The 55,522-nt window shown below is 56.1% G+C and carries 55 protein-coding genes and 1 tRNA gene (1 of these 56 only partly in view); 25 read left to right on the top strand and 31 right to left on the bottom strand.

Going from position 1 to position 55,522, the window contains the following annotated elements:
* Window positions 1-80: 80 nt before the first annotated feature.
* From F1C16_RS16160 to F1C16_RS16140, 5 genes are all read left to right on the top strand, one after another.
* Window positions 81-2,174, top strand: a complete 2,094-nt coding sequence (locus F1C16_RS16160) for a M13 family metallopeptidase (RefSeq protein ID WP_185281650.1) — start codon at window positions 81-83, stop codon at window positions 2,172-2,174.
* A 380-nt stretch (window positions 2,175-2,554) separates the two neighbouring features.
* Complete coding sequence (locus tag F1C16_RS16155; protein WP_185281649.1) at window positions 2,555-3,442, top strand: DUF6089 family protein; 888 nt, start codon at window positions 2,555-2,557, stop codon at window positions 3,440-3,442.
* 158 nt (window positions 3,443-3,600) lie between these two features.
* Complete coding sequence (locus F1C16_RS16150) at window positions 3,601-3,948, top strand: BlaI/MecI/CopY family transcriptional regulator (protein WP_258048937.1); 348 nt, start codon at window positions 3,601-3,603, stop codon at window positions 3,946-3,948.
* Between the two features lie 21 nt (window positions 3,949-3,969).
* Window positions 3,970-5,382, top strand: a complete 1,413-nt coding sequence (locus F1C16_RS16145) for a M56 family metallopeptidase (RefSeq protein ID WP_185281648.1) — start codon at window positions 3,970-3,972, stop codon at window positions 5,380-5,382.
* Window positions 5,383-5,403: 21 nt separating this feature from the next.
* On the top strand, window positions 5,404-5,973 hold the full coding sequence (locus F1C16_RS16140; RefSeq protein ID WP_185281647.1) for a hypothetical protein: 570 nt from the start codon (window positions 5,404-5,406) through the stop codon (window positions 5,971-5,973).
* A 79-nt stretch (window positions 5,974-6,052) separates the two neighbouring features.
* Here the strand turns inward: F1C16_RS16140 and F1C16_RS16135 are convergent, their stop codons facing one another.
* Window positions 6,053-6,280, bottom strand: a complete 228-nt coding sequence (locus tag F1C16_RS16135) for a hypothetical protein (RefSeq protein ID WP_185281646.1) — start codon at window positions 6,278-6,280, stop codon at window positions 6,053-6,055.
* 165 nt (window positions 6,281-6,445) lie between these two features.
* Here F1C16_RS16135 and F1C16_RS16130 point away from each other — a divergent pair, with 165 nt between their 5' ends.
* Complete coding sequence (locus F1C16_RS16130) at window positions 6,446-6,865, top strand: hypothetical protein (protein WP_185281645.1); 420 nt, start codon at window positions 6,446-6,448, stop codon at window positions 6,863-6,865.
* 2 nt (window positions 6,866-6,867) lie between these two features.
* On the opposite strand, the gene F1C16_RS16125 is transcribed toward F1C16_RS16130, so the two are convergent.
* Window positions 6,868-7,440, bottom strand: coding sequence for a DUF4269 domain-containing protein (locus F1C16_RS16125; protein ID WP_185281644.1), 573 nt, complete (start codon window positions 7,438-7,440; stop codon window positions 6,868-6,870).
* 62 nt (window positions 7,441-7,502) lie between these two features.
* On the opposite strand from F1C16_RS16125, the gene F1C16_RS16120 reads away from it, so the two are divergent.
* Complete coding sequence (locus F1C16_RS16120) at window positions 7,503-7,907, top strand: nuclear transport factor 2 family protein (protein ID WP_185281643.1); 405 nt, start codon at window positions 7,503-7,505, stop codon at window positions 7,905-7,907.
* Between the two features lie 4 nt (window positions 7,908-7,911).
* On the opposite strand, the gene F1C16_RS16115 is transcribed toward F1C16_RS16120, so the two are convergent.
* From F1C16_RS16115 to F1C16_RS16070, 10 genes are all read right to left on the bottom strand, one after another.
* Window positions 7,912-8,697, bottom strand: a complete 786-nt coding sequence (locus F1C16_RS16115) for a DUF1080 domain-containing protein (protein ID WP_185281642.1) — start codon at window positions 8,695-8,697, stop codon at window positions 7,912-7,914.
* Between the two features lie 201 nt (window positions 8,698-8,898).
* Complete coding sequence (locus F1C16_RS16110; RefSeq protein WP_185281641.1) at window positions 8,899-9,789, bottom strand: hydroxypyruvate isomerase family protein; 891 nt, start codon at window positions 9,787-9,789, stop codon at window positions 8,899-8,901.
* 115 nt (window positions 9,790-9,904) lie between these two features.
* Complete coding sequence (locus tag F1C16_RS16105) at window positions 9,905-11,161, bottom strand: nucleoside permease (protein WP_185281640.1); 1,257 nt, start codon at window positions 11,159-11,161, stop codon at window positions 9,905-9,907.
* A gap of 115 nt (window positions 11,162-11,276) precedes the next feature.
* Window positions 11,277-11,750 carry a c-type cytochrome gene (locus tag F1C16_RS16100; protein ID WP_185281639.1) on the bottom strand — a complete coding sequence of 158 codons (474 nt, stop codon included), beginning with the start codon at window positions 11,748-11,750 and terminating at the stop codon, window positions 11,277-11,279.
* Window positions 11,751-11,788: 38 nt separating this feature from the next.
* On the bottom strand, window positions 11,789-12,841 hold the full coding sequence (locus F1C16_RS16095; RefSeq protein ID WP_185281638.1) for a sugar phosphate isomerase/epimerase: 1,053 nt from the start codon (window positions 12,839-12,841) through the stop codon (window positions 11,789-11,791).
* A gap of 105 nt (window positions 12,842-12,946) precedes the next feature.
* Window positions 12,947-14,098 (bottom strand): Gfo/Idh/MocA family protein, encoded by a 1,152-nt coding sequence (locus F1C16_RS16090; RefSeq protein WP_219733339.1) that lies wholly within the window; start codon window positions 14,096-14,098, stop codon window positions 12,947-12,949.
* A 189-nt stretch (window positions 14,099-14,287) separates the two neighbouring features.
* Window positions 14,288-14,890, bottom strand: coding sequence for a gluconate 2-dehydrogenase subunit 3 family protein (locus F1C16_RS16085; protein ID WP_185281637.1), 603 nt, complete (start codon window positions 14,888-14,890; stop codon window positions 14,288-14,290).
* 12 nt (window positions 14,891-14,902) lie between these two features.
* On the bottom strand, window positions 14,903-16,579 hold the full coding sequence (locus F1C16_RS16080) for a GMC oxidoreductase (protein WP_185281636.1): 1,677 nt from the start codon (window positions 16,577-16,579) through the stop codon (window positions 14,903-14,905).
* A gap of 149 nt (window positions 16,580-16,728) precedes the next feature.
* On the bottom strand, window positions 16,729-17,601 hold the full coding sequence (locus F1C16_RS16075; protein WP_185281635.1) for a sugar phosphate isomerase/epimerase: 873 nt from the start codon (window positions 17,599-17,601) through the stop codon (window positions 16,729-16,731).
* A 393-nt stretch (window positions 17,602-17,994) separates the two neighbouring features.
* On the bottom strand, window positions 17,995-18,831 hold the full coding sequence (locus F1C16_RS16070) for a sugar phosphate isomerase/epimerase (protein ID WP_185281634.1): 837 nt from the start codon (window positions 18,829-18,831) through the stop codon (window positions 17,995-17,997).
* A 210-nt stretch (window positions 18,832-19,041) separates the two neighbouring features.
* Here F1C16_RS16070 and F1C16_RS16065 point away from each other — a divergent pair, with 210 nt between their 5' ends.
* Window positions 19,042-19,485: a hypothetical protein gene (locus F1C16_RS16065; RefSeq protein ID WP_185281633.1), complete on the top strand. Its 444-nt coding sequence runs from the start codon at window positions 19,042-19,044 to the stop codon at window positions 19,483-19,485.
* 245 nt (window positions 19,486-19,730) lie between these two features.
* On the opposite strand, the gene F1C16_RS16060 is transcribed toward F1C16_RS16065, so the two are convergent.
* The 8 genes from F1C16_RS16060 to F1C16_RS16025 form a co-directional block, all read right to left on the bottom strand.
* A complete protein-coding gene (locus tag F1C16_RS16060; protein WP_185281632.1) occupies window positions 19,731-20,330 on the bottom strand; it encodes a hypothetical protein in 600 nt (199 codons plus the stop codon).
* Entirely contained in the window at window positions 20,297-20,974 is a 678-nt protein-coding gene (locus F1C16_RS16055) for a YgcG family protein (protein WP_185281631.1), read from the bottom strand. The genes F1C16_RS16060 and F1C16_RS16055 overlap by 34 nt, the downstream gene beginning before the upstream one ends.
* Before the next feature lie 125 nt (window positions 20,975-21,099).
* Window positions 21,100-21,786 carry a dihydrofolate reductase family protein gene (locus F1C16_RS16050; protein ID WP_185281630.1) on the bottom strand — a complete coding sequence of 229 codons (687 nt, stop codon included), beginning with the start codon at window positions 21,784-21,786 and terminating at the stop codon, window positions 21,100-21,102.
* A 93-nt stretch (window positions 21,787-21,879) separates the two neighbouring features.
* A complete protein-coding gene (locus tag F1C16_RS16045) occupies window positions 21,880-22,665 on the bottom strand; it encodes a transporter (RefSeq protein WP_185281629.1) in 786 nt (261 codons plus the stop codon).
* 153 nt (window positions 22,666-22,818) lie between these two features.
* On the bottom strand, window positions 22,819-23,361 hold the full coding sequence (locus F1C16_RS16040) for a hypothetical protein (protein WP_185281628.1): 543 nt from the start codon (window positions 23,359-23,361) through the stop codon (window positions 22,819-22,821).
* Window positions 23,362-23,514: 153 nt separating this feature from the next.
* Window positions 23,515-24,549: an SIR2 family protein gene (locus F1C16_RS16035; protein ID WP_185281627.1), complete on the bottom strand. Its 1,035-nt coding sequence runs from the start codon at window positions 24,547-24,549 to the stop codon at window positions 23,515-23,517.
* Between the two features lie 52 nt (window positions 24,550-24,601).
* A complete protein-coding gene (locus F1C16_RS16030; RefSeq protein ID WP_185281626.1) occupies window positions 24,602-24,757 on the bottom strand; it encodes a hypothetical protein in 156 nt (51 codons plus the stop codon).
* Window positions 24,758-24,788: 31 nt separating this feature from the next.
* A complete protein-coding gene (locus F1C16_RS16025) occupies window positions 24,789-27,173 on the bottom strand; it encodes a ribonucleoside-diphosphate reductase subunit alpha (RefSeq protein WP_185281625.1) in 2,385 nt (794 codons plus the stop codon).
* 612 nt (window positions 27,174-27,785) lie between these two features.
* Here F1C16_RS16025 and F1C16_RS16020 point away from each other — a divergent pair.
* Window positions 27,786-28,070: a GIY-YIG nuclease family protein gene (locus F1C16_RS16020; RefSeq protein WP_185281624.1), complete on the top strand. Its 285-nt coding sequence runs from the start codon at window positions 27,786-27,788 to the stop codon at window positions 28,068-28,070.
* A gap of 204 nt (window positions 28,071-28,274) precedes the next feature.
* Here the strand turns inward: F1C16_RS16020 and F1C16_RS16015 are convergent, their stop codons facing one another.
* Window positions 28,275-29,237, bottom strand: a complete 963-nt coding sequence (locus F1C16_RS16015) for a ribonucleoside-diphosphate reductase small subunit (protein WP_185281623.1) — start codon at window positions 29,235-29,237, stop codon at window positions 28,275-28,277.
* 56 nt (window positions 29,238-29,293) lie between these two features.
* On the opposite strand from F1C16_RS16015, the gene F1C16_RS16010 reads away from it, so the two are divergent.
* From F1C16_RS16010 to rpmA, 3 genes are all read left to right on the top strand, one after another.
* On the top strand, window positions 29,294-29,494 hold the full coding sequence (locus F1C16_RS16010) for a hypothetical protein (protein ID WP_185281622.1): 201 nt from the start codon (window positions 29,294-29,296) through the stop codon (window positions 29,492-29,494).
* Between the two features lie 212 nt (window positions 29,495-29,706).
* Window positions 29,707-30,012 carry a 50S ribosomal protein L21 gene (gene rplU / locus F1C16_RS16005; RefSeq protein ID WP_185281621.1) on the top strand — a complete coding sequence of 102 codons (306 nt, stop codon included), beginning with the start codon at window positions 29,707-29,709 and terminating at the stop codon, window positions 30,010-30,012.
* Window positions 30,013-30,126: 114 nt separating this feature from the next.
* Window positions 30,127-30,432 (top strand): 50S ribosomal protein L27, encoded by a 306-nt coding sequence (gene rpmA, locus F1C16_RS16000; RefSeq protein WP_185281620.1) that lies wholly within the window; start codon window positions 30,127-30,129, stop codon window positions 30,430-30,432.
* A gap of 75 nt (window positions 30,433-30,507) precedes the next feature.
* Here the strand turns inward: rpmA and F1C16_RS15995 are convergent, their stop codons facing one another.
* From F1C16_RS15995 to hemW, 4 genes are all read right to left on the bottom strand, one after another.
* The gene (locus tag F1C16_RS15995; protein ID WP_185281619.1) at window positions 30,508-31,278 is read right to left on the bottom strand and encodes a cyclase family protein; all 771 of its coding nucleotides are present in this window, start codon (window positions 31,276-31,278) and stop codon (window positions 30,508-30,510) included.
* Between the two features lie 165 nt (window positions 31,279-31,443).
* Window positions 31,444-32,103, bottom strand: coding sequence for an alpha/beta fold hydrolase (locus tag F1C16_RS15990; RefSeq protein WP_185281618.1), 660 nt, complete (start codon window positions 32,101-32,103; stop codon window positions 31,444-31,446).
* Window positions 32,104-32,239: 136 nt separating this feature from the next.
* Window positions 32,240-32,737 carry a hypothetical protein gene (locus F1C16_RS15985; protein WP_185281617.1) on the bottom strand — a complete coding sequence of 166 codons (498 nt, stop codon included), beginning with the start codon at window positions 32,735-32,737 and terminating at the stop codon, window positions 32,240-32,242.
* 58 nt (window positions 32,738-32,795) lie between these two features.
* Window positions 32,796-33,926, bottom strand: coding sequence for a radical SAM family heme chaperone HemW (gene hemW, locus F1C16_RS15980; RefSeq protein ID WP_185281616.1), 1,131 nt, complete (start codon window positions 33,924-33,926; stop codon window positions 32,796-32,798).
* 234 nt (window positions 33,927-34,160) lie between these two features.
* On the opposite strand from hemW, the gene F1C16_RS15975 reads away from it, so the two are divergent.
* From F1C16_RS15975 to F1C16_RS15965, 3 genes are all read left to right on the top strand, one after another.
* Window positions 34,161-36,023 (top strand): BamA/TamA family outer membrane protein, encoded by a 1,863-nt coding sequence (locus tag F1C16_RS15975; protein WP_185281615.1) that lies wholly within the window; start codon window positions 34,161-34,163, stop codon window positions 36,021-36,023.
* Between the two features lie 121 nt (window positions 36,024-36,144).
* Window positions 36,145-36,217 (top strand) — tRNA-Met (locus tag F1C16_RS15970).
* A gap of 140 nt (window positions 36,218-36,357) precedes the next feature.
* Complete coding sequence (locus F1C16_RS15965) at window positions 36,358-36,630, top strand: hypothetical protein (protein ID WP_185281614.1); 273 nt, start codon at window positions 36,358-36,360, stop codon at window positions 36,628-36,630.
* A gap of 7 nt (window positions 36,631-36,637) precedes the next feature.
* On the opposite strand, the gene F1C16_RS15960 is transcribed toward F1C16_RS15965, so the two are convergent.
* A complete protein-coding gene (locus F1C16_RS15960) occupies window positions 36,638-37,231 on the bottom strand; it encodes a pentapeptide repeat-containing protein (RefSeq protein ID WP_185281613.1) in 594 nt (197 codons plus the stop codon).
* Window positions 37,232-37,343: 112 nt separating this feature from the next.
* On the opposite strand from F1C16_RS15960, the gene F1C16_RS15955 reads away from it, so the two are divergent.
* Window positions 37,344-37,787, top strand: coding sequence for a hypothetical protein (locus F1C16_RS15955; RefSeq protein ID WP_185281612.1), 444 nt, complete (start codon window positions 37,344-37,346; stop codon window positions 37,785-37,787).
* 134 nt (window positions 37,788-37,921) lie between these two features.
* Here F1C16_RS15955 and F1C16_RS15950 read toward each other — a convergent pair whose 3' ends face one another.
* Window positions 37,922-40,456 carry a DUF5686 family protein gene (locus F1C16_RS15950; protein WP_185281611.1) on the bottom strand — a complete coding sequence of 845 codons (2,535 nt, stop codon included), beginning with the start codon at window positions 40,454-40,456 and terminating at the stop codon, window positions 37,922-37,924.
* Between the two features lie 193 nt (window positions 40,457-40,649).
* Here F1C16_RS15950 and F1C16_RS15945 point away from each other — a divergent pair, with 193 nt between their 5' ends.
* Window positions 40,650-41,687 (top strand): transglutaminase-like domain-containing protein, encoded by a 1,038-nt coding sequence (locus tag F1C16_RS15945; protein WP_258048936.1) that lies wholly within the window; start codon window positions 40,650-40,652, stop codon window positions 41,685-41,687.
* Window positions 41,688-41,764: 77 nt separating this feature from the next.
* Here F1C16_RS15945 and F1C16_RS15940 read toward each other — a convergent pair whose 3' ends face one another.
* Complete coding sequence (locus F1C16_RS15940) at window positions 41,765-43,459, bottom strand: S41 family peptidase (protein ID WP_185281610.1); 1,695 nt, start codon at window positions 43,457-43,459, stop codon at window positions 41,765-41,767.
* Between the two features lie 385 nt (window positions 43,460-43,844).
* Between F1C16_RS15940 and ruvX the strand changes: the two genes are divergently transcribed.
* Together ruvX and def are read left to right on the top strand one after the other, a co-directional pair.
* On the top strand, window positions 43,845-44,252 hold the full coding sequence (gene ruvX, locus F1C16_RS15935) for a Holliday junction resolvase RuvX (protein WP_185281609.1): 408 nt from the start codon (window positions 43,845-43,847) through the stop codon (window positions 44,250-44,252).
* Window positions 44,252-44,854, top strand: coding sequence for a peptide deformylase (gene def, locus F1C16_RS15930; RefSeq protein WP_185281608.1), 603 nt, complete (start codon window positions 44,252-44,254; stop codon window positions 44,852-44,854). The genes ruvX and def overlap by 1 nt, the downstream gene beginning before the upstream one ends.
* 86 nt (window positions 44,855-44,940) lie before the next feature.
* Here the strand turns inward: def and F1C16_RS15925 are convergent, their stop codons facing one another.
* A complete protein-coding gene (locus tag F1C16_RS15925; protein ID WP_185281607.1) occupies window positions 44,941-45,822 on the bottom strand; it encodes a DUF5694 domain-containing protein in 882 nt (293 codons plus the stop codon).
* A gap of 207 nt (window positions 45,823-46,029) precedes the next feature.
* Between F1C16_RS15925 and F1C16_RS15920 the strand changes: the two genes are divergently transcribed.
* Together F1C16_RS15920 and F1C16_RS15915 are read left to right on the top strand one after the other, a co-directional pair.
* Complete coding sequence (locus F1C16_RS15920; RefSeq protein ID WP_185281606.1) at window positions 46,030-47,076, top strand: sensor histidine kinase; 1,047 nt, start codon at window positions 46,030-46,032, stop codon at window positions 47,074-47,076.
* Between the two features lie 238 nt (window positions 47,077-47,314).
* Window positions 47,315-48,046 carry a LytTR family DNA-binding domain-containing protein gene (locus tag F1C16_RS15915; RefSeq protein ID WP_185281605.1) on the top strand — a complete coding sequence of 244 codons (732 nt, stop codon included), beginning with the start codon at window positions 47,315-47,317 and terminating at the stop codon, window positions 48,044-48,046.
* A 3-nt stretch (window positions 48,047-48,049) separates the two neighbouring features.
* Here F1C16_RS15915 and F1C16_RS15910 read toward each other — a convergent pair whose 3' ends face one another.
* Window positions 48,050-48,817, bottom strand: coding sequence for a hypothetical protein (locus tag F1C16_RS15910; protein ID WP_185281604.1), 768 nt, complete (start codon window positions 48,815-48,817; stop codon window positions 48,050-48,052).
* Window positions 48,818-48,940: 123 nt separating this feature from the next.
* Here F1C16_RS15910 and F1C16_RS15905 point away from each other — a divergent pair, with 123 nt between their 5' ends.
* The 4 genes from F1C16_RS15905 to F1C16_RS15890 all read left to right on the top strand — a co-directional run bounded on the left by F1C16_RS15905 (window position 48,941) and on the right by F1C16_RS15890 (window position 53,240).
* A complete protein-coding gene (locus tag F1C16_RS15905) occupies window positions 48,941-49,921 on the top strand; it encodes a zinc dependent phospholipase C family protein (RefSeq protein WP_258048935.1) in 981 nt (326 codons plus the stop codon).
* A gap of 84 nt (window positions 49,922-50,005) precedes the next feature.
* Window positions 50,006-50,320 (top strand): CD225/dispanin family protein, encoded by a 315-nt coding sequence (locus F1C16_RS15900; protein ID WP_185281603.1) that lies wholly within the window; start codon window positions 50,006-50,008, stop codon window positions 50,318-50,320.
* A 6-nt stretch (window positions 50,321-50,326) separates the two neighbouring features.
* On the top strand, window positions 50,327-50,743 hold the full coding sequence (locus F1C16_RS15895) for a DUF2752 domain-containing protein (protein WP_185281602.1): 417 nt from the start codon (window positions 50,327-50,329) through the stop codon (window positions 50,741-50,743).
* 166 nt (window positions 50,744-50,909) lie between these two features.
* Window positions 50,910-53,240: a patatin-like phospholipase family protein gene (locus F1C16_RS15890; RefSeq protein ID WP_185281601.1), complete on the top strand. Its 2,331-nt coding sequence runs from the start codon at window positions 50,910-50,912 to the stop codon at window positions 53,238-53,240.
* Between the two features lie 80 nt (window positions 53,241-53,320).
* On the opposite strand, the gene carB is transcribed toward F1C16_RS15890, so the two are convergent.
* Window positions 53,321-55,522: the 3' portion of a carbamoyl-phosphate synthase (glutamine-hydrolyzing) large subunit gene (carB, locus tag F1C16_RS15885; RefSeq protein ID WP_185281600.1), read on the bottom strand. The gene runs 1,023 nt beyond the window's last position; only the last 2,202 of its 3,225 coding nucleotides appear in the window; its start codon lies beyond the right edge, outside the window — the gene reads right to left on this strand; the stop codon is at window positions 53,321-53,323.

The following is a 55,522-nucleotide window of genomic DNA, read 5'->3' as shown; positions in this document are numbered from 1 at the left end:
GGCTGATTGCCGATTTTCGAGACGTAGCGCAGCCTGCGCCGCTCAAAAGAGTCATTGGAACAGTTTCGTATCTTGTTCTGATGATGAATAAACCTATACTGTCTTACCTGACAGCGGCGGCCGTGCTGGCAGGCTGCGCTGGTAGCTACCGCACGGCAACCAACGCTACCGCTACCGCCGCCGCGTCCAAAGCTGCAGGCCCCATACTTCCTGGCGTGGGCCTCGATGTGGCCGATCTGGACACCACCGTGTCGCCCTGCGACGATTTCTTTCACTACTCCGGTGGCAACTGGTTACGCAACAACCCCATTCCGGCCTATGCCTCCAGCTGGGGGCCGCGCAACCTGCTCGGCGACCGGACGCAGGCGCTGCTGAAGCAGATTCTGGAAGATGCCGCCAACACCCGCGCTTCTAAGGGCTCCAACCTGCAAAAGGTAGGCGACTACTACGCCTCTGGTATGGATTCGGTGGGGCTGGACCGCGCCGGGTTAAAGTACTTGCAACCCGAGCTGCGCCGCATCGACGCCATCATCAGCCGCGACGCATTGCGCCGGGAGCTGGCCCACCAGCAAACACTGGGCACGGGCGCCTACTTCCGTGCCGGTGTCAGCCCCGACCGCAAAAACAGCTCGGTCTATGCCGTGAACCTGAACCAGGGCGGCTTGAGCATGCCCGACCGCGACTACTACCTCAAAGACGACGTCCGCTCTACCACCGTGCGCAACGCCTACGTAGAGTATATGACGACGGTATTTGAACTGCTGGGCAATGCACCCGCTACGGCCCGGCAGAGAGCGGCCAACGTGCTGGCCCTGGAAACGCGCCTGGCCCGCGCCAGCAAAAGCCGCGTGGAGCTGCGCGACCCCTACGCCAACTACAATAAGATGCCGCTGGCGGAGTTCGACCGCGCCTACCCTGCTGTGGGCCTCGGCGACATGCTGAAACAAAACGGCCTGGGCGCCGTGCAAGAGGTGATTGTGGGGCAGCCGGCCTTCTTTCAGGAGCTGAACACGGTGCTGCAAAGCACGCCGCTGCTAGAGCAGAAAACCTACCTCACATGGCAGTTGGTATCATCTGTTACGTCGGCACTACCCCAGGCCTACTCCGATGCCGCGTTCCGGTTTCAGCAGGTACAGAGCGGCACTAAGCAGCAGCCTACCCGCTGGAAACGCATGCTGGCCGCTACCGATGGTACCTTAGGCGAAGCGTTTGGGCAGCTGTATGTAGATAAAGCCTTTTCGCCGGAGGCCAAGCAGAAGGCCTTGGATATGCTTGCCAACATCAAGGAATCGATGGCCGAGCACATCCGCTCCAACACCTGGATGAGCAGCGCCACCAAAACCGAAGCCCTGAAAAAGCTGAACGCCCTGCGTGTGAAAATCGGCTACCCTGATAAGTGGAAGGATTATTCTACGCTGAATATCTCGCGCGAATCCTACTTGCAAAACGTGCTGGCTGCCCGGCAGTGGAACTACGCCCGCAACGTGGAAAAGTACGGCCAGCCCATCGACCGCACCGAGTGGGGCATGACGCCGCCTACCATCAATGCGTACTACAGCCCGGCCATGAACGAAATCGTGTCTCCGGCGGGCTACCTCCAACCGCCGTTCTTCAACCCCAAGGCCGACGACGCGGTGAACTACGGTGCCATTGGCGGCGTAATGGGCCACGAAATGACCCACGCCTTCGACGACCAGGGCCGGCAGTACGACTCGGAGGGCAACCTGCGCGACTGGTGGACCAAAGCCGATGGAGAGGAGTTTACCAAGCGCGCCGCCGTGGTGGGCACGCAGTACTCGGCCTTCTCGCCCCTCGATTCGGTGTACGTGAACGGCAAGCTGACTATGGGCGAGAACCTAGCCGATTTCTCGGGTCTTACTATTGTCTACGATGCTTTGCAAAAGCAACTTCAGCAGAAGTATGGCAGCAAGCCCCGCCCGCGCTACGACGGCTTCACGCCCGAGCAGCGCTTTTTCTTGAGCTGGGCGCAGTTGCGGCGCACCAACATTCGTCCCGAGGCTCTGCGTCAGCAAATCCTCACTGACCCCCACTCCCCCGGTCAGTACCGCACCATTGGGCCCCTCATGAACATGCCACAGTTCTACGAAGCCTTCGGCTGCCAGCCCGGCCAGAAGATGGTGCGCAACGCCGAGGACCGGGCGAAGATTTGGTAAGAACGGCGGCAAAAGCCAGTGCTGTGTGCAAGCCCCTTGTGGAGGCAGAAAGTACCCTGTGTACCTACTGCCTCCGCAAGGGGCTTTTGTATAAAGTGCAAAGACCGAAATAGTACTCCTTTACTTTTAGGTAGAAAGGATTTGATAAGAGACAGTCTGCAATGGAGAAGCTAATGGTTTCTTAACAAGCAAGTGAATCAACAGGCTAGGTAATTGCGGCCTCATTTGTGATACCCCAATCCGTGACAGGTTCATCTTACTCTTTGGTGGGGTAGGATAGAAGCTAAACAAGAACAGATAAGACGACGACTCGCGGCGTAACGAGTTGGTCATAGAATACTTCTATTCCGTTTTTTCGCCTTCCAACATTCTTTCCTGCTATGAAAAAAGACTACCTATTTTTTTTGCTGGCGGCAGCTGGTCTGGGCACAGCACCCGCTGCACAGGCACAGTCCTTCACCAAAGCCAATCAGTACCTGTCTGTAGGCGCCAACCTGAGCGCTTTCAATTACTTTGGCGACCTGACCCCCCGCGTTAGTTTTGCTAGCGTACGGATGGCGGCTGTGCGACCGGGTTTTGGCTTCCACGTTACGCAACGCCTAACGCCTTACGTATCGGTGCGTGGCGCTTTGTCGTTTGGGCGCATCACCGGCTCCGATCAACAGGCTGCTGGCAAGGAAGCTGCGTACCGCTACTACCGCAACCTAAACTTCACAAGTAATATACAGGAGCTATCGGTAGTAGGTATCTTCGATCTGGTGCCTAATCACAGCCAGGCGGTGAACCGTATGCCCATCGTGCCCTACGTGTTTGGGGGCATAGCCGGCTTTCATTTCAATCCGAAAGGTACCGTGGATGGTGGTACCGTACCGGCTGGCCTCAAACCGGACGCCCAAGTGGAGTTGCAGCCGCTACGCACAGAGGGCCGTTACTACCACCGCGCGCAGTTAGCCATTCCTTTCGGCGCTGGTGTGCGCCTAAAAGTGGCCAAGAACATGGATGTAGGCGTGGAACTGGGTTGGCGCAAAACTTTCACCGACTACCTGGATGACGTGAGCACCACCTACGTGAGCATGGCTAAGCTATCGACGCCTGCGGCTCGCTATTTTGGGCATAGCATTACACGGACTGACCAAGATACGCCTGCGCAAATGGATGTGCCGGGGGCCTTGCGTGGCAGCAGTGCACAAAAGGATTGGTACATCACAACAGGTATTTCTGTAAGTTATATTCTGAAAAAACAGATGAAAACCAATAAATTTAGATAGTTATATAATTGACGCGTATATACTTAAAAAAAAATTATTAGTATTTGTCTTATATGATGTCGCTACCTTATTAGGTAGCGACATCACTTTTTTTGAGGCTCATCATATCCTTTATTACGAAATAATCGTAGTATTACGAAAGAATCGTATTTACTGATATGGAACGACTTACCCAACCCGAAGAAGAAGCCATGCAGGTGCTGTGGCAGCTGGATGGTGGCTTTGTGAAAGAGGTGCTGGAGCGCCTACCCGAGCCTCAGCCGCCCTACACCACCCTAGCCTCTACCATCCGCAACCTGGAGCGCAAGGGCTACGTGCGCGCCGAAAAGCTGGGCAACTCTTACCGCTACGCCCCGCTGGTGCGCAACGAGGAGTACCGACGCCGCTTCATGAGCAATTTCGTGAGCGACTATTTCCGCAACTCTTATAAAGAGGTAGTATCGTTTTTTTGCGAAAGAGCAGAAAATCAGCGCCGACGAGTTGCAGGAGATTATCCGCATGATTGAGGACGGTAAACGCGATTAGCTATGCCTGCGCTACTCCTCTATCTGCTGCAAGTGAATGGGGCATTGCTGCTGTTCTACGCCGGTTATTGGCTGGTGCTGCGCCGCCTCACGTTCTACACGCTCAACCGCTGGTATCTACTGTTCTCGGTAGGCTTTTCGGCTGCTTACCCGGTAGTAGATGTCAGCGCGTGGCTGGCCCGGCCGGTGGCTGCCACTACGCAGGTGCTGGGCGAAACCTGGACCTACCTGCCCACTGCCGTCGCGCCTGCTTTCACGTATTGGACCAGCCTCGAATGGGCGTATTGGGTAGGGGTAGGCGTTTTGTTGCTGCGCTTGCTTGCGCAACTAACGGGCTTGTACCGCATCCGGCGAGCCTCACGGCCGGCGCAGTGGCACGGACAGCAGTACCGGAGGGTAGGGGCCGCCATGAATCCGTTTTCGTTTGGGCGTACCGTCTATCTCAACCCCGATCAGCATGCACCCTCCGAGCTGCCGGCCATTCTGCGCCATGAGCAGGTGCACGTGCAACAGTGGCACACCCTAGATGTATTGGTGGCTCAACTCGCGCAGGTCTTTTGCTGGTTCAATCCGGGGGTGTGGCTACTGCGCCAGGCGGTGCAGGAAAACCTAGAGTTCATTACCGACCGCGCCGTGCTACGCGCCGGCCTGCTCGATGCCAAAGCCTACCAGTATAGCCTGCTAAAGCTCAGTACGCTGGCGCCCAGTGCGGCCCTAGCGAATCATTTCACCTTTCTCACTCTTAAAAACCGCATTGCCATGATGAACAAGAAGCGTTCCGCTACTGCCTATCTGGGGTTGTATGCGCTGCTGATACCAGGATTAGCATTGCTGGCATTCGCCTGTGCCCCGCAAGGTGAGCCTGCGGGTGATGAGATGGAAGTACGAAAAACTTCATCAGCAAGGTTTGACGCCATGAGCGACAGTACGCTGTTCTTTTTAGATGGTAAACCGAGTAGTAAAGCTGCTGTTGAAGCTATTCCTGAAATAGGCATAGTGCAAATACATGGAGCAGGGGGGCGCTTTAGAGGAGAATTTGGACCAGGTGTTAAGCGCATTTTTTTAGTGATTACAAAAACAGGTGAAAACTCGCCGGCAACGAAAGCATTTCGGCAGAAATATGGTTTTCAAACGCGTGCTGAGTTTGAAAAAGAAGAAGCAGAGAGACCTGCCAAAGAGGCCCGCGAAAGAGAAGAAATACGTCAGCGGGATGAAAGATTTAAGCAATTGCCCGACGCGCTGTATATCCTGAACGGCGAACCGGTAGACAAAGAAGAAATCAGCGAGATAAATGCTGAAGCCATTGAAAGCGTAAACGTGCTAAAAGGCAAGCAAGCAATTGAACAGTACGGCGAAAAAGGGCGTAACGACGTAGTCATAGTCATTACCAAAAAACATTCACAATCAACTAACTAGCTGCACAGGCAGTCCATTATCATGAAAACTACCAAAACCATTACCGCAGGAATTGTAACGCTGTTGTTAGTCGCTGGCGGCCTAGGCAGCCAATCGGCGCAAGCGCAGGCTCCTAAACTAAGCGCGGCGAAACAAGGTCCGCTCGCCTACTATGTAGATGGCGTGTTGACTTCGAACGAAGCACTGAACGATACTAAGCCAGAGGAAATTGAGGTTATGAACGTTGTGAAAGACAAAGCCGTGTTGGCTACGCTCGATCCTGCAGCAGCCAATGGTGCTATTATCGTCACCACCAAGAAGAATAAAGATTCGGAGGCGGTGAAGGCGTTCAACAAAAAGCACAATATCACCTACACGCCTCCTAGCCCAGAGGTGAAAAAAATAAACGACGCTGTAATGAGCGGCACCGGCCTGTCGGCCGGCGAACTGGGCGGCCGGCTGCTACTGGTGAACGACAAAGAAGCCACGTTGGAGCAATCGAAAATAGCGCACGGTCAACTATCGTCGATCTACGTGCTAGACGCGGCAAAAGCCACCAAGCGCTATGGTGAAAAAGGCAAAAACGGCGCGGTGGTTATCACCACGAAGTAGATATCTTATACCAGTAGAAAGCAAAAAAGCGCAGGGTAATTGCCCCGCGCTTTTTTGTTGGTAGGCGAAATAGTACGCGCTACTTCACTTTCACTTCGCCGTCGTCGGCGTCTTTCTTTACTTTATTGCCTTCAGCGTCTTTGATCTTGATGTCGCCGTCGTCCTGCTTCTTGATTTTGCTGCCGTCTGCACCCTTGATAGTCGTGCCGGCGGGCATGTCCTCGGCGCGCTCCATGGCTGTTTGGTCCTGTGAGCAGGAAGCCAGCGAGAGGGTAGCGCCAGCCAGGAGTAGGAAAAGCATTTTCATACAGAAGAGAGAAAAGGGTGGGTATAAGGTAGGTATGCTAGGCTAACGGCCTTCCCTGGCTGTACGCTGCTGCGTCCGGAGGGTTATAGGCTCGGCAGGAGCCAGCGGCAACTACTGCCTATTTGGTAATTCCGCGTCGGTGTCAGACCTTCGCCGTTGATGCGTATGGCTGCCTCTTCTACTGTGTACTTCGAGAATGCTGCTGGTCGTTTACTGACCGATTCGGCAGGTTTTCTGCGGGTGGTATGGAGCAATCAGCCGCGTGGCCCCAAGGATGTGGAAGCACTTTTTACGCACATGACGCGTGCCTTGCAGCAGTATGGTTGGGGTCGGATTCTAATTAACCAAGTAAACATGCGCCGTTTCACGCCTCAAGAGCAAGAGTGGGTAGCCAACGAATGGCTACCGCACGCTGTGCGGGAAGGAGGCTACCGCTTCGGGGCCGTACTGGTGTCGCCGGATGTGATGACGCGCCTCGCCACGGCCTACATTACCACCAAAATACAGGGCCTACCCTTGGTATATCACTCCTTTGATGAGGAGGCCACAGCCGTGAGCTGGCTGCTGCGGCAGGTAGGGTGGTAGTGCTAGGGTAGGGGCGGCAGCCGGGCTTGCAACTCCGCTACGGTGTAGTGCTCCAGCGCTAGGAGGGCGTCGTAGGGGTTGCCTGGCAGTTGGAGTAGCGTAGCAAAGGCCGGCTCAGTTTTGATGCCTTGTTGCTTGAGTTGTTGCACGGCAGCCCGCCACGGTTCGCCCCCGGCTTCTAGTACCCGTTGTTCTACCAGCATGTGCCGCACGGCGTACTGTTGCCGGGAGGGGCATGCTTGCCCAAACACTTCCACGGCAAACGCCTGATACTGAAAGTTACAGACGATGGCCGGCTGGCCCTGGCCCACGGTTTCGCGTAGGACAAAGCCGGGTAAATCTGCGTAGTGCGTGTGCAGCAGCGCCCGAAATGCTTGCTCTTGCTTCGGGAATACTGCGCAAATCACATCCAGGTCGCTGGCTGGCGTGGCAATGCTCAGCGGAATGGTGCCGGCCAGCACCGGGTCGAAAGCCTGCAACGTGGCCATAATGCCCAGTGCTTGCAGCGTATGATAGGCTTGTTGCTGGCGCGCGTCGCCGGTTAGTAGTGTGGCAAGGTCGGTGCAGTCGCGCATGTGGTATCGTTGGGCGGCTTCGGCTATCTTGCGCACTGTTTCATCACCTCCTCACTAGCGCTATGCCCACCGAGCCACTTGCCGTTCTCCAAGAATACTTCGATTTAGTACAGGCATTCAGTGTGGATACTGCTGCCTACGCGGCGGTACTGCACCCCGAAGTAGAACAGCTGGAATACGCCAATGACCTCAACAAGCAGCCCGTGAGCCGCTCGTTCGACGAGATTCTGACCAACCTGCGGGCGGGACGGGAACTGCTCCTCGACCCCAGCTTTATTGTACATCACACCCACGTGGGCTCTACGGGCACAGTGGTGGTTGAAGGCCGATGGGAGGCCACCGTCCTCCACGACGCGGGGCCCGCAGTGCGCGGGCAACGCGTCGCGTCGGAGTTGTGCCTAGTGTTTGAATTTAAAGACGGCAAGATATACCGGCAGCGGCGTTACCCTTGCTACGAGCCGCTGTAGCGGCTTACTTGCCTAGCTCACGTATCCAGATGTTGCGGAAGCTCAGCGGCTCGCTCTTGTCGCCGTGCGATTGGAGCTTGATGGGCGATGCGCCGTGCGCCTTGCCCTCGTAGCTGGCCTTGCCAATATACTGGGTAGGGCCATCCAACTCCACATTGTCCTGCACTACCACACCGTTGAACAGCACCGTTACGCGGGCAGGCGTTTGCAGTGTGCCGTCCGATTTGAAGGTAGGGGCAGTCCAGGCTACGTCGTAGGTTTGCCACTCGCCGGCCTTGCGGGCGGGGTTAGCCAGCGGAATCTTTTGCTTATAAATGCTGCCTGCCATACCGTTCACGTAGGTTTTGTTGTCGTACGAGTCCAGGATTTGCAGCTCGTAGCCCGCATCACCCTTGCCGATAGAGGCCAGAAACAAACCGCTGTTGCCGCGCGCCTGCCCGGTGCCGCTGATGTTGGCCGGCACACGCCACTCTAGGTGCAGCTGGTAGTTGGTGAAGGTGCGCTTGGTTTCGATGTTGCCTTTGGTCTTGTCAACGGTCATGATACCATTGGCTACCTTCCAGTCGGCTGGTTTGGAGCGGTCGTCTACCTTCACCCACTCTTGCAGGTTCTTACCATCAAACAGCACAATAGCGTCCGAAGGGGGCGCTACCATGGTAGTAGCGGCGCCGGGCGTTACCTTTTTAGGCACCGGCTCATACACTTCCGTGTCTTCGGGCTTGGCGTTTTGCTGGGCATACGCTGACATAGAAAGACCAAGAAGGGCCGTGGCAAGCAAAGGAAATTTCATGGGAAGAGGAATAGAAAGTAAGAGTGAAAAGGTGCAGTACAGGCTGTTCTGTTGAGCGCAACCGAACTATTGCTGACGCTCTGTTGCCAGGTAGTGCAAGTACAGAATGTACAGTGAAGATGCTTGCTTTGACAAGAGCAGCCGCAAAACGTTTAATGCGCACGCACGAATTGTTTAACTACCCAGAAGGCGCTTTACAAATTACACGTCGCAAAGCTGCACCGCTTGGCGCAACGAGGCCAACTTATCCGCCTTTTGCGGCATAAACTCTTGCGCCACGTACCCCTTGAAACCAGTCTTGAGGATAGCGCGCATGATGGCCGGGTAGTACAGCTCTTGCTGCTCGTCCAGTTCGTGGCGGCCGGGCACACCGGCCGTGTGGTAGTGGGCAATGTAGGGGTGGAACTCGTTGATGGTCCGAATCACGTCGCCCTCATTGATTTGCATATGGTAGATATCGTAGAGTAGCTTGAAGTGCTCGGAGCCAAGCCGTTTGGCAAGGGCCGCGCCCCAGGCGGTGTGGTCGCACTGGTAGTCTTTGTGGTCAATTTTGCTGTTGAGCAGCTCCATCACCAGTACCACTTTGTGCTTCTCGGCCAGGGCCACCAGCGGCTGCAAGCCCTTCACGCAGTTGGCTAGCCCCGCCTCGTCTGACTGCCCCCGACGGCTCCCGCTAAAGCAGATGAGGTTGGTGTAGCCAGCGGCGGCTACTTTAGGTATCATCTCGCCATACTGTTTTTGCAGGCGCGCATGGTATTGTGGGTCGTTGAATCCTTCTGTCAGGCTGATTTCGGCGCCGTTGCACATGGGCGAGTCCAGGCCGTACTTTTTCAGGGTAGGCCAGTCGGCAGGCCCTACTAGGTCAATGCCCTGGATACCCATCGCCTTGGCCTCTTTGCAAAGCTGCTCCACCGATAAGTCGTTGAAGCACCAGCGGCACACCGATTGGCGAATGTTGTTTTTGAGCGGCATGGTAGCAGAAGTGTTTTTTTCGTCCGAAGCACACGCGCTGGCTACTCCGGCGGTACTCATGGCGGCAGTACTGGCTAACAGGCCCTTCAACGCAGCGCGACGATTCCAGAGGGTAGGCATGGGAGACGTAGAATAATTTGCTAGAAGTTGGTAAAATCAATTGGTGCCCTTCGCTTCTGTCATCCTGAGCGGAGCGTTAGAGATGACAGAAGCAAAAGATGACGGATGAAGCAGATTACTTCGCCTGCGCCATCGACGGTGCGGAACCCAACGCCACATCAGGCTCGGAGGTAGCGGCCTGGCGCCGCTCACGGAACATAAGCAGGAATAGCAGCAGCACTACACCCGCAATACCGGCCGGAATCAGCCAGATCATGCGCCAGTTGTGCGCCTCGGGGGAGAGTTGGTAGGCGTCGAAAATGCGGCCCGAAAGCAGGGTGCCAATCAGCATCCCTACCCCGTAGGTAGCCAGGGTAATAAAGCCCTGGGCCGAGCTTTTGAACTGCTCGCCCGCCAGGTTGTCGGTGTAGATTTGACCAGTTACGAAGAAGAAGTCGTAGCACACGCCATGCAGCACAATGCCGGCAATCAGCATCCAGTAGTTAGCGTCGGCATTGCCGTAGGCGAAAAATACGTAGCGTAACACCCACGCACCCATGCCAATGGCCAGCATTTTCTTCACGCCCAGCTTGCTGAAAAACAGCGGAATAGCCAGCATAAACAGTAGCTCTGACACTTGCCCCAGGCTCTGCACACCGGCCGCCGATTTCATCCCTACCTCGTTCAAAAACGGATTGGTGAAGCCATAATAGAAGGACAGCGGAATGCAGATGGCAATGGAAGCCAGAAAGAAAATCAGGTAAGAACGATTTTTCAGCATGCCAATGGCATCCAGGCCCAGCAGGTCGCCCAGAGAGCTACTCTGGCCTTTTTTCACGGGCGGGGTAGCGGGCAGCGTAAAGCTGAACACGCCCAGGATGGCCGAAGCCACAGCGGCCATCGTGAAGGTGGCTTGCAGGCTGCCGTTCTGCTCCCAGTTTAGCCAGCCAATGGTAAGGCCCGCCACAATCCAACCCAGCGTACCCAGTACCCGGATAGGCGCAAACTCCTTCTGCGGGTCCTGCATCTGCCGGAAGCTGATGGAGTTTACCAACGCCAGGGTAGGCATGTACAGAATCATGTAGGTGAGGATGCTGGGGTAGAAGCTACCAAAATCGGGCGCCAGCGACGCCCGCCATAGCAGCACCGCACCCGCTAGGTGCAGCACGCCCAGAATTTTCTGCGCCGAGAAAAACCGGTCGGCAATCAACCCAATAATAAACGGCGCTACAATAGCCCCTACGGACTGCGTCAGAAAAGCTGTACCCACCTGCAAACCCGTGGCGTTTAGGTTTTTAAGTAGGTAGGTGCCCAGCGTCACAAACCACGCGCCCCAGATGAAAAACTCCAGGAACATCATGATGGACAGCTTCACTCGGATGGTAGCAGTCATAAGGGGTAGGCGGTTTAGGTAGGGAAGTGGTGAGATAGAACAGGATGCTAAAACGTCATTTCGACCTCTCTGCTTGATGCGCAGAATGGTCGAAATGACGTTTAGGACTTTCGTCTTATTTCAGGGTCAGGATGTAGCGCACCATAGCTTCGGAGTCTTTCTCCGACAGGTTGGGGTGAGGCGTCATCGGGATATCGCCCCAGTTGCCTTTGCCACCGCTGATAACCTTCTTGGCCAGCATGCTCACATTGGCGTCGGTGGCCTCGTATTTCTGGGCTACGGCTGCATAGGCCGGGCCTACGAGCTTCACGTCTTGGCGGTGGCAGCTGGTGCAGTCAGAACCCTCAATGAGCTTGGCACCGGCCGCTACGGCGCCACCTGTAGGCGTGGTGCCAATCTTGTTGACATCGGTATCCACCTGGGGCTGACGGGCCTGGGCACTTACGTCGGCACCTTCTGTGCTATCAGTATCAAGAGCAGGCGTGTCGTCGGCCAGTGTGTACTCGGGTTTGTCTTTCGCGGTATCGGAGCCGGAGTTGCAAGCCAGCAGCGTCGAGCCGCAGAGCAGCAGCAAAAAAACGTTTTTCATCAGGTGAGGAGGTAGAGGAAGTAGGAAGTTGTGTGGTTTTATAATCCTAGTATTTCTTTGTTGAGGCTCTGGTCGATGCCAGAAGCTGCAAAATCATCGAAGGCCTTGTCCGTCACCCGGATGATGTGGTCTTGGATGAACGGGGCCCCTTCGCGGGCACCGTCTTCGGGGTGTTTCAGGGCGCATTCCCACTCCAGCACGGCCCAGCCGGGGAAGTTATACTGTGCCAATTTGCTGAAAATTGATGTGAAATCCACCTGGCCGTCACCCAACGAACGGAAACGTCCGGCCCGGTCTACCCAGCCCTGGTAGCCCCCATACACGCCCTGACGGCCGGTAGGGTTAAATTCGGCATCCTTCACGTGGAACATCTTGATGCGCTCGTGGTAGATGTCGATGAACTCCAGGTAGTCCAGGCATTGCAGAATAAAGTGCGAGGGGTCGTAGAGCAGGCAGGCGCGCGGGTGGTTGTCTACCTGTTCCAGGAACCGCTCGAAGCTGATGCCATCGTGGATGTCTTCGCCCGCATGAGTTTCGTAGCACAAGTCTACCCCCTGCTCATCGAATACATCCAGAATAGGACGCCAACGACGGCCCAACTCCTCAAACCCCGTCTCTACCAGCCCGGCCGGCCGCTGGGGCCACGGGTACACGTAGGGCCACAGCAAGGCCCCGCTAAAAGTAGCATGAGCCGTGAGGCCTAAGTTGCGTGAAGCCTGCGCAGCATATTTCAGCTGCTGCACGGCCCATTGCTGACGGGCAGCAGGGTTGCCACGCACTTCGGCCGGCGCAAAGCCGTCGAATAGCTGGTCGTATGCCGGATGTACTGCTACCAGCTGGCCCTGCAAGTGCGTGGATAGCTCCGTGATTTCTAGGCCGGCATCGGCTACCTTGCCCTTCAGCTCATCGGCGTAGGTCTGACTTTCGGCCGCCAGCTTCAGGTCGATGAAACGTGAATCGAGGGTAGGCATCTGAATGCCCTTATAGCCTAGGTCGCTGGCCCACTTGCAGATGCTTTCCAGGCTATTGAACGGCGCCTGTTCGCTGATGAATTGGGCCAGGAAGATGGCGGGTCCTTTGATAGTTTTCATAATGCTTAGCTGATTGCTAATAGGTTTTAGCTGTTAGCTATTGGCTTTTATGGATGGAACAAGCTGCGTTCTTCAACGCGAAAGTTACTAGCGAAAAGCTATCGGCTAACAGCTGAGAGGCGTCCATCTTTGTTCCGACTTACCGGAGGCAATAACCGATTCGATGAAGCCCATGCCCCGCACGCCGTCTTCCACGCCGGGATAGTCGGCGGCTTCGGCTGGGGCAGCGGGGCCACCCAGGTCGGCTATGAGGGTAAGGGCGAAGTTGCGGTAGAGGTTGGCAAAGGCTTCGAGGTAGCCTTCGGGGTGGCCCGCCGGAATACGGCTGTTGTGCAAGGCCAAGGGGCTGAGGTAGGAGGCACCCGTCCGGCGAATTTCGGTGGGCTTGTCCAGCCACTTCACTAGCAACGTGTTGTTGTCGGCTTGCTGCCAGTCGAGGCCGCCTTTTTCGCCGTAGAGGCGCACACGCAGGTTGTTTTCTTCGCCGGCTGCTACCTGGGTAGCCACTAGCACGCCGCTAGCACCGTTGGCCAGTTTCAGCAGCACGGCTCCATCGTCGTCGAGCTGCCGGCCGGGTACTACCACGTTGATATCGGCGCACAATTGCGTGACTTCCAAGCCGCTCACATACTCTAGCAGGTTGAAAGCGTGGGTGCCAATGTCGCCCATGGCGCCGGCTGCGCCGCTGCGGGCGGGGTCGGTGCGCCAGGCGGCTTGCTTGTTGGCGCCGCCTTCCTCATAGGTGCTCAGCCAGCCCTGCGGATATTCTATGTATACTTTGCGAATAGTGCCCAGCACGCCGTCGGCAACCAACTGCTTGGCTTCCTTTAACATAGGGTAGCCGGTGTAGGTGTGCGTAAGGCACAGGCGCCGCCCCGTGGTTTCTACTACTGTGCGCAACTCCTTGGCTTCGGCCAGGGAAAACGTCATGGGCTTGTCCAGCACCACATCAAAGCCGTGCTCCAAGGCCATTTTGGCGGGCGCAAAGTGCAAGTGGTTGGGCGTCACGATGCTGATAACTTGTACCCGCTCGGCTTCGGGCCGTTGGGCTTCCTGCTCCAATAGCTCCTGGTAGGAGCCATACACGCGGTCAGGGGCGAGGCCCAACTCCTGGCCAGTGGCACGGGAGGTATCGGGGTTGCTGCTGAAGGCGCCGGCCACCAGCTCATAGAGTCCATCGAGGGAAGCGGCCATGCGGTGCACGCCCCCAATAAAGGAGCCTTGCCCGCCGCCAATCATGCCCAGTCGTAATTTCATGCGGTGTGGTGAAGTGGTGAGGTTGTGAAATTTGAGTGGTAAGTAAAAAATACGGCTGTCATCCTGATCTTGCGAAGGATCTTATCACGGTAGAACGACAAGTATAACAACGACTCGTTCAACTGGCACAAGGTCCTTCGCAAGCTCAGGATGACAGACGCCTTTTCGCTCGCAAGTAACAACTCAAATTTAGGTAGCCCAGGCCCGGTCGCCTTTTTTGTAGGGCACGTTGCCGTCGTATTTGCCGGGCACGGGTAGGTAGCGGAGGGCTTGGGTAGCGCCTGGCTCGGAGGTGAAGAAGCCCAACAAGGTCAGTTCCTTCATCATGCGGAAGTAGTGGTTGGGCTGCTCTTTGGTCTTGGTTTGGGCGTACTGCTTCTGCTCAGCGTCAAGGGCAGTTAGAAACTCCTTGCGCTGACCGGCATCCAGACCCATGAAGTCCTTCTGGTACTTCTGCTTGCTGGCATCGTTGAGCTTGGTAATACCCTCCAGGAAGATCTTTTGGTCTTCGGGCTTGTAGCAGTCGCGCACCATCACGGCCATAAAGCCGCCCACGTTGGCCGCTTTGGCGCCGGGCGTTTTGGTGGCAGGTAGGATGGTTTCGCCTACCTCGTTCAGCAGCGTTACTTGGTTGGCATCCAGAACTTCTTCTGGTTTTTGGTCGCCTTTCGGCCCAGCCTTGGCGGTTGTTTTGGAGTTGTCGGTAGAGCAACCAGTTAGAAACAGGTCGCCGCCAATTACGGCGCCACCCATCAGGAGGGCCACCCGGCCCAGTGCATCTCTTCTGTTCATTGCCGGTAGGAGTTAGATGTTCTGCTTTTTCAGTTCGCTTACGGCGTGGTCTACGGCGCGGGCCGTGAGGGCCAGGTAGGTGAGCGAGGGGTTCACGCAAGAGGCCGAGGTCATGGCAGCGCCGTCGGTCACGTACACGTTGGGGGCGTCCCACACCTGGTTGTGCGCGTTGAGCACCGAGGTTTTGGGGTCGCGGCCCATGCGGGCGGTGCCCATCTCGTGAATGCCGCCGCCCAGATTATAGCCGTTGTTGTAGGTGTTCACGTTTTTGAGGCCGGCTTTTTCCAGCATCTCCTTGGCGTCCTCCATCATGTCCACGCGCATTTTCTGCTCGTTGTCTTTGATGGTGGCATCCATCACCAGCACAGGTAGGCCCCAAGCATCCTTCTCGGTTTTAGAGAGGTAGGTGCGGTTGTCGTGGTAGGGTAGGGTTTCGCCGAAGCCGGTGATGCCCATGGTCCACTTGCCGGGCTCCGTCAGAGCATCTTTGTAGTCGCCACCAATGCTCATTTCTGCGATGTCACGGCTCCAGCCTTCGCGGCTGGCGCTGCCCTGGTAGCCGAAGCCGCGCAGGTAGTCGCGTTTGTCGCCGAACAGGTTGCGGTAGCGCGGCACATAGATGCCGTTGGCGCGGCGGCCGAATACGTATTTGTCCTCGTAGCCTTCCATTTCGCCGTGGGCACCAGCCCGGAAATGGTGGTCCATCAGGTTGTGGCCCAACTCACCGCTGCTGCTACCTAGGCCGTCGGGCCACACATCAGTAGCAGAGTTCATCAACACCCAGGCCGAGTTCAGGGCCGAGGCATTCACGAAGATAACCTTGGCGAAATACTCGTAGGTTTTGTTGGTTTCGGCGTCCAGCACCTCCACGCCCTTGGCCCGCTTGGTATCCTTGTCGTAGAGGATCTTAGTGACGATAGAGAACGGCCGCAACGTGAGGTTGCCGGTAGCCATGGCCGCCGGCAGCGTGGCCGACTGCGTGCTGAAATACGCCCCAAACGGGCAGCCCAGCCAGCACTTGTTGCGGTACTGGCAGTTTACGCGGTTGTTATGGGGCTTGGTGATGTTGGCCGTGCGGCCAATAATCATGTCGCGGTCCTTGAAGTGCTTCTTGATGCGGGCCGCTACGTCCTTCTCCACAATGTTCATGTCCATGGGCGGCATAAAGTCGCCGTCGGGTAGCTGGGCCAGGCCGTCGCGGTTGCCGCTGATGCCGGCAAACTTCTCGGCGTGGCTGTACCAGGGTGCCAGGTCTTTGTAGCGAATGGGCCAATCGACGGCAATGCCTTCTTTGGCGTTGGCTTCAAAGTCGAAGTCGCTGTGCCGGTAGCTCTGGCGCCCCCACATCAACGAGCGGCCCCCTACCTGATAGCCCCGGAACCAGTCGAACGGCTTGGCCTCCACGTAGGGGCTTTTCTGCTCGTTGGTCCAGAACTCAAGGTTGGTTTCGTTCAGTGTATAATCGCGGCTGAGTACGGGGTAATCCTTAATCATCTGCTGGGTTTTGCCGCCGCGGTGCGGAAATTCCCAGGGCGCTTTGTTGGCATTCACGTAGTCTTTGATGTGCTCTACGTTGCGGCCGCGCTCCAGCATAATCGTTTTTAATCCTTTCTCCGTCAGCTCCTTGGCGGCCATGCCGCCCGATATGCCGGAGCCGATTACAATTGCGTCATATGTATTCTGTGCCATACAGGAGGGGTGGGTATTTTTAGTTATTCGTTTTCAACTTTTGGTGGTCTATAGCAGCGGTTTATGTTTAGCTTTAGTGGCCGCCCAGCACCCCATAGAGGGCGCAGCACAAGGGCAAACAACCAAAAACAAACAACCAAAAACCAACCCTATACCAGTGTGCGCTTGATGTAGGAAACGCTCTGCTTGATGCTGTCGAAGGGCGAGCCAGGCGTTTGGTCTTGCTCCACAAAGAAATACTGCATACCCGCTAGCTTCTTCTGCGCGAAAATGCGCTTGAAGTCGATGCTGCCATTACCTACCTCCGTGAAGTTGCGCTGGGGCGTTTTGTCCATGTCTTTCACATGCCACAGCGGAAAACGGCCGGGATGTTCCTTGAACATTGCCACAGGGTCTTTGCCCGCTTTGGTGGCCCAGTACAGGTCCAGCTCCATCTTCACCAAGTCTTTATCGGTGGCTAGCAGCAGATCGTAGGGCATCTGCCCATTCTGAGGCTGAAACTCGAAATCGTGGTTGTGGTAGCAGAGCTGAATGCCGGCTTTCTTGCACTGCTCGCCGGCTTTGTTCAGGTAGTCAGCTACCTTCTGGTAATGGTCTCGCTCGCTGTCCATGAGGTAGGCGCACACCATGTACTTCACCCCTACCTGTGCGGCGTCGTCTATGGCTTTGTCCCAGCCGTGCAGCAGGGTGCCTTGAGTGGGCTGACCGTTGTTCATGGCCTCGCCCAGAACGTAGTGGCTGCTAGGCATAATCAGCCCGTTCTGCTTCAGCACTTTGGCAAACTCTGCGGGCTCCATGCCGTAGAACTTCTGACTGCCAGTGTAGGTAGCGCCTTCCACCGAGTTGTAGCCCATGGCGGCTATCTTGGCCAGCGTGCCGGTAGGGTCCTGCTGCATGGGCTCGCGCACGGTATAGAGCTGCAGACCGATGTAGGACTTGTCGGCCGCTAGTACAGAAGGGGAGGCACAAGCCGCTGCCGATAATAGCACGGCAGATTTCAGAAACGTTCGTCTGGTGGTCATGAAGCAAGAGGGGTAGGGTAAAAAATCAGCGCTGGTACGCTGTGGTAGAATAGAGCAGAAAGCAGCTTTTTCGTGCGAAATAGCTGCCAAGGGGCACCACAGCAAGCAATGTTGACCCAAGGTATTCTTCTTTTTGGCAGGAACCCAAGCCTTTTGCCGGGCTATTTTGCTTGTTAGAAAAACAAATTGTGTAACGGTAGACACCTACCACACACGTTAAACGGGGAGTAAGATAAGCTTTTCAAACTCCTACCGCAAACGATTTCTCTCATAGGACACACGCAAAAAAAGAAGGCTGCATGTGGTCTTTCGTTGTGGCTGTAATCTATTGCGGCCCTGGCGTAGGGGCCAGGGCCGCAATAAAGCAAGCCGTTATGGTGCCATAGCCGGCAGTTAGTAGTTCAATCCTTTTAGGTAGGCAATGTTGCGCTGCATGCTGGCAAGGGGTGCGCCTTCATACTCTTCCTGCTCCACAAAGAAATATTTCATGCCCGACTTCTTGGCGCTGCGCAGCAGCTTGGCTACGTCCAAGCGGCCGGTGCCCAGCACGGTGCTGTGGGCTTCCCCTTTTTTCATGTCCTTGAGGTGCCACAGCGGAAACCGGTTGGGGTAGCGCTCAAAATACTGAAAGGGGTCGTAGCCGGCAACTACCACCCAGCCCAGGTCCATTTCCATGGATACCAGGCGTGGATCGGTTTTTTCCAGCAGCACATCGTACAGCACTTTCCCGTTATCCTTTTCAAACTCGGAGTTGTGGTTGTGGTAGGCAAACTGCACACCCGCTTTCCGGCAGGCTTCGGCCGCTTTATTGAAGGTGTCGGCGCAACGCTCGTAGTTGCTCACGGTCTGGCCCTGGGTGGGTAGGGAAGGGCACACCAGGTATTGCTGGCCGGCTTCGGCGGCGGCGTCCACGGCTTTCTGCCAATTGTTGTCAATACCTACGTGGCCGCTGCGCAGTGTCATGCCCAGGCTGCCCATCAGCTGCTTCATTTCCTTGGGCGACAGGCCGTAGTAGTAGCCCTTGGCGCTGTTGGCCGATTCGATTTCTTTGTAGCCCATCTTGGCCAGGCTGCTGAGCGTGCCCTTCGCGTCGCGCATCATATCGTCGCGCACGCTATATAATTGAAGGCCAATATCTTGCACACGGGCGGCGTGGGCTAGGGTAGGCAGGGCCAACATGCCGGTGGCAAGGGCGCTTACGGAGGTCAGAAAATCTCTTCTAGTAGTCATAAAGGGGGCTGCGATGGAAAGATGCGGAACAACTAACGCTCACCAAGATAGAAATTTGCCCACCAGAAATCGGGAAAAGCTGATTTAGGTACATGAATTGTTAAAAAAGTATCGGCACGCAGTCTGGGTTATGGTAAATAGCAAGTGCAGCAAGGAAAAGACACAGTATCGTCTTATTCTTGCTTTTTTTGTCTTCTTAAGTATTTGACTATGTTTCCTCCTTCTAATCGGCTGTATTTTGAAAATGCAGCGGGCCGTGTTGAAGAAGACCGGGCTGGTTTTGTGCGGCTGACCTATACGCTGGGTCGCCGGGAGGCAAGCATATGGCACGGACTGTTACAGCACACCAAGCACCTGCTCGCAAGGCAGGGGCAAGGCCTGCTACTGGTAGATCAACGGGCTATGCAAGCGTATTCGTTGGAAGAACAGCGTTGGCTGGTAGAGGAGTGGTTGCCTCAGGCCATTGTAGAAGGTGGCTACCGCTATGGAGCTATTGTGCAGGCACGCGATGCCTTTGCTCGCTTAGCCATGGACACGGTACGCCTACAAGCGCAGAACCTGCAACTCACGTATCGTTATTTCACGAATGAAGAGGAAGCGGTTGCATGGCTGCGGGCGCAGATAAAGGAGTTCTCGTTGCGCTACAATTCTTAAAACAGAGCTGAAACTACAGCCTTTGGTTTAACGGAATACGCACCCTGAGTTCCAGGCAGCCGCATAGCGGTTTCAGTTTTGTAGGTCTCTGGCTTGACACAACAGCGCCGCGAGCGGGGCAAGAAACGTTTCTTGCCCCGCTCGCGGCGCTGTCTTTTATACTCTTTAACTATTAGAAGCCTGAAGATGCTTGGCGACTACGCTACCATTTGGAAGCTGCCTAGCGCAACGTCTATTACGGGTTGCTACCACGAGCCGCTGTTGTCGCTGCTGTCATCGAAGCCACCGCCACCCGTGTCATCCGACGACGAATCATCGTAGGAGTTATCAGACGAGAAGTAGTCGGGGCCGGAGGAAACGTCGTCTGAGAAGTAGTCTGGGCCGGGGTCGTTGGCGGCGCTGGCACCACCAAAAAAGTCATTCACATCGGCATCCGAAGCGGGTGGGGTAGCGCCTAAACCGGCTGCACCCATGCCAGCCGCCGCCGTGTTGTCGTTGCCTAATTGTAGGTCGTTGCCGGTGTGGCTCTGGCCCGAGGCCATGCGGTTGCCGAGGTAGGCGCCGGCTGCGGCCGCGGCACCCGTAGCCAACATGCCACCAATGCCGCTGCCACCACCGCCATTGTTGGTATTGTTGTTGCCACCATTGCCACCCCGATTGAAGAAGTCCGGTGTTGACCGTTGCCCGCCCTGGTTATAGCCCTGGGTAGGCTGATTATTACGGTTTGGCAGGAAATCGGGCGTGTTGCCGGTAGTGCTTTGCGCGGTGCTTTTGCGGCGAAACAACTTCACTAACAGCCAAATCACGCCCCCTACCGCCAAGGCGCCCAACAGCAGAGTACCCATGCCCGGCCCCGATGGCTCGGGGTAGGGCTGGACATACCCGGCGAGAAAGGCGCACTAGACGGTTGTTCCATTGGCTCATCAAGTGGCGCCGAAGCAACGGGAGCCTCAGTAGTTGTGGCGGGCGACGTAGCTGCCGGCGCCTGCGTAGGTGCCGAACCTGGGTTGGCTGCTTGCAGCAAGGTGTTCAGCCCGGCCCGCAAGCCAGCAAAGTAGCGTCCTTGTTTGAACTGCGGCGCCATTTCTTGGCTGATGATGCGGTCGGTAAGCGCCGGCGTAACCTGGCTACGCAAGCCTGAGCCCGCCTGAATACTGACCTGGCGTTCTTGCGCCGAAATCAGTACCACTACGCCGTTGTTTTGGTTACGCTGGCCCACGCCCCAGGCGGTGCCCAGCGCACGGGCATAGTCGGCCACGGTGCGACCGTCCAGGGTAGGCACAGTTACCACAACCACCTGCGTGCCGTTGTTATCGGCGTAGCTGCGCAGGCCGCTTTCCAGCTTCTTCGCGTCCGTTTCGCTGAGGAGCTGAGCTTTGTCCGTCACGAAAGTGAACGGGTTGGGACGAGCCGGCAACTCGCCGGCAGCGGTGGCGGTGTGGCTCAAGCCGAGGGCAAGAGCGAACACAAAAACAAGAAAGCGAAACATAGCAAATGGATAGGAGTGAGGGAAGCGCATCAATTTCAGAGCTTTCTACGCACACAGGCGCTAATAGGTGCTTACCCCAATCTGCGGAGGGGGCAAGCACCTGGCTACCGCATACCCTGCTGGTGCTATTTCTTGTTGGCGGCCGAGTAGCGCAGCCACAGGATGCCTTCGGGCCGTTGCTCCACGTGTTGCAACGCGAACTGGCGCGGTGGTCCCGGCTGGTCGCCCTGCTCGAAGAGGGTAGGCGACGAAGCCGCGCCGTCTACCACCGGGTAGTGCAGTATGCTCAGCTCGTCTATCAGCCCGGCCTTCAGCAACGAGCCGTTGATGTGCCCGCCACCTTCCAGCAGAATGGTTTGGATAGGAAACAGCTCCGCCAGCTTGGTCAGTACGTTGTGGAAGTCCAGCTCCTCGGCCCCGCCAAACACATAGGACACGCCCACGCGGCGCAGGTAGGCCAGGTACTCGTCGCTCACCTGCTCCGACAGCACACTGATGATATGCTCTCCATCAATGTCGGCTGACTCCCAGCCCAGCTTACCGTGCGCATCTACAGCCACCACAAAGGAGTCGGCGGAGTGTTCGGCTACGAAATCTGTACGGTCGAGGGGCTCCGTTACGGGTTGCAGGTCGGGTTCCAGGCCTTCAGTGAAGTCCTTTTCCATGGTCACGCGGCCACACAGCCAAGCATCAGCTTCGAAGGTAGCGGCGGTGGTTTCGTACTCCTGGGTGTTGGGAGCATCCCCCCAGCGGCTCAGAATAATGCGGCCGTCCAGGGAAGTCATCATGTGGCAAATTACGCGGGGTGTCATAGGGGGTAGGGGTAGGAAAAATGTAGGAAGGGTGGTGAAAGAAAGGACCAAAGGCCGATGCTCAGTACTGGTGTTGGCCCGCCAGTGGTGGCTCTAATAGGGTAGTCGGATAGACGCCCCCGTGGTCAGGAAAAAGGACGGCGCGGCACGGCTGATACCAACGCCGCCAGCCACGTCCAGCTGTAGGTTGGGCCGCACCAGCCACAACAGTCCCGCATCCACTTCGTTATCGGGCCTGCTGCGGGCTTCGGTGGTACCAAAGGCTTCGCCGTAAATTGAGAACTGCTTGCTCAGCCGGGCCGCGAGCTTCACGGCGTATTTCTGCTCGGTATCGTTCTGCACCCATCCGTAGCCATAAGTGTAGGTGAGGCTAAGCGCATCGGTGAGGGAGTTGGAGAAGCCGAGGCGCAAGCGGGCCTCGGGGTTGGTCGGACGCAGCTCCTTTTTGCCAACGGGTAGGGTAGCCGTAGCCGTGAAGGCAGCCTGTGGCAATATGCCTTTTTCGTCCCACAGCTGAACGCGGGTGCCTACCTCCGGCGCCCCAAGGCCTCGTTGTCCTTGCCGGCTACTGCTCGGGATAGATGCCTCAAACCCAGTGCCCAGCCGCAGTTCTACCCTATCTAGCAGGCCGTAGCGCACCGTGAGGGTAGGGTAGTTGTAGGTGCGCGACGACCTGCCGTCCTGGTAGCGCAAGCCGCCTTCCAGCTGTACAAAGTGCTTTTGCACAACCGATGTGCCGTTGGTCTGGTCGGGCCGGCCAGGGTCGATGGGGGCGATATCCTCACGCTGTTGGGCATAGCTTGCGCGCGCCAGCAGCAGAAAGAATATCACGCCTAGCAAACGAAAGCCTCTACCACCCAACGCGTCCAATTTTCTCATATAAATAGCCCGCCAAGCAGAAAGCATGATTGCTTAGCTGCGCGTTAGCCAGCCCGGCAGCAGGTACACCCGCCTACGCCAATACCTGGCGCTTGGTTGGAGGCAGCTACAGTGTGACGTAAAACGATGGGGCACAGCCTCGCGCCAGTGGGACTACCTATGCGCGCCATCCAGCCGCACCCGAATATACTGTTGCAGCCACATGGGGTACACATTGTACAACATATTCAACACACTCAGCACCAGCCCCCAGCCTACCCTACCCAACGCGGCCGCGTAGCCGGCCGCGAACAGAAAGAACAGGAACCCCACCAGATGGAACTGCTCCAGGTGGTAAGTGTGCTGCCGGAGTGCCGCTACTGCCGCCCGACTCTGCACGTGCCGGTAGTGCGGGTAGCGCCGCCGCAGCAATCCATTGATGAAGCTGCCGTGCTGGGTAAACTGATTGGCTACGTGCACCCCCAGCCGACGATAAGCCGCCACGGAGCCGCTCAGCTGCCACCACCTAAACCACGCCCTGGGCACGGCATACCCCAGCAAGCTCACCGCCAATGCTCCGTACAGCCACGGCCGCGCCATGTGCTGGTAGCAAAAGACACTCAGCGGCCCCAGACTCAGCACCGACCATACCACGTTCGGAATAGCGTTGTAGAAGGCCAGCAGCGCCGGAGAGGGCGTAAGGTGTTTGTCTTCCATTGGCGGCAACTGAAGTGCTTGGCAGGTCTGGGGGTTTACTACCTTCCGCACGGCTTGGTTGGCGCAGAAGGTACAGGTGCCGCTATAACAATTCGGTTGGGCCACCAACACTGGCGCGGGGCTGTGCCCCGTGCCATTAGTTAAATATTTTTTTTAATACTCTATCATGAATGTTTTAAATAAATCTATAAAATCTCTTTCTGTATGAATGTCTAATGTGTTCATGTGAATAACATTCTGATTGTTTAAAAATTCTAATATTTCATCATGGACGGCTTGTGGATTGTCTGAACATATCATGACATTCGCGTTGGGGTGTAGCAACCTTTTAATAACTGCTTTTATATGTGGTTCGGTTTTCATGGAATTTCCTAATATTATTAGTTGATGAGATTCTGATATATCTTTTTCGAATTTGTTAAAGTAGTAAGAAAGAACGTTGTCTGATTTTATAATGCTCTCTTTGACATGTTTATTATTAAATATCATAACTGGTCGCTCATTTTGCTTCACTCCAATAAGTTTATAAGTAGTATTGAGATGCTTTGTGTATTTATAGGAACCATGTAAGTGCATAATATGTATCTTTTTTTCATCAAATTTCAGAGGATCAAAATGTAACAGATCAGAACCATTAGAGACTTTTTTAAAACCATCTGATGTTGAATACCCCTCTTTATCCCTAACTAATAGAGTTTCTAACAAACCATCATAATTCGTAGTCGCTACACTGACAACTGTTTCGCTTTCTTGGGCATATTCATTTACTGCTTCAGAAAAATTTCTGAAGTATTTTCTTACATCCTTATATTGATCTATATTTTCATGTCGTCTAAATTTCTCAGCTATTTGAATAATTTTGTCTATTAAAAAAATATCGAATGCTTTTTTTATTTCAGTAATTTTATCCCTCCCTAAAACCTTTTCAAAGGTATCTATACTCGAGAACAAATTTATTACTGCGTAAACCATTCTTATCAATTCCTCTGGATTTACATTGTTTAATTCCTTTGATAGTTCTTTAAATACATCGTCAAACTCTTCCCAAAGTTTTGTTATTAAATAAATATTGCTAGATGTTGATTCTTTTAAAGAACCTAATTGGCCTCCGCTGTATGGATAGCCTTTGATAATGCCTGCTATCAAGTAGTTTAAACCGTTGCCGGTAAGAATTGTAACTTTTTTCATAAGATATTACTAATAAAAAAAGCAAGCCGATTTATACCGGCTTGCTTCTTCGTTATTTATTTTGTTTCTCAGATTCTTTTCTAAGCGTTCCCAAAAGCTTATCACTTCTCATATCACGCCCATCTGGGTTTCGAAATGTTCCAGGGGGAACACCCAATTTTTTCTCAAGATTTCCAATCTTGATGTCAGAACGAATTTGTCTTGCCATAATTAGTAATGATATAAATGTGAGAGTTTCTCTACGATCCGCAAGCCTCGCAGGCGTCTGGATTATCCAATGAACAGCTCATGTCGCTTTGGTTCTGGGCGACGTTGGCGTAGACCGGCTCCAGGGTTTCGGCGGCTTGTTTCTCCACCGTGAACTTGATGGCGTCGGCGGCGGCTTTGGTGCGCAGGTAGTACATGCCGGTTTTCAGGCCGCGCTTCCAGCTGTGGAAGTGCATACTGGTGAGCTTGCCGAAGTTCACGTTCTGCACGTGCAGGTTCAGGCTCTGGCTCTGGCAGATGTACGCGCCCCGGTCGGCCGACATATCAATGATGCGGCGCTGCGAGATTTCCCACACCGTCTTGTACAGGTCCTTGATGTGCTGCGGAATCCGGTCGATGTTCTGCACCGAGCCGTTGGCCGCAATAATTTCCTGCTTCATCTGGTCGCTCCACAAGTTCAGGGCCACCAGGTCTTTCAGCAGGTGCTTGTTCACGACCATGAACTCCCCGGAGAGCACGCGCCGCACGTAAATGTTGCTCGTGTAAGGCTCAAACGATTCGTTGTTGCCCAGGATTTGCGCCGTGCTGGCGGTAGGCATAGGCGCTACCAGCAGCGAGTTGCGCACGCCGTGCTCCACTACCTCGGCGCGCAGCGTTTCCCAGTCCCACCGGCCCGAGTCGGGCGTTACGTTCCACAGATCGAACTGGAACTTGCCCTGGCTCAGCGGCGAGCCGGGGAAGGTCTCGTAGTGGCCCTCCTTGATGGCCAAATCCTTCGAGGCCGTCATGGCCGCGAAGTAGATGGTTTCGAAGATGTCCTTGTTCAGGCCGCTGGCTTCGTCGCTTTCAAACGGCATCCGCAGGGCAATAAACGTGTCGGCGAGGCCCTGCACGCCCAACCCGATGGGGCGGTGGCGGAAATTGCTGCGCTGCGTTTCGGGCACCGGGTAGTAGTTCACGTCAATCACCTTGTTCAGGTTCAGCGTGGTCTGATACGTTACTTCGTAGAGCTTGTCGTGGTCGAAGGTGGTGTTGCCCTGCGCGTCGGTTACGAGGTAGCGGGGGAGGGCCAGCGAGGCCAGGTTGCACACCGCAATTTCGTCCTTATCGGTGTACTCCATAATCTCGGTGCACAGGTTCGAGGACTTAATTACACCTAGGTTCTGCTGGTTGCTCTTGCCGTTGGCAGCATCCTTGAACAGCATGTAGGGCGTGCCGGTCTCGGTCTGGCTTTCCAAGATGGCAAACCACAGCTCCTGCGCCTTGATGGTCTTGCGGCCGCGGCCTTCCTTCTCGTAGTGCGTGTACAGGCGCTCAAACTCGGGGCCCCAGGTGGTATCCAGGCCGGGGCACTCGTGGGGGCACATCAGCGTCCAGGTGCCGTTTTCCTCCACGCGCTTCATGAAGAGGTCGGGCGTCCAGAGGGCGTAGAACAGGTCGCGGGCGCGGTTTTCCTCCTTGCCGTGATTCTTCTTCAGGTCCAGGAAGTCGAAGATGTCGGCGTGCCAGGGCTCCAGGTAGATGGCGAAAGCGCCTTTGCGCTTGCCGCCGCCCTGGTCCACGTAGCGGGCCGTATCGTTGAACACCTTCAGCATGGGCACCAGGCCGTTGGAGTTGCCGTTGGTGCCTTTGATGTAGGAGCCGGTAGCGCGCACGTTGTGCACCGCCAGACCAATACCACCCGCCGATTGTGAAATCAACGCGCAATTCTTCAGCGTGTCGTAGATGCCCTCAATCGAGTCGTCCTTCATCGTGAGCAGGAAGCACGACGACATCTGCGGCTTGGGCGTGCCCGCGTTGAACAGGGTAGGCGTAGCGTGCGTCATCCACCGCTCCGACATCATGTTGTAGGTCTTGATAACCGAGTCGATGTCGTTCTTGTGAATGCCTACCGATACGCGCATCAGCATGTGCTGGGGGCGCTCCACAATCTTGCCATCGAGGCGCAGCAGGTAGGAACGCTCCAGCGTCTTGAAGCCGAAGAAGTCGTAGTTGTAGTCGCGGTCGTAAATGATGGCCGAGTCCAGCGTGTGCGCGTGGTTGTGAATCACTTCCCACACGTCCTTGGCCAGCAGCGAGGCATTTTCGCCATTCTTGGGGTCCTCGTAGGTGTAGAGGCGCTTCATGGTGCTCGAAAACGACTTCGAGGTCACCTTATGCAGGTTGCTCACGGCAATGCGAGCGGCCAGAATGGCGTAGTCGGGGTGCTTGGTGGTGAGCGATGCAGCGGTTTCGGCGGCCAGGTTGTCCAGCTCCACGGTGGTCACGCCGTCGTAAATACCGTCAATCACCTTCTTGGCCACCTCAATCGGCGACACGAAATCCATATTCAGCCCGTAGCAGAGCTTTTCAATGCGGGCCGTTACTTTATCGAATTTCACGGATTCGCGGCGACCGTCGCGTTTGATTACCAACATAGGCGTAGCGGTTTGATGGGTTAGGATAAGCGAAGCCCTACCCTGGAGGGGCGCAGGCACTGATTCGAGAAAAGGTGAGCCGAAGGAACTTTTCGACTATTGATAGTCGGAAGATATTCGTCTCGAAGGTGTAGGACAAACCTTTCCTTTAGAAGTTTTCCACATAATCGCAAAGCGGTAGTGCTCAGCCGCTTTTTGCATAGAAACTAAAGAATATAGCAATGAAATATTGCTAGTAAAATAGGGTTGCGAGTTTGCGGGAGGAATGGTATTGTAGGAGGTAGGCGTAGCGTAGAGGAACCGCCGAAAATCGTCTGTCATCCTGAGCTTGCGAAGGACCTTATGCCCGCAGAACGAGTTGTTGGTACATTACCTTTCAAAACTACCTGTCATCCTGAGCATGTGGCGCATCAAGCCAGTGTCGAAGGACCTTCTCACGTCAGCACGAGTCGTTGTTATATTACCTTTTGAAACCACCTGTCATCCTGAGCGGAGCGAAGGACCTTATCACGCTAGAACGACCATCGTAACAACGACTCATGTTGACGTGAGAAGGTCCTTCGACACTGGCTTGATGCGCCACATGCTCAGGATGCAAACTAGAAAGACTTCATGCCCTACTACATCTATATCACCACCAACCCCGCCCGCAACGTCCTCTACATCGGCATCACCAACGACCTCCGCAACCGCATCGCGCAGCACTACGAGAACCGTGGCACCACCCAAACCTTCGCCGGGCGCTACTTCTGCTATAACCTGCTATACTTCGAGGAATACACCGACAGCAAAGCGGCCATTGCCCGCGAGAAAGAGCTGAAAGGCTGGACCCGAGCAAAGAAAGACGCCCTGATTGCGACGCAAAATCCGCAATGGGAGTTTTTGGAGGTAGGGTAGGGTAGGGTAGGGTAGGGTAGGGTAGGGTAGGGTAGGCACAAAAAACGCCTGTCATCCTGAGCGGAGCGAAGGACCTTCTCACAGTAGAAAAACCATCGTACCAACGACTCGTTCTACCGTGAGAAGGTCCTTCGCTCCGCTCAGGATGACAGGCGAAAAAAGTTGCCTAATAGCAGCTATTAGCTAGGGCAGGAATAGCTAAAATTAAAAGTCCTCGTCCAGCGAGAAAACGTTGTCGTTTCGCTCGCTCATCACGCCAGCTTTCTGGTATTCAGCCACGCGCTTCTCGAAGAAGTTAGTCTTACCCTGCAACGAAATCATCTCCATGAAATCGAAGGGGTTGGTGGCGTTGTAGATCTTGCCGCAGCCCAGCGCCACCAGCAGGCGGTCGGCCACAAACTCGATGTACTGCGACATGGTAGTGGAGTTCATACCAATCAGGTTGACGGGTAAGGCGTCGGTCACGAACTCCTGCTCAATGCTCACCGCGTCGCGGATGATTTCCTGCACGCGGGCCTCGGGCAGCTTGTTGTTGAGGTGGTCACGGTAGAGCAAGCAGGCGAAGTCGCAGTGCAGGCCTTCGTCGCGCGAAATCAGCTCGTTGCTGAAGGTCAGGCCGGGCATCAAACCACGCTTTTTCAACCAGAAAATAGAGCAGAACGAGCCCGAGAAGAAGATGCCTTCCACGGCCGCAAAGGCAATCAGGCGCTCGGTGAAATTCTCGGAGTTGATCCACTTAATGGCCCAGTCGCCCTTCTTCTTCACGCATGGTACGGTTTCCAGCGCGTTGAACAGACGGTCTTTTTCCTGCGGATTTTTAACATAGGTGTCAATCAGCAGCGAGTAGGTTTCAGAGTGGATGTTTTCCATCATCACCTGGAAGCCATAGAAGCAGCGCGCTTCTGCCGACTGCACTTCCTGCATGAAGTTGACGGCCAGGTTTTCGTTTACGATGCCATCGGAAGCGGCGAAGAAGGCCAGCACGTGGGAGATGAAGTGCCGCTCGCCATCATTCAAATTATCCCAGTCCTTTTGGTCTTGACCCAGGTCAATTTCCTCGGCAGTCCAGAACGAGGCTTCTGCCTGCTTGTACATCTGCCACATATCGTTGTGCTGAATGGGAAACAGCACGAAACGGTTGGGATTTTCGGTCAGTAAGGGTTCCATAAGCTGAAGTAAGTAGTAGCAGAGTAAGGATACGATACCAGCCAAGCTGGTCGGTAATGCAACACGCCAAAAAGCACAAGGTTGTTGCAAAAATGGTGAGTGGGGCACTTACCATTTCTTCAAAGATAGGCGACCTGCTTCCGAACCGGGCCGTGGAACGTTATTTTTTGTATGTTAATTTTTTAGTATGGTCTATTTCAACAGATGAGCGTTTTTCTCGAAATGGGATAGTGAAAAAAGCTAATCTTATCAAATAGAGAATAGTTATCCACATTTTGAGTGTGGACAATGTAGTTTATCCACAAAATTCGTATTCGCGTGTTCCTTAATAGAAGGTTTACACATAAAGGCCAGGTAAAAATCAGCGCTGGCAAAAGGCGAGTAAATGAAGATTAGCGAGTTAGGCTTGCAATTATGAATTTAACGGCGTACTTTTGCCTTCCATTTTTCAGAAACCGCGAAGACACTGATGTACGCAATCGTCGATATAGCTGGCAAGCAGACCAAGGTCGAAGCCGACAAGTTCGTTTACACCCACAAGCTGGCTGGCAACGTCGGCGACTCGGTAGAGCTGGGCAATGCCCTGCTGACCGATGATAACGGCACCATCTCCATTGGTGCTCCCACCCTGGACGTGAAAGTAACGGGTACCATTCTGGCGCACGTAAAGAGCGACAAAGTATTGGTGTTCAAGAAGAAGCGTCGTAAAGGTCACCGCAAGTTGAACGGTCACCGTCAGGACTACACCAAAGTACAAATCAACAGCATCGGCTAGTTTTTCAATAGCTGTTAGCTGATGGCTTTTAGCCGTTAGCAGGCAATTTGACTAGCTTGCGCTTTACACAGAAAGCTAACGGCCTACAGCCACTAGCTAAAAGCTTAAAAAAACATGGCACACAAGAAAGGTGTCGGCTCGTCTAACAACGGCCGCGAATCGCATAGCAAGCGCCTTGGCGTGAAAATCTACGGTGGTCAGAGCATCATCTCCGGCAACATCATCGTGCGTCAGCGTGGTACCAAGCACCACCCCGGCCAGAACGTGGGTATCGGCAAGGACCACACCCTGTTCGCTATGATCGACGGCACGGTACAGTTCCGCAAGGGCCGTGGCGACCGTTCGTTCGTATCGGTTGTTCCTGGTGAAGTAGTTGCTTCGGAAGTAACCACTTCGGCCAACGCCGCTGCTGCCGAGTAGATAGTAACAGTTGATTATACCCAAAGGGGCCATCCACATGGATGGCCCCTTTGCGCATTGTGGGCTTACCAAGTGCTATTTCAAAAGTGCGTAGAGGATGGGTTTGCTAGGACTGGCGTCCAGCACCAGACTTGTAATTTGCAGATTGAGTAGGTGGAGGCCATCCTCCACCGCATCAGGCACAAAGATCAGTTCCGTGATGGTGGCCGTATGCCGCGTAGCGTGAGGATACTGCCAAAAGGCATGGTGGGCCATTAACTGGCCGCCATCCTCCTCGCGGTCTACGCTGGGCAGGTCTACTAATAGATGCTCTATGTGGCGCTTGGCGAGGTAGTGTGCTAAGGCAGGCTCCAGATAGGTAGGGTTGGTGCCAGAGTAATGACGAGTACGCTTTGCCCGATGGTTGGGCAAGGTGCGCAATACAAGCGCCTCGGGCATGATGGCTGCGTCGGGGCCTTTCTCCAACTCGCGCTGCACGTCGGCCAGCAGCACTACCTGGTCGCCGTTGGGTAGAGGGCGTAGCTGCACCGATACCAGCCGGGCCACAAACAGAAAGCGGCGTAAGCAATTGCTGAGTAATGCATCCGGCTCGGCCGAGATATGGCCGTAACACTCCGTATGCGTGCCGTTGCCGTGAGGTGTGAGGTGCACGCGCTTGTAGTTAGTGCTACCCCCTTCGGCTACGCTGCCTACAAAATCGCCTACTCGGATGGTTTCTACCTCCACCGGCTCGGCCCAGAAACAGTTCACCTGCTCTAGGCCAGGCGCCAAGGGTAGGGAAATATCCAACGGCGCGCTAGGGTCGAAAGAGTATGTGCGGCCGTGGTAGGGGTAGGTAGCGAGCATGTGGTGGAATAGTGAAATTGTAAATTGCCTGTCATTCTCTAATTGTCATCCTGAGCTTGCGAAGGACCTTATTACGTTAGAACGAGTTGTTGTTATGATCATCGTTCTAACGTAATAAGGTCCTTCGCAAGCTCAGGATGACAATTAGAGAATGACAGGCGCCTTTTATAACAAGTGACTTGCTGACTTCAGCATCCCATTCAAAATAACGCTGATTTCCTCAGCGTGCGTAAGCACCATGAAGTGGCCGCCGCCGGGAATGAGGTAGTCGACGGAGGAGGGGCCGGGCGGGAACACCCGGTCGCGGGTGCCCAGTATCTGCACGCCCTGACCAATATCAGTGCTGTCCCAGTGCAGCAGCCGATGGATGGCCCAACGAGTATACACAGGTTCCATATCGCGCAGAATCTCGCGGAACAGCTGATACGCTTCGCCGTTGCTGATATCGAAATACCACTGCCCCACGCGGGGTAGCAGCTTCAACAATTGCGGCGGCACCAACTTATACACGCCCGTATTGCGGATAATGCGTAGGAGCGGCGGTAGGCAGTCGGCATCTGGAATGCTGCTAATGAGTACGGGACGGGCCAGAGGCCGCAGCCGGCACATTTCTAGGGCCACTACTCCGCCAAACGATACGCCCACCAGCAGGCATGGCTCGTCTTCCGCCACCCGCTCAGCCATACGGGCTACGTAGTGGGGTAGGGTTTCGTGCGGCTCGGGTGTAAGCCACTGTAACACCTGGGTTCCGGCGTGCAAGCGCGGCTGCAAGTAGCGGAAAATGCGTTCATCGGCGCCCAGTCCCGGTAGCAGGTATACCTTCATCGCAGATGATGTCTGAACCACGGATTCGCTCGGATTCATCAGATTACACAGATTTTGTGGGAGAATTAGGTAGTGGTTGTTTGGCGGGATTGGCCAAAAAATCCGTGTAATCCGATGAATCCACGCTAATCCGTAGTTAGGGCTCCAGGCGCAGGAAGATGCCTTCGAGGTAGAAAATATTGTGAGGACGCTCGTCGTCAAAATCCTCTTCTTCTTCCTCAAACTCTTCCGACTCATCAACATCCGAGGGTAGCTGCACAAATGAAATTTCTTCTTCCTCGTCGTCCGGACCATCGGCGGGGTAGGTGCAGGCCAGTTTGAGCGCTACGCCAGGTAGGGGCACGGGGGGCGCTTCGGAGGTATTGTATTCGAGCAGGCAGGGCCACTCCGTTACGGTGGCCAGGGCTTCGGCTACCTGTTCCTGTAGGGCCTCGGTCCGGTCGCCGGCCAAGCGCAGCAGCAGATCCAGCGACTGAAACTGCAAGCCCAAATGAAAGAAATACAGAGTGTTGTCGAAAAACGTGGTAGCCCATACCGTTACGTCATTCGTGTTGTCGAACACGATGGCCGTAATCTGTACCTGCTCCACAAAGAAATCGGCGTTGTCCGCCAAAGCATCTATCAAGCGTTCCATTACTACAGATTTACGCCGAATTTCTTGAATTCACCGAAAATAGATGAGCGCCGCAACGCTACTGAAACAGTGCCAGCGTGATATGATCGGCCAGCAGCTTGCCTTGGTCAGTAAGGACCAGCACGTCGTGGTGTAGCGTGGCCCAGCCGTCGGTTTGCAATTGCCGGAGGTAGGGGCCATGCTGCGCGGGTAGGTCCACGCCCAGGGTGTCGCGCAGGTGCGCTAGGTCGCAGCCGCGGGCGGTGCGCAGGCTAGTCATCAGGTACTCGTTGGCGCGGTCCTGGGCAGAGAGGTTTTCCACGGTGGCCGGCACCTCGTCGTGCTCCAGCACCGCCGTTACGTAGCGGGCGTTGTTGGCCACGGTGTACTGCCGGGTGTGGCCGTCGAAGGAGTGCGCGCTCGGTCCCAGCCCCAGGTAGGGCACGCCGCGCCAGTAGGCCGAGTTGTGGCGCGACTCGCGGCCGGGCTGGCAGAAGTTGCTGATTTCGTACTGCTGATAGCCGTGCCGGGCCATTTCGGTGAGGAGCAACTCGAATTGCTGCGCCACAAACTCATCGGGCGGTGCCTGCATGGTGCCTTTTTTCAGGCGATGCCCAAACACGGTACCCGGCTCGATTGTAAGGGCGTAGCACGACAGGTGCGGCACTCCCAGCGCAAAGGCCGCGGCCATGTCCTGCTCCCACAAGGCGTGGGTAGGGGCAGGCACTCCGTAAATCAGATCCACCGAAATATTCTCGAAACCCGCATCCTGCGCCGCCCGCACCGCCTGGCCAGACTCCTGGGCCGAGTGGGCACGGTTCATCAGGCGCAGGTGCGGCTCGTGGAAGCTCTGCAACCCAATGCTCAGGCGGTTGATGGGTGAGGCTGCCAACTCTCGCAGTTTGGTAGGCGTGAGGTCGTCGGGGTTGGCTTCCAGCGTGATTTCGGCGTCGGGCGCTACCGCAAACTGCTGGTAAATGGCCGCGAAAATCGTGTCTAGCTCGGCGGCCGTCAGCAACGAGGGCGTGCCCCCGCCCAGGTAGATGGTTTGGAGGGTAGGGGAGGGGCCAAGGTAGGCGGCGCGCAACTGGATTTCCCGCGTCAAGGCCTCCACAAACCGACTTTTCAGCGCCATAGAGGTGCTGAAATGGAAGTCGCAATAGTGGCAGGCCTGTTTGCAGAAAGGAATATGAAGGTAAAGGCCGGACATGTGTTAGTAATTGGAGCAGAAGAACGTCATTTCGACCATTCTGCGCATCAAGCAGAGAAGAGAAACCTCGCGTGCTTCCAGTAATTTCCTAATGGTTGAGTTAGCGTGGCAGGCGAGATTTCTCCCGCTGTCCGAAATGACGTTGTTCACCTACAACACAACCAACAATGGAAAGGTAACTTTAGGCTGACTTTTTGAAAGGAAGCGCGTTGCGCCGACGTTATCAGCCTACAAATGTACGTTCGTGTCCTTGTGTTCTGCCTAGTGGGCTGGCTGCTGAGCAGCCAGGCAACCTCGGTATGGGCGCAGGTGACCCCTACCCTACCCAACCAGCCAGGCCTACAAACGCCCCCGCTACCGCCCAAGGCAACTGCGCCCGACTCCACCGCCAAGCGCCGCATGCCGCGCAAAATTCCTCGGTTTGTGCGCCTGCGCACGGCCGATGCCGCCGACCAGGCCGTGTTGCGCCGCTACCGCTACCGCCCCACGGCGCCCGATTCGCTCACGGCCCTGCGCACTGTGCGCGAGGTGGTGCTGGCCCTGCAAGCTAATGCCTACCTCACGGCCTCCGCCGACCAGCTGCACTGGTCGCGCGATACGCTGTTGGCCGATTTATACGTAGGCGAACAGTTTCGGTGGGCACGCCTGCGCAACGGCAACCTCGGCGACGCCCTGTTAACGCGCGCTGGCTACCGGGAGCGGTTTTTCACGGGCCGCCCCTTCGTGCCCGGGGAGTGGACCCGCTTGCAGGAGCGTATTCTGGCCGAGGCCGAGAACCAGGGCTACCCCTTCGCCACCGTACGCCTCGATTCGGTGGAGCTGCGGGGCAACGAAGTGGACGGCCGGGTGGTGCTGGACCGCGGCCCGGTCATCGTTTTCGACTCACTGGAAGTGATTGGCGCCACCAAAACGCGGCGCAACTTCCTGATCAAATACCTGCAAATATTTCCCAATCAGCCTTTCAGTCAGCAACGGGTAGAGGCGGCCGCCCAGCTGTTGCGCCAGCTGCCCTACCTGCAAGTGAAGGCCGAGCCCGAGGTGCGCTTTGCCAGGGGTAGGGCGCGGGTGTACCTGCTGCTGGCTGACCGCTCGGCCAACCAGTTCGATGCCATTGTGGGCGTGCTGCCCAATCCCAACCCCACGGCCACCCAAAACCGCGTGCAGCTCACCGGCGACGTCACCATCAACCTGCGCAACATCAAAGGCGGCGGCAAGCAACTGGGGTTGCAGTGGCGGAAGGTAGACGCGGCTTCCCAGCAGTTGGATGCGCAGTATGTGCACCCCAATTTCTTCGGTACGCCGCTGGAAGTGGCCGGCACGTTCAACCTATACCGACAAAACGACGCCTTCCTGACCATCCGGCCGCGCCTCCAGGTTACCTACCCCACGCCGCGAGCAGGGCGCCTCACCGTTTTTACGGAGTTGCGCAGCTCCCGCCTGCTCGATACGCTGCTGGACACGCGCACTACTCTCCCCGACAACATCGACTCCGAATACACCAATTATGGCCTCAGCTACACCTGGAACTCTCTTGATGATCTGCTGTTTCCGCGCCGGGGCGTGCTAGTGGCCGTGCAAGGCAATGTGGGCAACAAGCGCATCAGCCGCAACCCTGAGTTGAACGAGGAGCTGTACGCAGGACTAGCCCTGCGCTCCACGCAGGTAGGGATGAGCGGCCGCGCCGAGCGCTACTACCGCGTGGGCTCACAAGGCGTGCTGCTCACGCGGGTGCACGGCGAGGCGCTGTTCAACCAACGCCTGTTCCTAAACGACCTATACCGGGTAGGCGGTTTGGCTACCCTGCGGGGCTTCAACGAGTTCAACTTCTACGCTAGTCAATATGCCGTGGGCACCGCCGAGTTCCGGCAATTTACAGGCAACGAGGCCTACGTATTCCTGTTCGTGGACCAAGCCTACATCCGCCGCGACCTCACCAACGATTTCCGACAAGATGCCCCCACGGGGCTGGGTGCCGGCCTGAGCTTCCGCACCGGCGCCGGCCTGTTTCAGTTCGTGTATTCCGTGGGGCGCACCCGCGACCAATCCTTCTCCTTAAATGCTTCCAAAATTCACTTTGGCATCACGAGCCGGTTTTGATGGTAGGTTAGTTTAAAAAAATAACGATTTGATAATCAGGTGTTCAGTAATTAATTACAGGTTTTTGTAACTGTAAAGTGTGCTTTATCGATAAAATTCCTACATTTGCATCACCAAACAGTGCGGGGTGGAGCAGTTGGTAGCTCGTTGGGCTCATAACCCAAAGGTCACTGGTTCGAGTCCAGTCCCCGCTACCTCGAGAAAAGGCCAAATGATTCACAAGAATCGTTTGGCCTTTTTCTTTATTTCCGTTACTTGCCTGTAGGCCTGCCAAGCGCGGCAGGAAACTATTCGGAAGGAATAGGGTTTTTACAGGCATCTTATCCCCATGCTTATGTCACACGAAGTAGCTAACCTGGATATGGCCGCGGCCACCCGGCACCTGCCGGTCGTGCACTATGCGTATTGCACCGATGCCTCCGACCGTCCCCTCAACCACCGCGGCGACTGGCCCGAGGAGGGCACGCTGTACCCTATCCGCGTGGTGCCCAGCCGTCTGGAAGGCATGGAGCTGGTGCACGTGCTGAATTTCGAAGGCGAAGCGCCCTACTATAATGCCTTCGGGCCGCAACGTTTTGCTGTGGTAGCAGAGGTGTGGCTGAACTAAAGACGGCCTACTCTATCACCAAATCATATTTGCCAACCAGACCTACAAGTCCGGCTACTGTGAAACGGGCACTGCGCAACGGATTATTCTCCGGGTCGATGGTGAAATCGGTGGCAGTGGTGAAATCGGCGCCGCTGAGCTGCGTGTAGTGAAAAATTGCTCGGCCGAGGGTAGCGTGCGCAAATGAAGCGTTGCTGAGGTCAGCCTGGGTGAAGTCGGCTTCGGTGCAGGAGCAATGCCGGAAGGAGGTGCCCCGCAGCTTCTTGCCCGCGAAGCTGGCGTAGTGCAGCTGGCATTTGTCGAAATCGACGCTAAACAGCATATCCTGGCAGGCTGCGAATTGTACGCCCGTGAGCTTGCACTCTATAAACTGCACGCCCTGTAGGCCCGCACCGGTGAGGGTAGCCAGCGAAAGGTTGCATCGCTCGAAGCGGCAGTCGATGAAGCGCTTATGTCGCAAATCTGCTTCCGTGAAGTTGCAATCAACAAATAAGCACTGCTCCCATTCAGTCTCTACCTTGAGCTGATCGGCTGTCCAGCGTTCAAAAGTGTTTTCGGGTAGGTAGATGTTAGAGCGCTTTGGAGGCGAGGGCTTCTTCATACCTGCGAAGAAACAAAATTAGCAGAGCATAGGCTACAGAATCCGTTTGCCGCTATATTTCGTTTGTGTTAAAGAACCACGGTTCAGCTCCTTCCCTTCTTCTCTCCCGCCCATGACCTATTTCCCTCTGCTTACGTTGGCGCTGCTGGTAGCCGTGCCCGAAGTCCCAACAACAGCCGGACCTACTGCCGTTGAGCATTATCAGCAAAACCCAGCCGAAACGAAATTCAATCGACTGGGAGCTGATATGATGGCCGTAGTCCAACGGGCTTTATCGGCGACCAACGATGCCGAGGCCATTGCCACTTTGCAGAAGGAAGGCGCTCCATTGCGTCAGCAGGCGCAGCAGTTGCGCCCTACCTATGCGCAGTGGATGGCTGGGCTTAGCTCGCGCGAAAAGGCTGGCGTGCGGGCACGGCTGCAAAACTCCAGCTTTGCCACCTACTTCGGTACCCTCGAAACCGACCCTCAGCTAAACAACCGCCTACGCAGCAACCCAAAGTTGAACCAAGCAGTGAAAGACCTGCTCAGCACGCTGGATATGCGCGCGAAGTAGAGGTTGTTTTTTTTATTTGTCATCCTGAGCTTGCGAAGGACCTTCTCACGCATGAACAAGTCGTTGTTACGAGTATCTTTCATGCGTGAGAAGGTCCTTCGCAAGCTCAGGATGACAGCGCGTTTAGCACAGAATCACAGCTTGAACTGAAAGCTGACTTTAGCGCCGAAATTCCGAGCGCCGGGGGAGTCGCGGTAGGTGAGGCGGTGAATGAAATCGACACGCACTACCCTAAAGATATTCTCAACGCCATAGCCTAGCTCGGCATAGGGTGCCCGGCCTAGCGCCTGGAAGGTAGGGAGCGGCTCACCAAACTGGTTTTCGGTGGGGTTGATGGCCCGGTTAGCCCTGCTGATTCCCCCATATAGCACGTTGCCAGTTACCAGTAGGCGCCAGTTCAGCTTGCGCAGCAGCGGCACGCTATTGATAAGAAAGCCATCCAAGTGGTTTTCGAGCTTGAGCGCCACGTATTTGTCGCTCACAAACTCAAAGTACCGCATCAGATTATAGGCGCCGGCATTGTAAAATGGCGTTTGGTTGCCGAGGTGGTTTTTGAGCAGGGGGTAGGGCACCGTGCTCGGAATGTAGCCCGCGTCCAAAATGTAATCGGTGCGGCCGAGCTGGCCTAATTTCACACTTTGCGTTACCAGAAAATTCAGCTTTTGGTATTTGAAATCGCTACCCAGCACGTTGTTGAGGCCCACCGTGTAGCGGAGCGTAAACACTGGCCAGCGCATCAGCCCAATAGAGTAGCGGCGGTTTTGCGTCTGACTCTGCACCAGCACCTGGTCGCGGGCGTAGCGCGACTCCACCACAACTTCCGACAAAGTAAAATTGTCTTCGGTGGGGGCACCAGGCGCGGGCACATCGGTATAGTAAGCAAAGGGGTAGAGCGGACGGAACTGCTGGTGGCGAAGAATCACCTTCTGCGTAAAGCCCCGGAACAGGTCGCTTTGCAGGGATACGCTGCTCAGCTCGCGCAGTAGCGGCCGGCTGCTACGAATGTTACCCAAGCGCGCTGAGGCCTCAAACAATGGGTTTTCCAGCGCGTAAGCATTGTCCAGGAGGGCAATCTGCTCGATATCGTGCCGACGCTCTACGGTGGCTACTGTCCAGGTGCGGCGGTCCAGAATGCGACTGATCTGCGCGCCGTACTTGAAGCGGCCGTCGCGGGTGCCGTAGGCCAGGTAGGTGCGCAGCAGCCAGTTGCGGCTAATGGCGGGCGTGGTCCGAAAGCCGAGCTGAAAGCGGTGGCCTTCGATGCTGTTGAAGGCGTAGGTGCTCAGCACCGGTCCCAGGTCCAGCTTGCCCGCACGGTAGTAACCATTCACGGCAATGTCCATGATATCGAGCACCGTGCGCACCTCGGGTAGGCGCTGCACCGAGTCGAGGGTAGCGAAGGTGCCCTGCTCGCGGGCCGTGAGCGTATCGGGGCGGTTTTCTTCCCAGAAACCGGGCGGGGTTTCGTAGGCGCTGGCCAGGGTTTCGATGGGCAGGTTGTAGAACTCGGCCGGGCGTTCCTGATTCACCACAAAATCGGAGTTGATGGTGGTGAACTCGGCCCGGAAAGCCGGACTTTTCTTGAGGGGCTTCACGCCCAGTTCCACGTGCGTGCGGCGCGGCAGGCCCGGCCCGGCCGAGGAGGCCACCATGTCCTGCTGCACCACAATGTTGTCGGCGAAATTGAGATTCACGGAGGGACTTACCTTCAAATCCACGCGGCGCAGGGCGTAGGTTTCGGCGTTGATCCAAATCAGCCCCGTAAAGGCCAGGTCGGCGGGGCGGCGCGGCTCCACGGCAATACGGTAGCAATAGTCAGCGCCCAGGAACACCGAGTCCTGCAGCTCGTATTCGTAGGTGAATTTCCAGCCGTCGGCAATGGGCGAGATGAAATCCTTACCCAACAACTGCTGCCAGTTGCGGTAAAAATCCCAGTCCTGAAACGAGGTGCCCATAATCTGCGACAGCACCGAGCCCTCGCGCGGGGCCAGGCCGTGCATCTGCGTGTGCCGGATTTCCTCGCGAGTCAGGCGCGGCTGCGACTGCACGTAGAAGCGCGAAATGGCCTCGGAGGCGAAGATGGGTAGGGCCACCCGCCCGCTGGTGGTGTCGCTCAGCGCGCCCAGGCTGTCGGCCACGTCCTGAATCTGCTGGAACAGGCTACCCTCCTCCGGGTCGCGGGGCATGTTAGCCAGGAACACCTGGAGGCGGTTGTAGCTGTCGAAATCGTAGGTGTTGAGGCTGCGCTTGTTGTTTTCGTTTTTGTGCGCCTGAACCAACCGCAGAATACGGTAAGCCGGATTTTCGACCTCGCCGGGTGGGCGTATCGTTACCTCACCTAACGTGAAGCCGCCCCCGCCACCCAAGGCGAAATTGACGGTCTGCGTGGGTTGCGTGCCCACGGCTTTTTTCAGTGGTGTAAGACCCAGTGCCGAAGCGCCCAGCGAATCGACGGGTTGTGCTACAGTGAGGGTGAAACGGCCGTTTTCGTCGGCTGTGGTGCCCTGACTGGAGCCCGGCACGAACACCGATGCAAACGGCACGGCCTTGCCGGACTTAGCCTCCGTGACGCGCCCGGCAAAGCGCACCTGCTGCGCCACCACCGACAGCGTGCTCAACATCAGCAGCAGCCCTACCAGAAAATACACACGCGGCCGCAGCAAAAACATAGAAGAATATAACGAAAGGATGCCCGCCTCCCTTTACTGACAGACGAAGTTAAAGTTACGGTATATCCAGCAGGTAGGTGCCAACGTTCTCGGGAAAGTACTTGGTTCCGAAGCAGTTTCCCAAGAGCACGGCCATTTGCTTGTATCTTTGTCTGGAATGGTCCTTGGCCTTATATACTATACTCAACAACACGTGAAAATTCGAGAACGGGGACCGCGCCGGCCGGCGCGGATGGCTACCCTGGTAGCCGCTCTAGGGCTTATCAGCCAATCTGTGGTGCTTGCGCAGTCGTCGTCAACGGCGCCTCGCACCCGCACGGTAGCCGTGGAATACACCGCCACGCTCCACGACCTACCCACTACCACCCACTATCTGGACCTGTGGCTTCCCGTGCCGCACGACGATAAGTCGCAGGAAATTATCGGTGTAAGCATCACCTCGCCGTATCGCTACGAAATAGCGACTGGCCCCTACAACAACCAGATGGTGCACCTGCGCGTGGCGCAGCCCCCAACCGATGGTTTCACGGTGAAGCTACAGTTTCAGGCCGTGCGTCGCGAGCACCTGAATCCGTTTTTGAGCGCGGGTCGCAAGCCTACCAAGGCCGAAGCGAATGACCCCAACATGGCCCGGTGGCTCCAACCCGACCGCCTCGTGCCCATTGATGCCCAGATCAAGACCTGGGCCACGGAGGTAGTGACCAAGGCCAACGCCAAAACTGACCTCGAAAAAGCCCGCGCCATCTACAACCACGTAGTCAGCACCGTGCAGTACGACAAAACCGGCCAGGGCTGGGGCCGCGGCGACATCTACTACGCCTGCGACGCCCGCCGCGGCAACTGCACCGACTTCCACGCTATTTTTATCGGCTATTGCCGGGCGCTGGGTATCCCGGCGCGTTTCAGCATCGGGTTCCCCCTACCCGCCGAGCGGGGGAGCGGCCAGGTGCAGGGCTACCACTGCTGGGCTGAGTTCTACACCAAGCAAACTGGCTGGGTGCCCGTCGATGCTTCCGAGGCAGCCAAGAACCCGGACCGCCGCCAGTACTTTTTCGGCGCGCACGATGAAAACCGCGTGGAATTCACCCGCGGCCGCGACCTGACCCTGACGCCCCCACAACAGGGCGACCCGCTGAACTACTTTATCTACCCCTACGCCGAAGTAGATGGTAAGCCGTTCGATAAAATCGACCGCAAGTTCACGTATCAGGACAAGGTACAGATGCCGTAGCCGGTCCACCGCAATAAAGGCAAAGGCCGTGTTTCTGTACAGAAACACGGCTTTTGCCTTTATTGCGGTGTGCTGTTCTACTTCATCGAAGTTAAATTCTGCGTAAGCAACGCGGAGCCGTTCTGAAAGCTGCGCATGGCTTGGAGCAACTCAGCGTCTTGCTGCTGTACTACTTGATAAAAGGCCGTGTTGCCATAGGCATGACGGGCTATAAGTGCTTTCAACTGTGTGCGCAGCAATAAAGCAGAACGGTTTTGCTCAGCGATGGAAGCACGCGTACCAGCTTTAGCTGCCAGAGCAGCCAGCATTTTTAACTGCTGGTCCGTAATCTGAAATTGCTGGTTGAACTGCTCGAAGCGCAGGCCAGCCAACTCTGCTTGGTGGTCCTGGTAGAAGTTGAGAGCAAACTCCCGGATCAGGTTCAGCTTTTGCAACTTAGTGTAATACGCCGATTGCAGCAGCGTGTCGCAGGGCACGAAGAGGTCGGGCATGATGCCGCCGCCGCCGTACACGGTACGGCCGTGGGCCGTGCGGTAGCGCAGGGAGTCAGCGAAGTGGATGCTGTCGGCATGCAGGTACTCGCCGTGGCGCTGGCGGTTGCCTAGCTCCTGCTCGTACGCCGTTGCCCCGCCCTGGTACGACTTCTGAATGCAGCGCCCCGAGGGCGTGAAGTAGCGCGCAATAGTCAGGCGTAACTCCGAGCCGTCGTTGAGGGTGATGGGCTGCTGCACCAGGCCTTTGCCGAAGGTACGCCGTCCTACCAGCAGGGCGCGGTCGTGGTCTTGCAGGGCGCCGGCTACCACCTCGGCGGCCGAGGCACTATTTTCGTCTACCAGCACTACCAGCGGGCCTTCCTCAAATTCGCCGGTTACGCGGGCGAAGGTTTGGGTGTCAAACTGGTCGCCTTTGCCGTCGGTGTACACCAGCTTGCGGGTGCCGCCAATGAACTCATCGGCAATCTTAGTGGCGCGGTCGAGGTAGCCGCCGGGGTTACCGCGCAGGTCCAGCACGAGGCGGGTCATGCCCTGGCGGCGTAAATCGCCCAGCGCCTGCTTAAACTCATCGAACGTACCGCTAGCAAAGCGACTAATCTTGATGAAGCCTGTCTGATTGTCCAGCATATAGCTCACATCCAGCGAGTTGTTGGCAATGCGGTTGCGCGTTACCAGCATCGTGAAGGGCGTGCGCTGATGACGGCGCATCACCAGCAGCGGCACGCGGCTGCCGCGGGGGCCACGCAGCAGGCCCAGTACTGACTCAAGCGACGTGTGTTTGCCCGAAACTGTGGTTTCGCCGATGCGCAGGAGCCGGTCGCCGGGTAGCAGGCCGGCCATTTCGGCGGGGCCGCCGCTGAGCGGGGCTACCACCGTTACAGTGTCATGGAAGATGTTTACCTCGGCACCTACCCCGTCAAAGTCGCTCTGTAACAACACAGAAGCCTGCTGCTCGCGAGCCGGGATAAAGACCGTGTGCGGGTCCAACTGCTCCAGCATCCGGCTGATGGCGTAGTCCGACAGGGCTTCGGCATCCACCGAATCCACGTAGTCGCGGTCCACATAGCTCAGGATTTCCTTGAATTTGAGGTATCCGCGGGAGGTACCGTCGGGGTTCTGGCTGGATGGCCGGAATGGGTTGGCGCCCACCAAAATGCCGCATACCAGCACAATAGCCAGTAGCAGAGGTTGCCGAACCTGCCACTGCCGGTTGTTAGGCGCCTGCTCGGGTGCTACGGCTGGGCGAGGGGTAGGGGCAATGGTCGGCTCAACAGGCATAAGCAAAGGCGGCGTAACGGTTATGACGATAATGCAATCCTGAAGTGGTTACACTACTCAAGTGTAGTAAAACTTTTTCAAGAATAACGCCATAGTACAATGACTACTGTGATTTTCGATAACAATACAATTTGATCTTGTTACACGCCTATTTATGCTGTTTTATTCTTTGATTTACGTAAAAATCCTAGCATCGGGTTGTATTATATAGATTAAGTAAAATTATAATTTTAATAATTTACCCGTATATAGTTTGATCGAAAATCTAATCAAAGCAGGCTGACAATAGCAATATTCTGGCAGTTCCGCTTGGCCATCGTATCTTTGTGCTACCCATGCCAAGAGGAACTATATGGCGCAGGTGGGTGGTTTTTTACAGGTACTAATGGGGCGGATTCTTGCTATTGACTACGGTCACAAACGTGTGGGCCTGGCGGTAACGGACCCCTCACAGCTCATTGCGTCGCCGCTGGATACGGTGCACAGCAAAGACTTGCTGGCGTACCTAAAAGCCTACCACCAGCGTGACCCGCTGGCTGCCTTGGTGGTAGGGATGCCGCGCACCCTGCTCAACGAGGCCACCGACGCTACCAGCGCCGTGGTAGGACTGGTGCGGCAGCTGCGACGTGAGTTTCCGGCGGTGCCGGTGCACGAGGTCGACGAGCGGTTTACCTCACGCATGGCGCACGCTACCATGTTGGCCGGCGGATTAGGCAAGAAAGCCCGCCGCGATAAAGCCACGGTGGACCGCATCAGCGCGGCCATCATTTTGCAATCTTTCCTTGAATCCTGATGATTTACCCTGTTGTTGCCTTCGGCGACCCTGTTTTAAAAGCTCGCGCCCGCGACCTGCCCGCCGATTTTTCGGCTGATGAGCTAAAGCAGCTCGTGGCCGATATGTACGATACCATGTACTATGCCCATGGGGTAGGCCTAGCCGCGCCCCAGATTGGCAAAAGCGTGCGCTTGTTCGTGATTGACTCGGCGCCGATGGTAGATGAGGAGGACGAGAACGGCGAACCAGTGCAACTGGAAGCCACCGCTCAACCCGTGAAACGCGCTTTCATCAACCCGCAGATCATCCACGAAGAAGGCGAGGAGTGGGGCTTTGAAGAAGGCTGCTTGAGCATTCCGGGCGTGCGCGAAATGGTATACCGCCAGCCCGTGGTAACGCTCCGTTATGAGGACGAAAACCGGCAGTCGCACGAAGAAACCTTCTCCGGCATGACCGCCCGCGTGATTCAACACGAGTACGACCACCTGGAAGGTGTGCTGTTCACGGATAAGATTTCGTCCTTCAAAAAGCAGTTCATCAAAGGCAAGCTCGCCCGCATCAGCAAAGGCGACGTGAAAGCCGACTACCGGATGCGTTTTCCGCTGGTAAAGCAGCGGTAGAGAAACAGACTGATATATACATGAATAGTCAATAGTCACGGCCCACTCGAAGTATTTCGGGTGGGCCGTGACGGTTTGTGTGTGCCCTACTTGCTGGTGAGTAGGGGCAGTACGTCTTGCACTTCAAACAAAGAATTGTATTGCAAAATCGACTTCAAGAAAGCCACGTGACCTTGGCCGATCAGTAGCACAATGGCTTTGTCGTGCTGCACATCCACGGCGCGGAGTAAGTTGTTGTAGATGCGCACGTTGCGCTTGAAGAACTCGCCGGCCAAATCGGCGCCGGCATAGTTGGGGCCGCCACCTACGCGGGCTAGTTCGAGCAGATAAGTATCCATATTGCCCTGATCGGCTGCTATGGTGTTCATGCGGGCAAACTGAGTCAGGAGCGTATTGCTGGAGGAAATATAGGTAGAAGACTTTAGAGCAGTGCGTACACGGGCCTTAATCAAGCGGCCAACGCTATCTTGTGGTGCTTCCAAGAAGGCATCTTTCAAGATTTGCTCCTGTCCGTGCTGTTTAGCATAGGCCTTGGTAGCATCGTAGTCGAACACGCCGTCGGCATCGGCGCAGTACACGCGGGGGCGGTTCAGCTTTTTAGCCAGGCGGTAGCCTACCTGGTACACCTCGTTGTTGCCGAGTGTGAACTGGTTTTGGCGGTACAGTGCGTAGGTGCTGTCCACGAAGCGTTGCTGTGTGGGCTCCCATTCGATAAACACTTTATCAGCCTGCGTTTTTTGGAGCTTATTTATCAGTTCCTCCAGTTCCCGTTGTTTCTCGGGGGTGCCCATATCGGTTTTGCTGCCTTTCACCACGTCGCTGGTAGATCCGCTGAAGTGAAAAGTGCCCACGATGTACACTTTGATTTTGCCAGTAGCCGGTGGGGCAGTTTGTGCAGTGGCAGCGAAGGTGGTGCCGAATAGCGAGAGGGCCAGAAGAGCGCGGCGGAAGTAGCGGAGAGTAGTCATCGGTGATAGTGGTGAAGTGATGACACAAAGGTGCCGGCCGCCTAGCGGGGTAGGAAGTTTATTATCCCAACCACCTGAAAATCGAGCTAAAGCCGGAAAACGCAGAGCAAGCCCATTCGTCCGCTGTTGGGCGGGGTTGGTAGCCGTAGGGTAGGGGTAGGGATAATATTCTGGCGCAGACGCAACGGCTTCCGCTATTTTTAACGGATGAACCGCAAACGACTTTTTCTGTACCAGGCAGTAGGATGGACGCTGCTCATCGGCTACGACTTGCTCAGCATCTGGCTGACGGGCAAACCGAAGCTCGGATTGGGTAAGTCGTTGCTGTTGCAACTCACCTTCTGGCTCAGCTTTATGAGTTTGTTCTATTACTGCTACCTGTTCGTGTTTCCGCAGGGTGTGCAGCGGGGGCGCTGGTTGGTGGTAGTGCTGGGCGTGTTGGGTACACCGGTGGTATTTGCGGGCACCCGCTACCTGCTTGAAGAGCTGCTGCTGCCGCTGCTATTCGGTTTCCGCAACTATACGCCCGGCACTTCGCTGCTGTACTACCTCAAGGACAACCTCTATTTCCTGGCGCCGACGGTCGTGCTGGCCGGAGCGGCCGTAGGCGTGCGCGACACGCTGCTGCGTGAAAAGGAGCGCGAAAATCGAGTGGCTTTGCAGGCCTTGCAACAAGAAAAAAGGCAGGCCGAACTGGCCTTCCTGAGAACCCAGATCAACCCTCACTTTCTCTACAACACGCTGAATTACCTCTACGCCGAGGCTTACCTCGTATCGGAGCCGTTGGCCGAGGCGGTGCTGCGCCTCTCCGATCTGATGCGTTACATGCTGCACGAAAGCCCCGATGGGCGGATAGACCTCGAAAAGGAGGTAGACTACGTACATAACTTCTTGGCTATTCATCAATTGCGGTTCGAGGACAAATTCTTCGTGCAGTTCCGGCAAACGGGTGCCGCCGTGGCGGGGCAGCGGGTAGCCTCGCTGCTGCTGATTCCCTTCGTAGAAAATGCTCTGAAACACGGGGTAGTAAACAGAGCCGATCAGCCAGTGGAAATCAGCCTGCACCTACCTGCGCCCGACCAACTACTATTTGAAGTGCATAACTTCATCAACCAACACCAAAAAGACGCCACCACGGGCATTGGGCTGGCCAACATCCGACGGCGCCTGGAACTGCTCTACCCTAACCGGCACAACTTGCAGATTGAGGACGATGGTAGGCAGCACCGCATTCGGTTAACGGTGGCGTTGTGAATAAGAGGCTGTTTGAGTTAACTATGAACGTGTAGAGACGCATACTTGCGTCTCGTCGTCGAACGATTTCGCCCGCATGGCGCAGATGACAAGACGCAAGTATGCGTCTCTACACCGTTCTAACAACCTTTTCAGCTAACTCAAACAGTTTCTCAGAGCTTTCATCGTTGTATCAGCACATCATTTCGACCAACGGGAGAAATAACGTTCTTGCCTACCTATTTACTACCCCGTTCTTATGCTCCGTTGTATCGCCGTTGATGATGAGGCCTACGCTACTCGATTGCTAGCCAGCTACATTCAGAAAATTCCGACACTTACGCTAGTAGGTACTACCACCAATCCTATTGAAGCGCTGCACTGGGTGCAGGAGGGGCGTGTTGATCTGGTATTCCTAGATATTCAGATGCCGGAGCTGACGGGCTTGCAGTTCCTGAAAATCTGCGGGAATCGGTGCAAAGTGGTGCTTACCACCGCCTACCCCGAGTACGCCCTAGAGGGCTACGAGCACGACGTGGTGGACTACCTGCTGAAGCCCATTGCCTTTGACCGCTTTCTGCGGGCCGTGCAAAAGGCGCAGGCGCTACTGCCCGCGCCGGCCGCTGTGGCTCCGCCGCCCACGCCTACCCCAGCGGCCCCGTCTACAGGCAGTTCCCTGTTTGTGAAAGGCGAAAGCAAGAACAAGTTTCTGCGTCTCGACTACGCCGATATTCTCTACGTGGAGGCCCTGAAAAACTACGTGTCCATCGTGACGCCGGGGCAGCGCGTGGTCACCTACCAAACCCTGAAAGACCTGAGCGAGCAACTGCCACAGCCGCCGTTTCTGCGGGTACACAAGTCCTACCTCGTGTCGCTGGATAAAATCCGGATGGTGGATGGCAACACCATTTATATTGAAGATCAGCAGATTCCGGTGGGTGAAACCTACCGCGACACGCTGTTTCGGTTGGTGCGGGACAGGGGAGAGTAGACGCTATTGCTGCAACTCCTCCAGTTTTGCGGCTAGCTGCTGCCCGAAGTAGCTCTGCTTCAGCGAGTCAGGGAGGGCGCGGTAATAGGGCCGGATAACCTTGACATCCGGGCGGTTGTGGGTATTGTCCAGCAAGGCATACGCCGTGAGTTCGGAGTGCGGGTGTTGCTTCGCAAACAGCACCGCTGAATAAGCCATGTAATCCGGAAAGCGGGTTCTAAATCTTCGGGCCGAATCGGACCACTGCTCCACGAGCGCACGGTTGCCGGAGTCATATGTTTGCGTCAGCTTGGCGGTCAGCAGGCTTTCATCCACAAAATATTTGTTCCAGATACTGTCGTTGAGGTAGAGGTAACGTTCTAAATCTTTTTGCTGCGGCGAAGTAGAAAAAACGGTGGCATTGCGGAGGTAGGAGCCAATTTTTAGCCGCTGATAAATGTGGTAGAAAGTACGCTTTTGCTGGTCTTTAGGAAGCAGGGTTATCTGGATGGAATCGGCAGGGAGGTATACATCCGCGCGAATATCTACGGTTGTATCCGTGTTGCTGCGGATGAATACCCTGTAAACGTCTGGCTGCCTAACGGTACCCACAAATACCAACTGGCTGGCGCGTAGTTTGGCTGTATCTATTGGGCCCGGATGATGCAGGCGGGCGAAGCAGTTGGGGCAATTGGCTATTTTGATGAGGTAGGGATAGTGTTTTGCTTGTTGCCGACAGCTGGTTAACAAAATCAGAATCGATAGGAGCGAAAGAAGGATTTTAGACAGCATAAGCAGTAGTAGATAGCGTGAAGAATCGGTGACCAACATCAGAATATAGCAGTCTGCTGGTATACGCAACGCAGACAGGCAAGATGCTTGTAGTGAGCCTCCTGTACTTCCTTTATTTCTCGAATGCGCGCTACTGTTATTCTATTCTCTGTATGCTGTTTACTCCTACTTCCCGCCGCGCCTACTTACGCCTGGGGCTTCTTCAGCCACCGGCTTATTAACCGGCTGGCGGTGCTCACCCTACCCCGCGAAATGATTGGCTTCTACAAAGCCAACATCGACTACCTCACCGAAAACGCTACCCGGCCCGACTCGCGCCGCACAGTGGTGCCCGGCGAGGCCGCCCGCCACTTCCTGGATGTGGACGTGTACGGCGACTCGGCCCTCACCAAAAACGGCCTGCCCCGCAACTTCGCTGATGCCGTGGCCCGCTACGGCGAAGATTCCTTGATGCGCCACGGCATTGTGCCCTGGCAGGTAGCCCAGATGAAAGGCCAACTCACGGCCGCCTTCCGGGAGCACAACACCGACCGCATCCTGCACCTCTCCGCCGACCTGGGCCACTACGTAGCCGACGCCTGCGTGCCGCTGCATACCACCCGCAACTACAATGGCCAGTTCACGGGTCAGCGCGGCATTCATGGGTTGTGGGAAAGCCGCTTGCCGGAGCTGCTGAGCACCGACTACGACCTGATGGTAGGCCAAGCTGCCTACCTCGACCGACCTACGGAGGCCATCTGGCAGGCCGTGGCCGCTTCGCACGCCGCCGTCGATTCAGTCCTGCGCTTCGAGCGGGAGCAGACGCTGCTGTTTGCTGCCGACCGCAAGTATAGCTACGAGGAGCGGGGCGGCCAGACCATCCGGACCTACTCCCGCGATTTTGCGCGCGCCTACCACCGCCAGCTCAATGGGCAAGTAGAGCGTCGCATGCGCCAGGCTGTGCGTCTGGTAGCGGCTTTTTGGTACACATGCTGGGTGGATGCCGGTCAGCCCGATCTGGATAAGCTGCCCCGCACACCCTCAGCTAAGGAGCAGGAGCGTTTAGCCCAGGAAGCAGCTCGTCAGCAGGCACCAACCCTATACGTACCCGGCCATGAGGACTAACCAGTAGCGCCACAAATTGGTGGTTTGCCCTGGATTCTCTACCTTATTTCGCACTTATACTCCATTTATCCCTTTTTCACTTCTATGGAAAATACCTACACTTCGCCTACCGGATTTACCCCGAGCGGCCCACCTCCCAAAAACTGGCTGGTTGAGTCTATTCTGGTTACGATTTTTTGTTGCCTACCCTTTGGTATTGCAGGCATCGTGAATGCGGCCAACGTTAATTCCCGTTGGGCTGCTGGCGACCGTGACGGCGCCTTACACGCTTCGCAGCAAGCTGGTAAATGGACGAAGATTGGCTTCTTTGTGAGCATTGCGGGCACCGTTGCCTACCTAGCGTTCGTTTTCCTGTTCGGTGGCTTAGCAATGCTAAACGGATTGGGGTCTGGTAATTAAGTAGTTGTGAACGAGTCTGCTGAGCCGCGATGGGGTAAGCTGGCCAGCCTACTGGTGCTGGGCGGGGTAGGGCTTCTACTCCTATACTTTCGCCTCGATCCGGCCCACTACCCTTTCCCACGCTGCCCGGTGCACTGGCTAACGGGGCTGCACTGCCCTGGCTGTGGCACCCAACGCGCCTTGCACGCGCTACTGCACGGTAGGGTAGGGCAGGCGGTCCACTACAATTTGCTGGCCGTAGGCTACGCGCCGGTGGTGGTGGTAGGCGCCTTCGAAGAAGCTTGGCTGCGCGGCGGAGCATCGGCCCGCAGAACCTCCTTTCTGTATAGCGTCTGGTTTGGTTGGTTGACGGTAGGTGGGGTCGTGTTGTTTACGATTCTGCGCAATCTGCCAACCTCTGTTGGCTATTGGCTGGCTCCATAACACGCTGTGGTATACAACTTGCGAAGCCCGACGTAAGCTCGTCGGGCTTTCGTATAACAGTCGAGTAGCAAACCGTTTGGTGGTGTAGCGAAAGCCGGGCACAACCCGGTTCCGTCGGCTGCGTACGAAACTCGCTGCCGATGTTGCAGCCTTTCCATATCACTATATGAAGAAACAGTTCTGTTTACTTGTTGCTCTGCTGCTGAGCCTGCTAAACTCAGTATACGCACAAAAGGTAGGTCTTGTGCTTAGTGGCGGCGGCGCCAAAGGCCTGGCACACGTGGGCGTGTTGCGCGTGCTGGAGCAAAACCGTATCCCCATCGACTACATTGTGGGCACTAGCATGGGCGCCATTGTAGGCGGCATGTACGCGGCCGGCTATTCGCCCGACGAGATTGAAGAAATTGTACTGAAGCCAGAGTTTCAGAACTGGGTGAATGGCTCGCCGGTGGAGGGCAAAGTCTACAATTATTACGACATCGACCCCACGCCCGCTGCCCTGCACCTGCGCCTGGCCATCGACTCGACGCTGAAAACCCGCGTGACGCCTAAGCTCGTCAACGATGTGACCCTCAACTATGTGCTGGCTACCATGCTGGCACCCGCTGGCGCCATTGCCAACTACAACTTCGATAACCTGCTAGTGCCCTACCGTAGCGTGGCCTCGGAGGTGTTCACCCGCGAGAAAGTGGTGCAGAAGAGTGGTTCTCTCTCCGATGCTGTGCGCAATTCGATGGCGTTTCCGCTGGCGTTCCGGCCTATCCGGCAGGAAGATGGGCGCTACCTGTTTGATGGGGCTGTGGTGGATAACTTCCCGACAGACGTGATGCGGAACGAGTTCAAGCCCGACATCATGATTGGGGTGAACGTAGGCGACGTCGCTTTTAATAAATACCCCAAGGACAAAGACGATAAACTGCTGGCCAGCACGCTGATATTCCTGGGCTCCAACGTAGCCGACACCACATCAGTAGGCCCCAATGGCATCTATATTCAGCCCAACCTGAATGATATCACAGCGGCTGACTTCAACAAAGTGAATCAGTTGATTCAGTACGGCGCGCAGGCCGCCGAGCGCAAGTTGCCTCTGATTCTGGAACGCATTCAACGGCGCGAAGATACTGTGGCGCTACAGGCGCGGCGCCGGGCGTTTCAGGAACAGGCTCCACGGCCGGTATTCAAGCGCATCGACGTGCAGGGTCTACCTCAACGACAGCAAGGCTTTGTGCGCCGTTTCTTCCAGAAAACGGGATCTAGCTACTCACCTAGCGATATTGAGGAGGGTTACTACCGCCTGGTTAACAACGATTTCTTCAACAACGTGTATCCCCGCATCAACTACAACAGCCAGTTGAAAGGCTACGTGTTGAACGTAGATGCGCGCCAAAACTCCAATCTTACTACTGATCTGGGCGTATTGCTTTCTACACGCTCCATGAGCAATATCTATCTGGGCCTAGGCTACCGCTACCTCAACAAGTACCTCTACTCGGTGCGGGCCGATGCTACCATTGGGCGCTTCTACAACGGGGCGCGGGGCTCGTTCCGCATCAGTATTCCCGGCAATACGCCCATTTACTTCGAGCCAACGATTACGTTCAACAATTTCAACTACCAGGATACGGGCGGTTTGCTGGGTGCCTCGGCCCAAAATACCCAACTTCAGCAGCGTGACCTCAAAACCTACCTGCAAGTAGGCTTCAGCCCCAACTACCGCAGCCGCTACGTGTTGAGCGTAGGCGCTTTCACCAACCGCGACCGATTTGCCAACACCAGCGACATCAACACCAGCGCCACCCTGGACCAAGACCGCCTACAGGGTGCTACCGGCGCTATCCGCTTCGAGCGCAACTCCCTGAACCGCCGGCAATATGCTGTAAGTGGCCGGCGCGTAGAGTTTGGTTTCCGGGGTGTGGCGGCGCGGGAAAAATACGCGCCCGGCAGCACCGCCGACAGTTTGCAGGGCCTTAGCCGCAACCATCAATGGGTGAAGCTGGGTATCTACAACGAGCAGTATTTCACGTTCAATAAAACCGATTCGGTAGGCAGTAGGGTGCACGCCTGGGGCTACTTGGTAGAGTCGCAAATCAGTACGCAAGGGCGCTTTGCCAACTACCGCGCCTCCCTGACGATGGCCCCCGCCTTCCTACCCCTGCCCGATTCGCGTACCATCTTCCTGGACCGCTACCGGGGCACGGCCTACGCCGCGGCGGGCCTGCGCTACATAAAGGCTATTGTAGGTTCGCTGGAGTGGCGCACCGAAGGCTACGTGCACGTATTGGTTCGTCCCTGGGAGCGGCAGGATATTAACCCGCTATTAGCGCAACGTGGCCCGGCCATCAGCCGTCCCTACTTCACAGCCATGACGGGCTTCGTGTACCAAACGCCCGTTGGCCCGGCCTCGCTGCAATTCATTCATTACGACGCGCCTACCCGGCAGTTTAGCGTGTTTGCGCACATTGGCTTCGTACTGTTCCGCGAACGGTCGTTGGATTAAGGTGTCATAGTATACACAAAGCCCTGCTATCATCAGATAGCAGGGCTTTTATTAAATCAGTAAACTAAGTAGGGCGACTGTTACTGCGCCTTATATTCGTTCCAGCTCTTGATCTTCAAATCCGACATTTCCAGCTTGCAGAACGCTTTGATAAACGCCTTCGCCAGGCGTGCGTTCGTAATCAGCGGCGTGTTGAAATCGACGGCGGTACGGCGAATTTTGTAGTCGTTGTCCAGCTCGCCCTTGGTCAGGTTCTTGGGAATGTTGATGACTAGGTCGATTTTCTTCTCGCGCAGGTAGCTGATGACGTTCGGTTCCTGATAGTCATCGGGCCAGAAGAGAAGCTGGGAAGGCACGCTATTTTCGGCGAAGAAGCGGTGCGTGCCCTGGGTGGCGTAGAGCGTGTAGCCCTTTTGCACCAGCAACTTCGCGGCGGATAGAAGTGCCACCTTCGAGGCAATTGGCCCGCCGGAAATCAGCACCGACTGCTTCGGAATACGGTAGCCCACCGACAGCAGCGACTTCAGTAGCGCCTCCTCCGGCGAGTCGCCGAGGCAGCCTACCTCGCCGGTTGAGGTCATGTCCACGCGCATCACCGGGTCGGCGCCTTGCAGGCGCGTGAAGGAGAACTGTGAGGCCTTCACGCCCACGAATGTAGAGTCGTATACCAACTCGCTGGCGTCGCGCTCCACGGGTAGGCCCAGCAGCACTTTGGTGGCCTTCTTGATAAAGTTGTGGCCCGAAATCTTTGACACGAAGGGGAAGCTGCGCGAGGCGCGCAGGTTGCACTCAATTACCCGGATCTCGCCGTTCTTCTCCAAGAACTGGATGTTGAACGGCCCGCTGATTTCAAAGCGCTTGGCAATCTGCTCGGCAATGGTTTTCAGCTTGCGCACCGTGCCCACGTACACTCGCTGAGGTGGGTAGTACATGGTGGCATCGCCGGAGTGCACGCCGGCAAACTCCACGTGCTCGGAAATGGCGTAGCTCACAATGTCGCCGTGGTCGGCCACCGCGTCCAGCTCAATTTCCTTGGCATCCTGAATAAACTCCGATACCACCACGGGGTACTCGGCGCTAACCGCCGAGGCGAGGTCCAGGTAGGCTTCCATCTCATCGCGGTTCGACACCACGTTCATGGCCGCGCCCGACAGCACATAGCTCGGCCGGATCAGCACCGGAAACCCTACCTCCTGCACAAACTCATATACTGCATCCAGGGTCGTCAGCTCGCGCCAGCGCGGTTGGGCAATGCCCAGTTCGTCGAGAATAGAGGAGAACTTGTGACGGTTTTCGGCTTCGTCGATGCGGGCGGGGGCAGTGCCCAGCACCGGCACCTCGGCATCGGCCAGGCGGGTAGCGAGGTTGTTGGGAATCTGACCGCCGGTAGAGAGAATTACGCCGGTTGGCTGCTCAAAATCCAGAATGTCCATCACCCGCTCGTAGCTCAGCTCTTCGAAGTAGAGCCGGTCACTAACGTCGTAGTCAGTCGAAACGGTTTCGGGATTGTAGTTGATAATGATGGACTTGTAGCCTTCTTCGGTAGCCGTTTGGGCGGCATTCACGCCGCACCAGTCAAACTCCACCGACGAGCCAATGCGGTACACGCCCGAGCCCAGCACCACCACCGACTTATCGGTTTCAGGCTCCAGGTCGTTTTCGGTGCCGTGGTAGGTGGTGTAGAGGTAGTTGGTTTGTGCCGGGAATTCGGCCGCCAGCGTATCAATCTGCTTCACTACGGGCAACACGCCCAGGGCCTTGCGCTGCTCGCGCACGATTAGCTCGTTGGCTTTTACGTCTTGGTTGCCGTAGAGCTTCACGGCCAACTGCTGGTCCGAGAAGCCGGCCTTCTTGGTTTCGCGCAGCAGCTCGGCGGGTAGGGCATCGGCCGAATCCAGTTCACCTACCTGGTTGCCCAGCTCGAAGATGGTGTAGAGACGCTGCAAGAACCACAGGTCAATCCTGGTCAGGTCGTGCACCTGCTGGATGGTATACCCCGCCTCGAAGGCCAGATTAATAGCGAAAATGCGCTCCTCGTTCGGCTCGCTCAGTAGCTTGTCGAGGGTAGCGTTGTCCACGGTTTCAGCGGCATTGCCCACGAAGCCGCGCTTGCCGGTATCCAGCATCCGCAGTCCCTTCTGAATGGCTTCTTCAAATGATTTGCCGATGCTCATCACCTCGCCCACGCTCTTCATGCTGCTGCCAATCTGCCGCGCCACGCCCGAAAACTTACCCAAGTCCCAGCGCGGCAGCTTGCACACCACGTAGTCAAGCGCCGGCTC

The sequence above is a fragment of the Hymenobacter sp. NBH84 genome (assembly GCF_014217645.1).
GTDB lineage: Bacteria > Bacteroidota > Bacteroidia > Cytophagales > Hymenobacteraceae > Hymenobacter > Hymenobacter profundi.
Note: the sequence above shows the minus strand (reverse complement) of the source record. Positions and strands in the feature narration are given on the sequence as shown.

Excerpts from the sequence above, each read along its gene's own strand:
- F1C16_RS16160 (WP_185281650.1), top strand. The coding sequence starts at position 81 with ATGATGAATAAACCTATACTGTCTTACCTGACAGCGGCGGCCGTGCTG.
- F1C16_RS16155 (WP_185281649.1), top strand. The coding sequence starts at position 2,555 with ATGAAAAAAGACTACCTATTTTTTTTGCTGGCGGCAGCTGGTCTGGGC.
- F1C16_RS16150 (WP_258048937.1), top strand. The coding sequence starts at position 3,601 with ATGGAACGACTTACCCAACCCGAAGAAGAAGCCATGCAGGTGCTGTGG.
- F1C16_RS16145 (WP_185281648.1), top strand. The coding sequence starts at position 3,970 with ATGCCTGCGCTACTCCTCTATCTGCTGCAAGTGAATGGGGCATTGCTG.
- F1C16_RS16140 (WP_185281647.1), top strand. The coding sequence starts at position 5,404 with ATGAAAACTACCAAAACCATTACCGCAGGAATTGTAACGCTGTTGTTA.
- F1C16_RS16135 (WP_185281646.1), bottom strand. The coding sequence starts at position 6,280 with ATGAAAATGCTTTTCCTACTCCTGGCTGGCGCTACCCTCTCGCTGGCT.
- F1C16_RS16130 (WP_185281645.1), top strand. The coding sequence starts at position 6,446 with ATGGCTGCCTCTTCTACTGTGTACTTCGAGAATGCTGCTGGTCGTTTA.
- F1C16_RS16125 (WP_185281644.1), bottom strand. The coding sequence starts at position 7,440 with ATGCGCGACTGCACCGACCTTGCCACACTACTAACCGGCGACGCGCGC.
- F1C16_RS16120 (WP_185281643.1), top strand. The coding sequence starts at position 7,503 with ATGCCCACCGAGCCACTTGCCGTTCTCCAAGAATACTTCGATTTAGTA.
- F1C16_RS16115 (WP_185281642.1), bottom strand. The coding sequence starts at position 8,697 with ATGAAATTTCCTTTGCTTGCCACGGCCCTTCTTGGTCTTTCTATGTCA.
- F1C16_RS16110 (WP_185281641.1), bottom strand. The coding sequence starts at position 9,789 with ATGCCTACCCTCTGGAATCGTCGCGCTGCGTTGAAGGGCCTGTTAGCC.
- F1C16_RS16105 (WP_185281640.1), bottom strand. The coding sequence starts at position 11,161 with ATGACTGCTACCATCCGAGTGAAGCTGTCCATCATGATGTTCCTGGAG.
- F1C16_RS16100 (WP_185281639.1), bottom strand. The coding sequence starts at position 11,750 with ATGAAAAACGTTTTTTTGCTGCTGCTCTGCGGCTCGACGCTGCTGGCT.
- F1C16_RS16095 (WP_185281638.1), bottom strand. The coding sequence starts at position 12,841 with ATGAAAACTATCAAAGGACCCGCCATCTTCCTGGCCCAATTCATCAGC.
- F1C16_RS16090 (WP_219733339.1), bottom strand. The coding sequence starts at position 14,098 with ATGAAATTACGACTGGGCATGATTGGCGGCGGGCAAGGCTCCTTTATT.
- F1C16_RS16085 (WP_185281637.1), bottom strand. The coding sequence starts at position 14,890 with ATGAACAGAAGAGATGCACTGGGCCGGGTGGCCCTCCTGATGGGTGGC.
- F1C16_RS16080 (WP_185281636.1), bottom strand. The coding sequence starts at position 16,579 with ATGGCACAGAATACATATGACGCAATTGTAATCGGCTCCGGCATATCG.
- F1C16_RS16075 (WP_185281635.1), bottom strand. The coding sequence starts at position 17,601 with ATGACCACCAGACGAACGTTTCTGAAATCTGCCGTGCTATTATCGGCA.
- F1C16_RS16070 (WP_185281634.1), bottom strand. The coding sequence starts at position 18,831 with ATGACTACTAGAAGAGATTTTCTGACCTCCGTAAGCGCCCTTGCCACC.
- F1C16_RS16065 (WP_185281633.1), top strand. The coding sequence starts at position 19,042 with ATGTTTCCTCCTTCTAATCGGCTGTATTTTGAAAATGCAGCGGGCCGT.
- F1C16_RS16060 (WP_185281632.1), bottom strand. The coding sequence starts at position 20,330 with ATGGGTACTCTGCTGTTGGGCGCCTTGGCGGTAGGGGGCGTGATTTGG.
- F1C16_RS16055 (WP_185281631.1), bottom strand. The coding sequence starts at position 20,974 with ATGTTTCGCTTTCTTGTTTTTGTGTTCGCTCTTGCCCTCGGCTTGAGC.
- F1C16_RS16050 (WP_185281630.1), bottom strand. The coding sequence starts at position 21,786 with ATGACACCCCGCGTAATTTGCCACATGATGACTTCCCTGGACGGCCGC.
- F1C16_RS16045 (WP_185281629.1), bottom strand. The coding sequence starts at position 22,665 with ATGAGAAAATTGGACGCGTTGGGTGGTAGAGGCTTTCGTTTGCTAGGC.
- F1C16_RS16040 (WP_185281628.1), bottom strand. The coding sequence starts at position 23,361 with ATGGAAGACAAACACCTTACGCCCTCTCCGGCGCTGCTGGCCTTCTAC.
- F1C16_RS16035 (WP_185281627.1), bottom strand. The coding sequence starts at position 24,549 with ATGAAAAAAGTTACAATTCTTACCGGCAACGGTTTAAACTACTTGATA.
- F1C16_RS16030 (WP_185281626.1), bottom strand. The coding sequence starts at position 24,757 with ATGGCAAGACAAATTCGTTCTGACATCAAGATTGGAAATCTTGAGAAA.
- F1C16_RS16025 (WP_185281625.1), bottom strand. The coding sequence starts at position 27,173 with ATGTTGGTAATCAAACGCGACGGTCGCCGCGAATCCGTGAAATTCGAT.
- F1C16_RS16020 (WP_185281624.1), top strand. The coding sequence starts at position 27,786 with ATGCCCTACTACATCTATATCACCACCAACCCCGCCCGCAACGTCCTC.
- F1C16_RS16015 (WP_185281623.1), bottom strand. The coding sequence starts at position 29,237 with ATGGAACCCTTACTGACCGAAAATCCCAACCGTTTCGTGCTGTTTCCC.
- F1C16_RS16010 (WP_185281622.1), top strand. The coding sequence starts at position 29,294 with ATGCAACACGCCAAAAAGCACAAGGTTGTTGCAAAAATGGTGAGTGGG.
- rplU (WP_185281621.1), top strand. The coding sequence starts at position 29,707 with ATGTACGCAATCGTCGATATAGCTGGCAAGCAGACCAAGGTCGAAGCC.
- rpmA (WP_185281620.1), top strand. The coding sequence starts at position 30,127 with ATGGCACACAAGAAAGGTGTCGGCTCGTCTAACAACGGCCGCGAATCG.
- F1C16_RS15995 (WP_185281619.1), bottom strand. The coding sequence starts at position 31,278 with ATGCTCGCTACCTACCCCTACCACGGCCGCACATACTCTTTCGACCCT.
- F1C16_RS15990 (WP_185281618.1), bottom strand. The coding sequence starts at position 32,103 with ATGAAGGTATACCTGCTACCGGGACTGGGCGCCGATGAACGCATTTTC.
- F1C16_RS15985 (WP_185281617.1), bottom strand. The coding sequence starts at position 32,737 with ATGGAACGCTTGATAGATGCTTTGGCGGACAACGCCGATTTCTTTGTG.
- hemW (WP_185281616.1), bottom strand. The coding sequence starts at position 33,926 with ATGTCCGGCCTTTACCTTCATATTCCTTTCTGCAAACAGGCCTGCCAC.
- F1C16_RS15975 (WP_185281615.1), top strand. The coding sequence starts at position 34,161 with ATGTACGTTCGTGTCCTTGTGTTCTGCCTAGTGGGCTGGCTGCTGAGC.
- F1C16_RS15965 (WP_185281614.1), top strand. The coding sequence starts at position 36,358 with ATGTCACACGAAGTAGCTAACCTGGATATGGCCGCGGCCACCCGGCAC.
- F1C16_RS15960 (WP_185281613.1), bottom strand. The coding sequence starts at position 37,231 with ATGAAGAAGCCCTCGCCTCCAAAGCGCTCTAACATCTACCTACCCGAA.
- F1C16_RS15955 (WP_185281612.1), top strand. The coding sequence starts at position 37,344 with ATGACCTATTTCCCTCTGCTTACGTTGGCGCTGCTGGTAGCCGTGCCC.
- F1C16_RS15950 (WP_185281611.1), bottom strand. The coding sequence starts at position 40,456 with ATGTTTTTGCTGCGGCCGCGTGTGTATTTTCTGGTAGGGCTGCTGCTG.
- F1C16_RS15940 (WP_185281610.1), bottom strand. The coding sequence starts at position 43,459 with ATGCCTGTTGAGCCGACCATTGCCCCTACCCCTCGCCCAGCCGTAGCA.
- ruvX (WP_185281609.1), top strand. The coding sequence starts at position 43,845 with ATGGGGCGGATTCTTGCTATTGACTACGGTCACAAACGTGTGGGCCTG.
- def (WP_185281608.1), top strand. The coding sequence starts at position 44,252 with ATGATTTACCCTGTTGTTGCCTTCGGCGACCCTGTTTTAAAAGCTCGC.
- F1C16_RS15925 (WP_185281607.1), bottom strand. The coding sequence starts at position 45,822 with ATGACTACTCTCCGCTACTTCCGCCGCGCTCTTCTGGCCCTCTCGCTA.
- F1C16_RS15920 (WP_185281606.1), top strand. The coding sequence starts at position 46,030 with ATGAACCGCAAACGACTTTTTCTGTACCAGGCAGTAGGATGGACGCTG.
- F1C16_RS15915 (WP_185281605.1), top strand. The coding sequence starts at position 47,315 with ATGCTCCGTTGTATCGCCGTTGATGATGAGGCCTACGCTACTCGATTG.
- F1C16_RS15910 (WP_185281604.1), bottom strand. The coding sequence starts at position 48,817 with ATGCTGTCTAAAATCCTTCTTTCGCTCCTATCGATTCTGATTTTGTTA.
- F1C16_RS15905 (WP_258048935.1), top strand. The coding sequence starts at position 48,941 with ATGCGCGCTACTGTTATTCTATTCTCTGTATGCTGTTTACTCCTACTT.
- F1C16_RS15900 (WP_185281603.1), top strand. The coding sequence starts at position 50,006 with ATGGAAAATACCTACACTTCGCCTACCGGATTTACCCCGAGCGGCCCA.
- F1C16_RS15890 (WP_185281601.1), top strand. The coding sequence starts at position 50,910 with ATGAAGAAACAGTTCTGTTTACTTGTTGCTCTGCTGCTGAGCCTGCTA.